This is a genomic window from Microbacterium hydrothermale (assembly GCF_004854025.1).
Classification (GTDB): domain Bacteria; phylum Actinomycetota; class Actinomycetes; order Actinomycetales; family Microbacteriaceae; genus Microbacterium; species Microbacterium hydrothermale.
Genome location: NZ_STGM01000010.1, coordinates 1 through 56,323, shown reverse-complemented (window position 1 = coordinate 56,323; position 56,323 = coordinate 1). Strand labels below are relative to the sequence as shown.

Below are 56,323 nucleotides of genomic sequence, written 5' to 3'. Positions count from 1 at the left end.
CACTCGAAACGCCAGCCGGCCCTCGCTCGCGGTGTACGCGGTGACCGTCGAGGAGGTCGTCGAGGGCGGCCGGTACGTCGTCGATGATTCGGCTGCCCCGCTCGTGGAGGGCGAAGTGCGCGCGCCTGCGCACTGTTTCGTCGACTACCGCGGCATGTCTCGCCCCGAGCGGAAGACGCTACGAGCGCATCTCTGGTTCCGCGCGACAGCGCGCGGTGAGATTCCGACCGCTCCGACGCTCCCGGACGGTCAGCTCGTCGCCTGAGTCTGCCGTGCGCGCCGTTTGCGGAGCACTTCAAGCGCGGCGAACACCGCAGCATTCGTTGACAGTGGGCTCTGCGAATAGCTCGTGCCTATGAGTTTGAGCTCTTCGCCGTCGAGCGTCAGCCCGACGGTGATCCCGGAGTGGCGGGCGTAACTGGCCGTGCCGTCGTAGTAGTTGTGCTCCGTACTCACCTGCAGCCTGTCGATCTCGTCGAGGGAGTGCACGGTAACCGTCATCTCCCCGCCGTTGGCGGTCAGCTTGTGTGCTCGCCCGAATACGGCGAGATCGGGATAGATGACAATCAGATGGCCGTCGCCGTGGTCGTCGAGGGTGCCACCAACGGCGACCGGCTCGCTATTTTCACCGCCACCGAGAATTAGTGAGGACAACACTCGCCCGATTCTGATGTTGTAGTTCCCGCCATAGTGGTGCGCTTCCCGCAGAGCCTCGTCCCAACCTCGGATTGAAGCGATGCCGTAGTACAGCCGGTCGGAGGGCTTTGTGTCGTCGTCTGTCATGAACCTCAGGGTATGTCGTGCCCCCGGACACGCGACATGGTGGCCGTGCACTTCGAGCAAGCGCACTCCGCCGACGCGGTTTCGCGTGGATACCCTCGGTCCATGGGGAAAGCAGCGCGTCTGAAAGCGAACCGGCGAGTGAAGGAGCGAGCCGTCGGCAAACGTCTCGATGCGGTGGCTTGGACGCCCACAGATCCTGCGCCAATCGAGATGCTGCAGGAGGCAGTCATCGCGATCGGAGACGTCTTCGGGAGTGTGCCGGCTTGCGTCGAAGCAGCCGCGTTACTGCACCTCGCGGCGGCCGAGCTGGGATACGAGCTCGGGCCCCGGCCGGTATCCGTGCTCGCCCACGCGAAGGACAGCGGCAACATCGCCTTCATGGGCCCGAAGGCCTCGGCAATGATTCCTCCCGAAGCCCACAGTCGGGTAGAGGATCTGCGCCCGTCCGGCATAGACAACGGTCATCTCGTGCTGACGTGCGAGAGCCCGTCGCTGCTCCTAGACGCCAATATCCGTCAGTTATCGGTCATGGAAATTGACGCGCCCAGCATCATGCTCCGCATCAGGTCGACGACCCCCGCATCCGGGGAATGGTCAGCCGCGTTCGGTGACTTGGAGATCTTGTACATTCTCGACGAAGACAATCGAGCGCTCATGACGAACTGGGGAGAGATCGTCGACATGCATCGCGGGAACGCGACGCAGCTTGTGGAGATGCTGAATCTAGGGATGAGTGCCGACGACATAAGCCGAGTGGTGGTCAGGCGGGATTGGACGCAGGAGTATCCGGATTACGTTCCGCGGTGACGCTCGGCTCACAGCGCACGCCTGGGCGGGTCTGCGAACTATTATCGTTGTCGCTTGCAGACTCCGCTCCAACCCAACTCTGACATAATATCTATTATCGGCGCGTCTCGAATCATCGATGGCGGCCTGAACACGACCGTCGGTGGGCATCAGCTTGACGGCCTCGCCGTCAGCCAAAGCCACCGGGTGCAGCGCGACGAGATGGCGAATGCCCCAGACGCGGATGACGGCTGGGGCACTCGCGGGGTAAGCGTTGCGGCAGTCCTCTCAGAAAGGTCGTCGCCGCATCGCCAGACGCCAGCGTCAGGGGACGGTGACGAGGACTTTCACCTGCTCGGGATCGTCGGAGGCGGCGAATGCGCGTGCGGCCTCGTCGAGAGGGAAAATGGCGGTCACGATCTCGTCGAGGGAGAACGGCTTGCGCCCGAGCAGGGCGATCGCGTGCAGTACGTCCTCACGGACGTACATGAGGTTGCCGTAGATCTCCAGCTCGTGATCCTGTACCAGGTCGAGCCGGACAGCGGTCTCGCCTGAGACAGGCACCCCCACCGTCATGAGCTTGCCCCCTTTGGCGAGTATTTCGACCGCAAGTGCCACCGTCGTCGCTCGCGACACACCGTCGAAAACGACGTGCGCTTGGCCGCCGAGGAGTTCAAGCGCCGTGTCCGCGGCGTCCGCGGTCGTGGGGTCGAACGATCCCGCGGCGCCCAGGCGCTCGGCCCGTTCCCGCTTGGAGGGCAGCAGATCGGCCACGACGACGCGCTCCGCACCAGCATCCAGAGCCGCCACCGTGAGGAAGAGCCCGATCGGACCTGCACCGAAGACGACCACCCGCTTGCCCGTGAGGTCGCCCGCACGCCGCACCGCGTGCACCGGCGTCGCCAACGGCTCGATGAGCGCCGCCCATGTGTCGTCGAGGTCGTCGGGCAGCGGGATCACGCGGTCGGCGGCGATCGCGAAGGCGTCGGTCATCCCCCCGGGTGTTTGGCATCCAAACACGTCGAGGGTCGAGCAGATGTTGTAGCGCCCATCGCGGCACTGCTCGCAGTGTCCGCAGGCTAGATTCGGCTCGATCACCACGCGCCGGCCGTGCAGGGATGCATCCACGCCCTTGCCCGTCTCGGTAACGACGCCGACGACCTCGTGCCCGGGCCAGAAGGGAAGGGACATGAATGGATGCCGCCCGTGGGCGGCGTGCATGTCGCTGCCGCAGATGCCGACCACGGTGCTGCGGACCACCACCTCGCCGGCCCCGGCCGCGGGGGCGGGTGTTGCCTCGAGGCGGATGTCGTCAATGGCGGTGACGATGACGCGACGGATATCAGTCATGGCGGTGTCCTTTCGTTCGAGCTCAGACGGCGGTGTAGCCGCCGTCGGCGACCAGCACCGATCCGGTGATGAAGGAGGCGGCGTCGCTGGCGAGGAAGACCACGCTTGGGGCAATCTCCTCGGGCAGGGCGAATCGCTGCTGCGGAGCATCCTCAACCCAGTATCGCTGGAAGTCGGGCCGGTCGACCGGGGCCATCTCGGTCTTGACGTAGCCGGGCGCTAGCGCATTGACACGGATCTTGTGCGGAGCCCACTCGACCGCGAGTGACTTAGTGAGGTGATGCACCGCGGCCTTGGATGCGTTGTATGCGGGCTGCCACTGCGGGCGGTTCACGATTAGCCCCGACATGCTGCCGATGTTCACAATCGACCCGCCGCCAGAATCGCGCATGTGCGCCCCGACCGACAGACTGGCCTTCCACAGGGCGCGGACGTTCAGATCCCACACGTTCTGCCACTGTTCGTCAGTGACGGCGAACGACTCGTTGTGATAGCAGGTGCCGGCGTTGTTGACGAGGATGTCGATGCGCCCGCCCAGCCCGTCGAGGGCCTCCTGTGTCATCCGGGCGACCTGGGCGTCGTCGGTGATGTCGGCCGTAATGGTCACGAATTGGTGCCCGGCCTTGAGCGCCTCGGCGGCGACGGCTGCGTTGCGTTCGGCGCTGCGTCCGGCGATGGCGACACGGGCGCCGGCTTCGGCCAGCGCGAAGGCGAAGGCCTTCCCGAGCCCCTGGTTGCCGCCGGTGACAATCGCCGTGCGACCGGCGAGGCTGAAGGGAGTAGTCATGAGGATGCCTTTCTGAACGAGGGCGCAGTCAGCGCTGGGGGTAGACGATGGACTTGAGGCTGTCGGGGTCGAGGTCGCTGTCCAGCGCCTCGCGGACGTGTTCGAGATCGAAGCGGCCGGTCACCAAAGAGTCCAGGTCGACCTGTCCCGTCGCGACCAGGTGAATCGCCGCGGGCCAGGTGTCGGTGTAGCGAAAGATTCCCGTGACCGAGATCTCGAGGTTCTGGATGTGCTCGACGGGCAGGGTCATCTCGGAGTTGCCGAGACCGACCAGCACGGCGTACCCCGCCGGGCCGACGGCCTTGATCCCGGAGAACACCGCGCGCGGGGCCCCGGACGCGTCGATGAAGGCGTCGACGCCGAGTCCGGCCGTGGCGACGTCGGTCACGGCCGGATCGATGACGCGCGTGGCGCCGTAGCCAAGTGCGCGCTCGCGACGCTCAGGCACCAGGTCGCTCACGATGATCTCCGCCGCGCCGAAGGCGCGCGCGGCCTGCGCGCAGATGATCCCGATGGGGCCGGCGCCGGCAATCAGGACGCGCGAGCCGGGGACGATGTGCGCCTTGCGCATGGTCGTGATGGCCACCGACAGCGGCTCGAGCAGGGCCGCGGCCTCGTCGGAGAGTTCGTCGGGCACGGCGTGGGCGAACGACGACTCGATCGTGACGTAGCCCGCGAAGGCGCCGTCGATCGGGGGCGTGGCGTAGAACTCCATGAACGGGCACAGGTTGTACCGTCCGGCGAGGCACTGGCGGCAGCGGTGGCACGGCTTCTGGGGCTCGATCGCGACCCGCTGCCCGACGCGGTCGCCGGCGACGCCCTCACCGACGGCGACGATGCGTCCCGACAGCTCGTGACCGAGGACGATGGGCCGGTCGACGATGAAGTCGCCGATGCGCCCGTGCCGGTAGTAGTGCACATCGGAACCGCACACGCCGACGGCGGCGACTTCGACGAGGACCTCGTGCGGCCCCGGCGCCGGCACCTCCCGCTCCTCGATGGTGAGTTCGTTCTGAGCGAGCAGCACGCTGGCGCGCATACGGTCGGGGGTGTCAATGGACATGGGTGTGATCTCCAATCAGCTGTGCGGTGAGCAGTGCGCGGCCCGAGACGATGGGAGAGACTCCCCCGTCGGCGCAGACGCGAGCGAGGTCCTCGGTCACTCCGCCGTCCACCCCGACGGGCACGCGCCCCTGGAGCGAACGGATCGTCGCGAGACCGCCGGAATCGGCGAGGTCGGTCGTGCCGGGGCGGATGAGCATGACGAGACACCCGTCGGCGTCTTCGTCGGCGGCCGTGGCGGCCTCGTGGTCGTTGTGCACGACCTCGCACCAGACGGGGAGGCCGCGCGAGCGGGCGCCCTGCAGAGGCGCCCTATGCGCGCGCAGGACGGCGCGCGACACCGTGAGGCGCTCGGCGCGCACGCGCTCGCTGACGGCGACCGTCTCGGCGACGATCTCCGCCGTCCGCGTGAGCGTGTCGTCGTCGAGGATGAGGTGCACGTCGATGCGGGCGTGCGGCAGGTCGCCGCGGATTCGCTCGATCTGCGCGGGATCGACGCCGCGGTGCGCGCCACCGCGATCGAGGATCACGTCCGCGTGGACGGCGAGCCCCTCCGCGTCGAGGGCGTGTGCGGCGGCGACGCGGTCGGCGGCGTTCACCGCGAAGAGGCTGCCCGCCAGCCCGTGCGCCCGTAGTACGCGCCCCCACGGCGCGAGGACCACGCTCACGGCCGGTCCAGCGAGCGCACCGCGGCGACCCGTTCGTAGACGGGTCGCGGATCGCGCGCCCCGTCTCGCGGCGAGGCGAGCAGACGTCGCGCGGGAGCCCAGGCGTCACGCTGCGCGACGATGTCCGTTCCGCGCGCCACCGCCGCCGCCTGGATGGCGGCGCCGGTTGCGGTCGCCTCGGGCACGTCGGCGGTTTGCACGTCGCGTCCGAGCAGGTCGGCGAGCAGCTGCGAGGTGGCCGCGGAACGGGCACCTCCACCGACGACCATCACGTCACCGGAGGTGTCCACGCCCATCCGCTCGATGGCGCTCTGACCCCGTACGAGCCCCAGCAGCACCCCTTCGTAGGCGGCGCGGGCGACCTCTTCCCGCGTGGTGTCGGTGGTTAGACGTGCGAGCAGGCCCACGGCATCCGGGAGGTCGGGGGTGCGCTCGCCCTCGAAGAACGGTGCCAGCACGGGGCCGGGCCGATCCGGCGACGCCGCTAGAGCCAGGCGCGAGAGCTCGTCGTGCGAGACGCCGAGGATGCGGGCGAAGGTGTCGGTCACCTTGGCGGCGTTCAGCGTCGAGACCAGCGGCAGGAAGCCGTCGGTCATGTCGGCGACACCGTCGACCCACCCGCTCGTGTCGCGCACGGCGTGCGGGCTGAGCGTGAGCACGACGCCGCTCGTGCCGATCGAGTACACCACGTCGCCGGGGGTCATTCCCAGGCCCAGAGCCGCGGCGTGCTGATCTCCGCCGCCCACTCCCACCACGATGTCGACGTCGAGCCCGAGAGCGGCCGCCGCGGCGGGCGTGACGGTGCCGGCGACGTCGGCGGGAGCCCCCACCCGCGGGAGCATGCTCTCCCACGGCATGTCGGCGTCGATGTGACGCAGGAAGTCGGGCAGGTACTCGCCGCGGTCGGCGTCGTAATACCCGGTGCCGGATGCCTCGGAGCGGTCGGTGACGTACTGCCCGGTGAGGCGGAACGTGAGGTAGTCGTGCGGCAGCAGGATGCGACGCATCCGCCGGAAGTTCTCGGGCTCGTGCTGCGCGAGCCACGCGATCTTGCCGATCGTGAACGCCGCCGTGGGCAACGTGCCCACGCGGTCGATCAGGGTGTCGGTGCCGATGCGTTCGCGCAGTGCACGCAGTGCGGCGGTGGAGGTTGTGTCGTTCCATAGCTTCGCCGGGCGGATGACCTCGTCGCGTTCGTCGAGCGCGACGAGCCCGTGGCACTGCGCCGCGATCGACACCGCGCGCACCCGACCACCCGGAACCTGTTCCCGCGCGTCGCGGAACGCGGTGACCAGCGCCGACCACCACGCGTCGGGATGCTGCTCGCTCACCGGGGGCGTGACCGCGGGGTGGGGGCTCGACGCCCGTGCGAACACTTTCCCGGTGTCGAGATGACGCAGCTCGACCTTCGTGGACTGGGTCGATGAGTCGACACCGGCGACGAGAGGGATGCCGCTCACGCGTCGAGCCCCTCGTCGGCGGGGAGGGTGGTCTGTCCGCCTACGTACCCGCCGGGGTGGATGTCGACGACGTCCTTCCACGAATGCTCGCGCAGACGCATCAGCGTGGCCGCCAACGCGTCGCCCCACGCGCCCACGACGAGGGTGGAGCCCATCGCGATCAGGCCGCCGGGGTCGGCATCCACCGGGTCGGTGCGCAGCAGGGCGGTCTCACTCGCCGCGCGGGCGAACGGGGACTCGGCCCGCTCGGTCACCGCGAGCACGTGCACGCCGCGATCCACCAGACGCGCGGTCAGTTGGATCAGCTCATCGCTGCGGCCGCCCTTGGAGAAGGCGATGACGTAGTCGGAGGTCGTGATGGCGCCCATCCCGCCGTGGAGGGCGTCCAGGCACGGGAGGTAGAAGGCCGGGGTGCCCGATACGGCGAGCAGGTGCGCGAGGCGCTCGGCCATGATGCCGGAGGTTCCCGTGCCCGTCGTGACCACCTTGCCGGACAGGTCCAGCACGGAACGGACGATGCGGACGAAGTCTGGGCCGATCTGCGCGGGGACACCGGCCAACGCGTGGGCCTCGCGCTCGATCACGCCGCGGGCGGTGGCGAGGATGCGCGCGTCGACGTCGTCCTCGAGGTCAGGGGAAAGGGACACGGGGTGTTCTCCTGTGGGGTGGGAGGGGGGACGGGGTGGGCGGCCGATTGTGGACCGCCCACCCCGGGCCATTACTTGCGGGTCTGTCCGGGCAGACCCTCGTAGGCGATGTCGCCCGTCTTGAGGTTCTGCTCGATCAGGTCGGACAGACCGGCGAGGAAGGCCGACCGGTCGGTGACGACGTGCTGGATGGCCGCGTCGACGTTCTCCGAGGTGATGGGAGGCATCACGTACGTGGTGTGCTTGTCGACGTCCTCGCCGCGCGCGAGCTTGGCCGCCACGGCGACGCCGGTGGCCAGCTGCACGGTGCCGTTCTGCAGCGACGTGCCGATGAACGTGCCGTCCTTGACTGCGTTGAGACCGTCTTCGATGCCGTCGATGCCGACGACGGGGACATTGGTCATGCCCGCCTCGCGCAGCGCCTGCAGTGCGCCGAGACCCATGTCGTCGTTCTGCGAGATCACGCCGTCGATGTCGCCGCCGAACGCGGAGATCCAGTTCTTGACCTTGTTGACGGCCTCGTCACGGCTCCAGTTGGCCGTGTCCTTGGCCAGCACCTTCACGTTGGGGTTGTCGGCGAGGACCTTGTCGATACCGGCACCGCGGTTGATCTCGCCGGAGCCGCCGAGCGGGCCTTGCAGGATGACGACGTTGCCCTTGTTGCCGAGCTTGTCCATCATCATCTTCGCCTCCTGCGAGCCGGCCGCGACGTCGTCGGGCTGCACGCTGGCGGTGATGTCGGGGTTGTTCAGGGTGGCGTTAACATCGAGGATCGGGATGTTCGCCGCGACCGCGGCCTGGACCTGCGGGGCGAGGGTGTCGGCCTGCACGGGGACGATCATGATCGCGTCGACCTTGGCCTGGATGTACTGGTCGACCTGCGAGGCCTGCGTCGTCACGTCGTTGTTGGCGGAGTTCCACAGGATGTCGATGTTGTGCGCTTTGGCGTAGGTGTCGATGCCCTCTTTGCCCTCGGTGATGAAGGAGGACATGTTGTACACCGTGACGCCGACGGTCACGCGCTTGGGGCCGTCGCCGTTGTCGGACTGCGCGCTGGGGTCGCCGGCACCGCAGCCGGTGAGGGCGAACAGCGTGGTCGCGGCGGCGACACCGACGGCTGCGAGGCGGGTCAGTCGAGGAGAAATCGTCATTGACGTCGTTCCGATCTATGTGAGAGGTGGTGCTCGGGTGAGGGGTCAGGCGCGCCGTTTGGCGGCCCAGACGTCGACGGCCACGGCCGCGACGATCAGGACACCCTTGATGACGTCCTGCCAGTAGGCGGGGACGGTCAGGATGTCGAGTCCGTTGTTCAGGGTCTGGATCAGCAGCAGTCCCAGGGCCGTGCCCCAGACGGTGCCGCGTCCGCCGAGGAGGCTGGCGCCGCCGATCACGACCGCCGCGATGGCATCCAGCTCGTAGCCCTGACCGAGGGTCGGTGCGCCGGTGATGACACGGGAGGCGAGCATGATGCCCGACAGGCCGGCGAGGGCGCCGCTGATGGCGTACACCGAGAAGAGGACGCGGCCGGTCTTGACGCCGGCGATGCGGGCGGCGAGCTCGTTGCCGCCGACGGCGTAGATGCGCATTCCGAACGAGGTGCGCCGCATGATGATGCCGAGGCCCACGATGCCGACGATCATGAGGATGACCGGAATCGTCAGCCCCAGGATCTGCGTGTTGGCGATCGCGCCGAATGCCGCGGGCAGACCGTTGATGGGAGCGCCGCCGCCCACGACGTACGCGAGACCGGATGCCAGGGTGAGCATGCCGAGGGTGGCGATGAACGGGGGCACTTTGATCACCGATACGACGAACCCGTTCACGGATCCGGCGACCAGTCCCACGAGCACGGCCACGACGAGGGCGAGCCAGATCATGTCCGGGAAGGACTTGGCGGTGAGCGCTCCCGTCATGGCGCTGAGGGCGATGACACTACCGACCGAGAGGTCGATGCCGCCGGTGAGGATGACGAGGGTCTGTCCCAGCGCGATCAGCGCGAACGGCGCCGCGGCCACGAGGATCGTGACGACGTTCTCGGGCGTTCCGAAGCGGGCGCTGCGGTACATGAAGTAGCCGATCACCACCAGCAGCACGAGCACCATCGCATACCGGATGGCGAGGGTCTTGGCGACCGCGGCGACGCGCTGGCGGCCGCGGGGAGCGGGGAGGGTGTCGGTGCTCATGCGGAGCGTCCCTTCGTGTCGTCGATCGTGATGTCGTCGTGTTTGCTGTCGAGCAGTCCGCTGGCCAGCCGGAAGATGGTGTCTTGGATGTCGGGGTCGGCGAGCTCATCGCGACGGAGGGTTCCCACCAGCCGCCCTTCGCGCATGACGTAGGCGCGGTGCGAGAGGCTGAGGATCTCGGGCATGTCGCTGGAGGCCATCACCACCGCCATGCCCTGGGCCGCGAGGTCGAGGATGATGCGGTAGATCTCGCTGCGCGCGCCGACGTCGACGCCGCGGGTGGGCTCGTCCAGGAGCAGCACGTCGACCTCGCCGACCAGCCACCGCGCGAAGACGACCTTCTGCTGGTTGCCGCCGGAGAGCGTCTCCATGCTCTGCTTCATCCCCCGGCTCTTCAGGCGCACCGACGTCGTCGCCTGCTGCACGGCGGCGCGGCGGCGCCCCTCGCGAAGCCAGCCGCCGAGGGTGAAGGAGCTCAGGCGCGGCAGGCTGCCGTTGTCGAGGATGTCCATGCTCAGTACACCGCCCGCCCCCTTGCGGTCCTCGGGCACGAGTGCGACGTTCGCGGAGATCGAGGCGTCGGGGCGGTTGCGGGCGACGCGTCGGCCCTTCACGGTGATCTCACCCGCCTGGGTGCGGCGCATTCCGAAGATGCCCTCGATGAGCTCGGTGCGACCGGCGCCGACCAGGCCCGCCAGTCCGACGATCTCGCCGGCGCGGACCGTGAGGTCCACCGGTGCGGCGGCGCCCTCGACCTGCAGGCCGCGGACGTCGAGGACGACCTCGTCGCCGTGGTCGGGGAGCTCGGGGAACAGGTTCTCCAGCTCGCGTCCGATCATCGCGGTGACGATCTCGTCGTCGCGGGTGGCGGCCATGTCGGCATCCAGCACGAGGCGGCCGTCGCGCAGCACGACCACGTGGTCGGCGAGCTGACGCATCTCCTCCATCTTGTGGGTGGTGAACAGCAGGGCCACGCCCTGGTCGCGGAGCTTGCGCATGACGTCGACGAGTCGCTGCACCTCGCGGACGGCGATTGCGCTGGTGGGCTCGTCCAAAAGCACGACTCGTGCGCCGGTGTTCGTGGCCTTGATGATCTCGACGATCTGACGGATGCCGACCGGCAGCGTTCCCATCCGTCGGTTCGGGCTGACGGCGACGCCGAACTCCCGCAGGCTCTTCTCGGCCTCGGCGGCCATCTCAGCACGACGCAGCCCCAGGGGGCCGGCCAGTTCGCGTCCGATGAAGATGTTCTCGTAGATGGTCATCTCGAGCATGGATGCCAGTTCCTGCGGCACGATGGCGACTCCGTGCCTCGTGGCTGCGGCGGCGTCGCCCGTAGGCAGTTCTTCGCCACGCACCAGGACGGTCCCCGCGTCGGCGCGGTACTGCCCGGACGCGATCTTCATCAGCGTCGACTTGCCCGCGCCGTTCTCGCCGGCCAGGGCGGTGATGGTGCCCGGTCGCAGGTTGAGCCCGACGCCGCGCAGCACGGGGATGCCGGAGAAGGCCTTCTCGACGTCGCGGATCTCGAGGGCAAAGGGGGCTTCGCCCCGTTCGCCGGGAATGGTCGCCGATGCGGTGCTGTCCATCGTTGCGCCCTTCTGCGACGGCACGCTCCGTCGCGTTCTGCAATCCCGTCCGTGGGTTGCTCGGCGTCCACGATAGCCCAAATTCTCAGATGGGCAACACCACCGCTCATTTGAGCGGTTGCACGATCGAGGGTAGATTGAGCGAGTCGAAGGAGATCGATGAACCCCGAGGAACTGGTCCAGACCACGCACGCCGCGCGTCGGTACTACCTCGACAACGCCAGCCACGTGAGCATCGCCGCCGAGCTCGGCATCTCACGCTTCAAAGTGGCGCGGATGATCGACAAGGCCCGGGAGCTCGGCATCGTGCGCATCGAGATCCAGGAGCCCGTCGACGTCGACACCGAGCTGTCCATCGCACTCGGTCGCGCCTTCGGCCTACGCCGCGCGGTGGTCATCCGCACGCCCGGCGAGGAGCCGCGAGCCCTGCAGGAGGCCCTGGGCAAGGCAGCGGCGCGCCTGCTCGAAGAGATCGTCGTCGAAGGCGACATGCTCGGATTCACGTCGGGGCGAACGCTCAACGCGATGGCACGGCACCTCACCCGCCTTCCGGCCAGCGACCTCGTCGCCCTGAGCGGGGTGGCCGCGGGCTCGGTCAAGGAGCACTCAGTCGAGATTATGCGCCGCGTCGCGACGGCCAGCAGCGGTGCAAGCTACCCGATCTTCGCGCCGCTGCTCGTCCAGAGCCCCGCGACGGCCGCCGCGCTGCGCTCCGACCCGCTCATCGCGGACGCCTTCGCGCACTTCGACCACGTGACGAAAGGCGTCGTCGCCGTCGGCTCGTGGGATCCGCCCGACTCGCAGCTGTACGACGCGGCAATAGAGTCGGGCATCGCCGAGCGGCTCGTCGCCCGCGGGGCGGTGGGCGAGGTGGCCGCGGTGATCTATGACGAGAATGGCCGGGTTATGACCGACATAGATGAGCTCACAATCGCCATTACCGCGGACCAGCTCCGCCGTATCCCCGAGGTCATCGCCGTGGCCGGAGGAGAGCGCAAGACCCGCGCTGTTGAGGGGGCACTTACCTCAGGACTCGTTCAGTCGCTGGTCACAGATGCCGCACTGGCGGAGCGGCTGCTCACCAAGCGTCTCGATGTGTCGTGAGGAGCGAATGATGTGCTGGGGTCAGTTCGAATTGGACCTCTCAGCGCCAACGGATCAACACGCCGCCCCCCACAACCCGGATTACTTTGCGAACGTCGCTGGCCGACTCACCCGCCGGTTCGCAGGTGCAGGAAGATGCAGGAGCCTCCCCGCCCACGGCAGCGAATGACATAACCGGTGATTATCGGCGTTTCCAGTATTGAATTCATCTGCCGGCGGCACTCACGGTCGGAGTGTCAACCAGGCGGCGTGCTTTGGCTCACAACTGTGTCGACGAGCAGAAGCATGTCATCGCCGTCGAAGTCCTCGCGGCTCAGCGCTCGGAGGATGACTGCTCCTACCAAAGCATCAGCCGCGGCCTCAAGCCGCGGACCGGTGACGTTACCGAGAGCCCGTGAGAGCCTCTCCATCAGCGGAGCGGCGAGAATTTCTGCCCGCAGTCGCCGTCCCGTCTGAGCACTTCCGGCTGCCGCGGCCACAAGCGAGCGCACCAAACCCTCGCCTTCGGGGCTCGCGCGCAAAGTGAACAGATCCGTAAGCCATTCTGCGAGGTCGATTCGGGGGTTACCGGTGTTGGGGACCTCGCGATGTCCACCAAGCAAACGTCCCTCGAGGATGGCCTCGGCAATCACGTCGCCCTTGCTCGGCCACCAGCGGTAGATCGTCTGCTTGCCCACACCGGCGCGTCGCGCAATCCCCTCCATCGTCATCTGCTCGTAGCCGCGTTCGGCAAACAGCGAGACGGCGGCGTCGAGGATTGCCAGGCGCGCCGCCTCGCTGCGGAAGGGACCGGTGCGCGCAAGAGCCATACACACATTGTGCGCGATGCCGAGAACAATTGAGACGAGACGGTCCGTGTTATGTTTACGCAGAACAGTCGGAGCCGACGGTGCTCCCTCGCGCGCACCGCACGAGAGGAACACCCCTGAATGGCCGAATTACTGCACCGTCTCGGAACCTTCGCCGCCCGGCGGGCGTGGACCGTGATCGTTGCCTGGGCAGTCATCCTCTGTGTCGTCGTGGGTGGATTTTCCCTGGGATTCAAGGGCCTGAGTTCGAGCTTCGACATCCCTGGCACGGCTTCCGGAGACGTCGTCGCCGAGCTGCAGCAGGAGTTGCCCGATTTCAGTGGTGCGTCCGGCGCTGTCGTCTATCGCACCGACGACGGCGCGGCCCTGAGTGACGACCAGAAGGCGCGCATCAGCGAGCTGGTGTCCTCAGCTGACGACCTGCCCGATGTCGCGAACGTCACCGACCCCTTCAGCACGCAAGCCCAGCTCGAGGCCCAGCGTCAGCAGGTTGTCGACGGACGTCAGCAGCTCGGTGATGCGCGCGTTCAGGCGGAGTCGGGGCAGCAACAGCTCGACGCGGGAACTGCGCAGCTCGACCAGGCTCAGCAGCAACTCGACGCCGGCCGTGCGCAGCTGGAGGCCGCACCTTTGCCCGACGCCCAGAAGCAGGCTCAGCTCGACGCACTCGACGCTCAACAGGCGCAGCTCGATCAGCAGCGCACGGCGCTCGAGCAGCAGCAGACGCAGCTGACCGACGGGCTTGCCCAGATTGACGAGCAGGAGGCGCAACTCGACGAGGGCGCGGAACTGCTATCGTTCGCGGACGCCATCCGTCTAGTCTCTGATGACAGCTCCACGGCAATCGTCAACGTCGCTTTCGACAAGCCGCGGTTGGAGCTGTCCGAGGCCTCGAAGGAGGCCGTGGTTGAGCACTTCACGGCTGCCGGCGTTGACGGTGTTGACGTCGCGTTCAACACCGAGATCTCGCAGGGTATTCCCGAGATCTTCGGGGTCGGCGAGGTCGTGGGTGTTGCGGTCGCCGGGGTCGTGCTCATTGTGGTCCTCGGATCGCTCCTCGCGGCCGCCTTCCCCATCGTCACCGCCATCGTCGGTGTTGCAATCGGAGCGATGGCGACGTTGTCGTTCTCGGGAGTGATCCAGATGGCATCCGTCACCCCGTTCCTTGGTGTCATGCTGGGACTTGCCGTCGGCATCGACTACGCCCTGTTCATCCTGTATCGCCACCGGAGACAGCTGCTGCAGGGCGCTGGAGTTGTGGAATCCATCGGTCTCGCCAACGGGACTGCGGGCACTGCCGTGGTCTTCGCCGGCCTGACGGTGATTGTCGCGCTACTTGCGCTCAACATCGTCGGCATTCCATTCCTAGGTCTTATGGGTACCGCGGGCGCGGTGAGCGTGCTTACCGCCGTGCTCATCGCCGTCACACTGATACCGGCTCTGCTCGGCCTCGCGGGCATGCGCATCCTCGGCCGTCGCGCTCGCGCCCGGGTCGCCCACTCCCGCGACACAGAGCATCCGCGCCGAGCCGCCCGCACTGGCGCCGAGCCCGTGATGGACGCCACCGAGCATCCGCGCCGAACCGCTCACACCGGTACGGCGTCGAATATCAAGCCAATGTCCACGCTGCGCGCCGTTACCACGATGCTGGTCGCCACCGTCGTCCTGCTCGTTGTCGCTATTCCTGCGCTGTCGATGCGGCTGGGACTTCCCGACGGCGGTTCCGAGGCCGAAGACTCCACGGGGTACAAAGCCTTCACATGGACGGAGGAGGCATTTGGCCCTGGCGCCAATTCCCCGCTTCTGGTCACCGCCACCTTGCCCGCCAACACAGCCGAGGAAGACGTCCAAGGGTTGCAGTTCGCAGTCGCGCGCGAACTGTTCGCACAGGACGACGTCAATGCAGTCGCCCCCGTGGCCGTTTCCGACGACAGTACGCTCGCGGTGTTCCAGGTTGTTCCGAGCGAGGGGCCGAACGCCGTATCGACGGAGCGTCTCGTACGAGACCTTCGCAGTCTTCCGCCCGTGAACGGCGATATTGAGCTGGGTGTTGCGGGGGCTGCCGCCATCAACATCGACATCTCAGAAGGCCTCGCCGACGTCCTGCCCGTCTACCTCGTCGTGGTGGTCGGACTGTCCTTCCTCATCATGGTGGCCGTTTTTCGGTCGTTGCTGGTGCCGCTCATTGCCACCGCCGGCTTCGTGCTGTCGCTGTTCGCGACATACGGCGCCGTAACGGCGGTCTTCCAATGGGGATGGCTCGGCGGACTGTTCGGGGTACACAACCCCGGTCCCATCCTGAGCTTCCTGCCCGTGATCCTCGTCGGCATCCTGTTCGGTCTCGCGATGGACTACCAGCTCTTCCTCACCACGGGTATGCGCGAAGCGTGGGCGCACGGTGCGGCCCCGCGGCTCGCCGTAGCGCAGGGCTTCCGTGCCGGACGCTCTGTCGTCACGGCAGCGGCCATCATCATGATCGCCGTTTTCTCCGGGTTCATCACGTCTGAGGCGGTCATCATCAAGACCTTCGGTCTTGGGCTCGCTCTTGGCGTGCTTTTCGACGCTTTCGTCGTACGTATGTTGCTGATGCCTGCCGTCATGCACGTGCTCGGCGGGTCCGCCTGGTGGCTTCCCCACTGGCTCGACCGCATCATCCCCAACGTCGACGTCGAGGGAGCGGCACTCGAGCGACGGCACCCCGCGCATACGTAAACCTGGGTGAATAGATCAGACAGCGTCCGGTTGACCTTTCGGGTGAGCCAGCCGATCCGGGGTAAAAGACGTCAACGGGGTAGCCGCGAAACCACGATGCAGAGTGGGGTACCGACCTCGCTCTGACATATCCGTTGCGACCGGCCGGGTGGAGCGTTGCAGCCTTGCTTCCGATTGACGTACCGCAACACCTTCACCGGGTGACCGGGTCGCCTCCGTCCAGGAGAGCGAGATCCTCGCGCCGAGGGGCGCTCTCCCAGTCCCCGGGTCCCAAACACGCAAACGCGCCGCATCGCACGGCCATCGCCAGCCGAGCCATCACGGGTGCGCCGTCGAGGTATGCGGCTAGATAGCCCGCCACAAACGCGTCGCCGGCCCCAACGGTGTCGACAGTGTCGATCGGGATAGCGAGCGCGCTCGTGATCTCACCGTCGGCATGGGCCAGGGCACCCGCTGCTCCGCGTTTAATTACAACCTGCCGGGGCCCTAGCTCAGCAACTTTGGACGCAAGATCTGTGGTCGATTCGGCAGAGGCGCCCAGTAGAAGCCGCGCTTCGTCCTCCCCCGCGAACACGAGGTCGCTCAACCGTGCGATCTCGACGTAAAGCGCGCGCGCGTCTGCGCGCCCCCAGAGCGATGGACGGTGATTGACATCGAATGCAACGGTCACGCCATGCGCTTGTGCTCGCTTCGCTACTGAAAGAACGGTGTCGCGCGCCGTCGCTGAGAGCGACGCGGTGACACCGTTCACGAGAACCACTCCCGATGAGACGATTTCTTCGTCCGTCACGTCTGCAGGGCTAAGCGCACTGCCTGCACTGCCGCGGCGGTAGAACGAGACTCGAGAGTGAGTAGCGGTGCGTCGCTCCTTCAGCATCAGACCGGTTGGCCGGTCTGGGTCGACGATGACGCGTGCGAGCACGCCCTCGGCGCGGATCTCACGCTCGATTCGGCGACCGAGCGCGTCCGCTCCGACCCGACCGATCCAGGTGGTCTGGACCCCGAGCCGTCTGAGGCCGATTGCGACGTTGCTGTCTGCGCCACCGATGCTGACGTTCGCATTCGAGATTGTTTCCCATCCACCGAGGTCGGCGCCCCGGATGAGACCCATCGTTTCTCCGAAGGTCAAGACGGATGCCATAGCTGACTCCCTTGGTGTCGTTGCGCATTTGTGATCAACGCAACAGGCGATACGTATTACGTATGGCCTATGTTAGCCTGAGGTCGTCCGGCCTCGTCGAAGAAGACAGGAGTCTTGCAATGCCGCAGCACTATCCCCGTGTCCATCGCCGCTTGGTTCTCGCCAGTGGCCTCGCCGTTGTATCTGCCCTCGCGCTGAGCGCCTGCAGCCCGAGCGCCACCGGCGGAGGCAACGACGAGCAGTACGGCTTCACCGCCGCCGAGCAGGACGCGTCGAGCGCCATCACGGTCTGGGTTGACTCGTCGCGTGAGCCCATCGCCAACGCATTCAAAGAAGCCAACCCCGACGTGACCGTGAACATCGAGACCTACGACGGCGGCTCCGGCGGATCAGGAACGTTCCAGCAAAAGGTCGCTCTATTCGACCAGGCGGGCGAGGGTTGGCCCGATGTGGTCTTCTCGTCGCAGCAGAACGACACCTCGTGGGCATCAAAAGAGAACAACGGAGTGCAGGCCTTCGCGGCCCCGCTGAATAAGGGCTGGCTCGACGATTCCTTCCTCGACGGCTTCACCGATGGAGCCCTCTCCCCCATGACTGTGGACGACGCCGTCTACGGTGTGCGCAACGACTTGGCCCCGGTCGTGTTCTGGTACAACCAGGCGCTGTTCGACCAGTTCGGCTACACCGTTCCCACCACGTGGGAGGAGTACAAGGACCTCAGCGACCAGCTCGCCGCGGAACACCCCGGGTACATCCTCGGCTCGGTGGGCGACTCGTTCCAGGCGCCCTACATCTATTACTGGGGCGGCGAAGCGCCTATCTTCCAGGTGGAAGGCGACACCTTCTCGTCAGACTTCGCCGCCGCGCAGTCCGAGAAGGTCACCGACCTCATCGACCACATGCTCGAAAACGGCACGCTTGTTACCGACAGCGTCTTCGGTACCGACTTCGTGACCAAGTACAAAGACAAGCTGCTCGGCATCCCCGGGCCGGCATGGTACTCCGGCGCGCTATTCGAGAACCCGGAGAGCCTGAACTACGCCGCCGGCACGGTTGGTGTGGCCGCCCCGCTCTCTTGGTCTGACGGTGAGAAGGTCACCGGCAACGTCGGCGGCGGCGTCTGGTACGCCTCGAGCCACTCGAAGAACCTTGACGCGTCGAAGAAGTTCCTCGAGTTCGTCACGAGTTCCGACCAGGCCGTCGAGCTGGCCGCAGGCCTGCCGGCCTACCAGTCGGCAGCAGATGCGTGGCTCAAGAAGCAGGCCGCGAGCAACTTCTACGTGGGCGACTTCGAGGGCGGGCTCTCTACCGCAGCGTCGTCGGTCTGGCAGGGCTGGGGCTACCCGAGCTTCAGCATCGAGGCGGCCTACTCCAAGGTCGTGTTGCCCGCCATCACTGCGGGGAACACGGTCGCCAGCGTCACCGACGCGTGGAAGACCGAAATGGACAACCAGGCACAGGTGCAGGGCTACACAGTCGGCGAGTAACCGGCCGCCCTTCCCCCTCCCGGGCTGGCCGCAGCCGCAATGCGACTGCGGCCAGCCCACCCCTCCCCCCCTATCGGAGTGAGCATGTTCTCCCTACGTCGCGCGCAGTCGACGTTCGCCTACCTGATGATCAGCGGCTACGTCCTTCTGCTTCTGGCCTTCGGCGTCTTCCCTACCCTCTACGCCGCCTTCCTGGCATTCACCCGCGACGGCGCCTTTGTCTGGTTCCAGAACTTCCAGAAGGTCGTCGTCGACTACCGCTTCCTTCCCGCCGTCGGCCACGTCGCCGCCTTCGTAGCCATCTGGCTGACGAGCCTGATCGTCCTCGTGGTGATCCTCGCCGTCATCGTCCATGCCATCCGCGTGCGCTGGCTCTCCGCGGCCGCCCGCTTCATCTTCTACATCCCCGGCGCTCTCGCCGGGGCGTCGAGCGTTTTGTTGTGGTTGTTCATGCTCGACCCCACGGTGAGTCCCGTCAGCGGCTTGCTGCGAGCCCTCGGCTTCGACACCTTCGTCGACGTCGTCGGCACGGAGGCAAACCTCCCCATTGTTTTCACCGTCATCGCCTTCTGGGCCGGGGCCGGCGGCTGGATCGTCATCATGTACGGCGCTTTGAACAACATCAGCGTCGAAGTCATGGAAGCAGCCCGCATCGACGGTGCGGGGCCGATCGCCACCGCCTGGCACATTCAGATCCCCTTACTGCGCAAATGGATCTCGTACATGGCCGTCATGTCACTCGCCGCCGGAACGCAGCTCTTCGTCGAGCCACGCGTGTTGTCGCAGGCAAGCAAGGGCGTCGTCGGCCTGGACTATTCGCTCAACCAGGTGGCATACCTCTACGCCTTCCGGCAGAACGACTTCAACGGTTCAGCGGCTATCTCGCTGCTGCTGCTCGTCGTCGCCGCGGGCCTCGCCGCCTTCTTCGTCTTCCGAGGAGGACTCTTTGAACGCGACTAAGCGCGTGACGACCCCGGCCCGATTCCTCGGACGCAGCCTGGTCACCGTCATCATCTTGTTCTTCGCCCTCGTCTTCGGTCTCCCGATCGTATGGCTGCTACTTGCGCCAACTAAGTCCGCAACCGAACTGACCGGGGAAGCGCCATTTAGCTTCGGGTCGTTTGCGACGATCGCTGACAACTGGGCACGGCTGTCGGAGTTCCAAAACGGCGTTATCTGGCAGTGGACCGCGAACGCGGCCCTATACACCGGTGTTGCCCTCGTGATCACCCTCCTCGCCACAATCCCTGCCGGGTACGCCCTCGCGATGACGAAATTCCGCGGCCGGGGGGTGTTGCTCGTAATAACCCTGGTCGTGATGCTCATCCCCAACACGGCACTGGTGCTCCCCGTCTTCCTGGAGATGAGTGCTCTGAAGCTCGTGGGAACGCCGTGGGCGGTGATCCTGCCGTTTTCGTTCTTCCCGTTCGGCGTGTACCTCACCTACATCTACTTCACGACGAGCGTGTCGAAAGACCTGCTGAACGCCGCCCGCATCGACGGAGCGACAGAACTGCGTGTCTTCCTCTCAGTCGCCTTGCCCCTGGCAACGCCCGTCATCGCGCTCGTCGGGTTCTTCAACCTCGTCGGCAACTGGAACAACTACTTCCTGCCCTTCGTCATGGAGCCGGGGCGAAAGGCCCCCATCCAGGTCGGACTGGCCGAACTGTTGTCAAACGTGCCGCTGTTTAACCCCACTTCGGCCGCTTCGGTCACTCTGGATCTCCCGGTGATGGCCCTAGCGACGCTCGTATCGGTCGCGCCCATCCTCATCGTCTTCCTTTTCTCACAGAGATTCCTGGTCAAGGGCATGACCGCGGGCGGAACGAAGGAATGATCCCGCTCCGCGGGTCGAAAGAAGTCTCATCATGAAGATCACCGGCTACCGACTCATCAGCACCACGCTCGACTGGGGCCGCCCCGTCGGCGACGTCAATGGATTCATCGACTCCGGTGTCACCGCCGTGCCCATCGTCATCGTCGAGACGGACGAAGGCGTTGAAGGCATCGGCATGGGCATGCACGACGGAATCCCCCAGATATTCGAAGCCATCGAGGGCGAGGACCCGCGCGCGACGTCGGCACTGTATGACCGCATGATCTCCCGTATGTTCAAAAACGGACATGGCGGGGCTGTGTTCGGAGGGATCGGTGCGCTCGACAGCGCCCTCTGGGATATCAAAGCCAAGCTCGCCGGCGAGCCGCTCTGGCGACTGCTCGGAGGCCGCGACCGATTTGTTCCGGGCTACGCCTCAGGACTCGACATCGCGTTAGATTCCGCGGCTCTCGGGCATTACTACAGCACCATGCGCGATCGAGGCTTCACCGCCGCGAAGTTGAAGGGCGGGCGAGACTTTCGCCACGACGCCGGGCGTTTGGAGCTCGTGCGTGACGTCCTGAATGAGGCGACTGACGATCCAGTCCTGATGCTGGACGCCAACGAATCGTGGAATGCACCGCAAGCCATCCGCTACATTGCCCACTTGCAAGAGCAGGTGGAGCTCGCGTGGGTCGAAGAACCACTGCGACGCTGGGATGCCTCGGGCCTCAGGCGACTTCGCGACTGCGTTTCGCCAGCGATTGCCACCGGCGAAAACCTCACCGGGCTTGAGCAATACCGCGCGCTTTTTGACGCGCAGGCCGTCGACATCGTCCAGTCGTCGGCGGTGTGGGGCGTAAGCCATGCGCTCCGTGTCGCTGTCGCGGCTCACTCCCGGGACTTGCCTGTCAGCCCAATCGGCATGACGTCGAACTATGCCGTCTTTCACGCTGCCACGGCCCTACCCAACCACCTGTTGACGGAGGTGACCTCTCTGCAGACGCCGGCGGGGGTCACGGTCGACTACGAGGTCTCGGACGGCGGTATTGTCTTGGGCGATTCGCCAGGTGGCGGCGTGTCCCTGGACCCATCGATCGAGGTCGGATCAACAGACTTCGTGTGGGGAGGCCAGGGGGGCCCTCACGTTCGCAGCAGCCGCGCTGGACTGGAACTCGGAGTGCGCCTTGGCGCTACAAAGAGAGGTGCGGAGTAGAGTGCTCACCATGCCTCTCGCCGCTCCCGGATCGCGCCCAATGGTGCCGAAGAGGGCGCACATTGACCGCATCGGCGTGCGTGTCTTGGAAGAGCTTGTCGAGATGATTGTTACGGGCGGGGTGGCAGTGGGAGAATTTCTTCCTCCCGAACAAGCGCTCTGCGACGAATTCGGCGTGAGCCGTACGGTCATCCGGGAGTCGATCAAACGCATCCAAGAAAAAGGTCTGGTCGTCGTCACCCAAGGTCGCGGTACGCAGGTGCGACACTTCAACGACTGGAACGTGCTCGACCCCGACGTGTTCGATGCGCTCGTTCGCCACGACGAATCCTTGGGTGTCCTCGACGAAGTCAGCGTCGCGCGAGCAGCTCTAGAAGGGGTCATGGCTAGCGAAGTCGCCAGGACCGGCAACTATGGCGCTCTCGAGCTCATCCGTGGTCATCTCGAAGAGATGCGGCGGCTCCGGGATGACAACCCTGCGTTTCTCGAGGCCGACAAGGACTTCCATCTGGCCACAATGGCAGCCAGCAAGAACCGTATCGCTGGCACGATTGCCCGTTCGCTTTTCACCCGCCCCCGCTGGTCACAGCGTTGGGAGGGGAACAACCCCACTGACGCCGTCGAACGCACGCTCGCTGAGCATGAGCTCATATTCGCGGCCATGCACGCGGGTGACGCCGCTCGCGCGCGAGTGGCCATGGAGGAACATATCCTCGGCTCATGGCGTCGCCGTCGCCCCACCGACGGTCACCATCACCTCAACCTCTAGTCACTTGAGGTGAAAGACCTCGGGTAAGGGCAGCCACGAACGCGGCCGGGCTTCCTCAACCGGCACCTGCAGGGTCGCCATAAGGTCATTCCAGCGGATACATGCAGGCACGTCGTCGATGGCCGCGAGGTCGCCTTCGTAGTCATCACCCTCATACTCCCAGTACGAGAACAGCAATGTTTTGAACCGGTAGATCGAGTAGTTCTGAATGCCCGCGGCCGAGATCGCTGCCAAAACTTCAGGCCACACGTCCCGGTGGTAACGCTCGTAGTCTTCGATGGCGGATTCCCGGATGCCCATAACCGACGCAACCCGACGTACGTTTCCCATGTCGGACATACTACGCATCATTTATATCGAGCGAAGGAGCTTTCATGGCTGCGTCCCGCCTTACGGGTCTACCCCTCACCGCCCTCGGCCTCGGAGGAGCGCAGTTCGGCAATCTGTTCCGTGAGACCACCGACGAAGAAGCAGCTGCCGCCGTCGACGCGGCATGGGAACGCGGCATCCGGTACTTCGACACCGCTCCGCACTACGGTCTGGGTCTCTCGGAGCGTCGGATGGGTTTGGCCCTCCGCTGCCGCCCACGCAAGGAATACGTCTTGTCGACCAAGGTCGGGCGTCTCTTGGTCGACAATCCCGATGGCGTAGGCGGACTCGACAATGACGGTTTCATCGTTCCCGCGACTACCAAGAGGGTGTGGGACTTCAGCCGCGACGGAGTGCGCCGATCGATTGACGAAAGCCTGACCAGGCTGGGCGTTGACCGAGTTGACATCGCTTACCTGCACGACCCCGATGAGCACTGGGAGCAGGCTTCTACCACCGGTGTTGAAGCGCTGCGTGAGCTGCGCGACGAGGGTGTCGTTGGTGCGATCGGCGTGGGCATGAACCAGGCTGAGATGCCCGCGGAGTTCATTCGTCGGTGCGATATCGACGTCGTGATGATCGCGGGAAGGTACACGCTGCTCGACCGCACCGCCGCGCGTGAATTGCTGCCTCTGGCCGTGGAGCACGACGTCGCGATCGTTGCGGCGGGCGTGTATAACTCGGGCCTGCTGAGTGCGGCCGAGGTGCCTACCGACGCACGCTTTAATTATTCGCAGGCGCCCGCAGCCCTCATCGAGGGCGCGCGCGACATGGCTTCCCTCTGCCGTAAGTATGACGTCTCCCTGCCTGATGCGGCGGTCCAGTTCGCGCTGCGTCACCCCGCGGTGCGCTCGGTTGTGCTCGGTGCGCGCACGGTGGACCACGTCGTCAGCGGTGTTGATCGCGCCGCGGCGACCATTCCCGACGAGCTGTGGGCGCGCCTCGACGAGCGTGCGGCGCAACTGAGCGCGGTGGCCGAGGCGACCGAGCGATGATCATCGACGCCCACGTGCACGTATGGGATCTGACGCGCGGTGGCTACGACTGGCCGGACTCGTCGGTGCCGCAGCTGCATCGGAACCTGTCGCTTGACGATATCGGCCCGACCCTTGACGAACGCGGCATCGACGGGGTCGTGCTCGTTCAGTCCGCTGACACGGCCGTCGATACGCTGAACATGCTCGACCAGGCCGTGCGGCACAACCGGGTGCGCGGGGTCGTCGGGTGGGCCAACCTCGGCGCCAATCCGGACGCCTTCGCCACGGCGTTCGACGAGCTGCGCGTCAACCGCATGATCGTGGGCCTACGCAACCTCATGCACGTGAAGGGTGTGCGCGGCTGGATCCTCGGCGAGCACCAGCGTGAAAACGTCGCGGCGGTCGCTATCGCGGGACTACCGCTCGACGTCGTCACCTCGACGCATGACGAGCTGTCCGACGTGGTCGCGCTGCTAGAAGCCACGCCGAACCTGCGGGTCGTCGTTGACCACCTCGGCAAGCCGCCCATCGGCGGCACCGACGGAGCGCGCCGCGAGTGGCGCGCCCTGCTCACCGACATCGCGGGGGACCCGATGAGCACTGCAAAACTGTCGGGGCTGTCGGCGGCCGCCGGTCCACTCGACGCATGGACCTCCGAGCAGGTTGCACCCTTCATCGACGACGCCCTGGAGCTGTTTGGCCCCGACCGCCTGCTCTTTGGCGGCGACTGGCCGGTCGTCCTCCTGGCAGGCGGCTACGCTCGCGCATGGAGCGCGGTGACCGGCGCCTTGGCGGCCCTCGACGATGCCGAACGTGCCGCCGTCCTGGGAGGAACGGCGGCACGGGTCTACGGACTCTGACGAATCAGCCGACCCGCCGGGGGGTGGGCAGACCGGATGCCTCCAGGGTGGCGACCGCGGCGGCCGCAATGCGCTCAATACTTTCCCCATCCTCCGCAGCGACTGCGTCGGCCGGTACAACCCAGGAGCCGCTGACCGCCGCGATGGCGGGGTGGGTGAGGTACTCAGCGGCGTTGCGATTATTGATGCCGCCGCTGGGCACGAATCGCACGCCGGTAAAGGGCGCGGCCAGGGCCCGAATGGTGTCGAGGCCGCCGAGGCGGTCGGCCGGGAAGAACTTCAGTGTCTCGACCCCCGCGGCGACCGCCCGCTGGATCTCGGTCGCCGTGGCCACGCCCGGCAGCGAGATCATCCCGGCGGAGCGGGTGGCATTCACCACGTCGTCATCGAACCCTGGGCTCACCACGAACCGCGCGTCGGCGGCGGCCACCGCCTCGACCTGGCCACGGGAGAGGACTGTGCCCGCGCCGACCAGGAGATTGGTCTCGCGCGCGAGCACAGCGAGCGACTCGAGTCCTGCCGCGGTGCGCAGCGTCACTTCGACGCACGTGATGCCGCCGCGCGCGAGGGCACGTCCGGCGACCAGTGCGGCCGAGACGGTTGGCGCCGTGAGTACGGGGACGATGACGACCCCGTCGATCGACGACAGGCTCATCGGGCGAGCCATCCGCCGTCAACGGGGAGGACGATGCCCGACACGTAGCTGGCGGCAGCGGATGCGAGGAACACCGTCGCACCGCCCAAATCCTGGGCGCGCCCCCACCGACCGGCAGGAATGCGCTCCAGAATGCTGCGCGAGCGGTCGGGGTCGTCTTGGAGGGCCTGGGTATTGTCGGTGGCGATATAGCCCGGAGCGATCGCGTTGACGGTGACGCCTTGGCCGACCCACTCGTTGCTAAGCGCGCGCGTGAGACCGGCGATGCCCGATTTCGCCGCCGAGTAGCCGGGGACGGTAATGCCGCCCTGGAAGCTCAGCAGGCTGGCCGTGAAGATGACACGGCCGTCGCGACGCTCGAGCATGGGGGCGGCGACCTTCTGTGTGAGCACGAAGTGGCTTGTGAGGTCGACGTCGATGACACGCTTCCACGACTCCAGCGGGTGCTCGACCGCGGGGGCGCGCTCGATCGTGCCCGCGTTGTTCACGAGGATGTCGACGCCTAGGCCGGCGAGCTCGTCACCGAGGCCGGCGACGGCGTCGAGATCGGCGAAGTCGGCGTGGCGGGCGGTGAAGCGGCGCCCATGTGCGGTGACGGCGCGCTCGACGGCGCTGCCTTCGACTAGAGGCGACGAGGCCACGGCAATGATGTCTGCGCCGGCCGCAGCGAGGGCTTCGGCCATGCCGAGACCAATACCGCGCGAGGCGCCAGTGACGACTGCGATACGCCCGGTCAGGGCGAACGGCGAGGCGCTCATGCGCCGGCCTGCACGTCAATAAGGACCTTCAGCGCTGTGCCGCTTTGCAGCTCGTCGAGTGCGTCGGTCACCTCGGCCAGCGGGTACACCGAGGTGATGACGGCCTCGACGTCGATGGCATCTGAATCCAGAAGCTCGATGGCGCGTTCGAAGTCGATGCGCTGGTAGACGCGGGCGCCGAGCAGACGTAGTTCACGCCAAAAGACGCGCTGCAGGTCGATCTCGCGCGGGGTGGGGTGAATTGCGACAATAACAATGGTGCCGCGCACGCGCGCGAGGGACGTGGCAGAACGTACCGCGGCGGCGGCGCCTGACACTTCGAAGACCACATCGGCACCGGCGCCGTCGGTCCACTCCTCGACCCACGCGGAAACGTCAACCGCGGTCGGGTCGACGGTGATGAAGCCGAGGCGTTCGATCAGCTCGCGGCGGGCGGGGTCGAGTTCGAGCACCGCTACCTGGGCGCCGGCCTGGCGCGCGACTGAGGCAATGAGCACACCGATGGGGCCGCCGCCGATGATCACGGTGCGGTCGCCCGCCCGCAGTCCGGAGCGACGCACGTCGTGCACGGCCACGGCCACGGGTTCGATCAAGGCCGCGGTGCGCAGCGACAGGCTCGCGGGGAGAGGCACGAGAGTGGAGGCCGGGACAGTCCACGTCTGCTGTAAGGCGCCAGGGGAATCGATGCCGATGAAGTCGAGGTTCTGGCAGATGTGTTGGTTACCGTTGCGGCAGGCGGAGCATGTGCCGTCCCAGTCCAGGGGCATGACGGTAACGCTGTCGCCGATCGACCAATCGGTGACATCGGAGCCGAGCTGGCGGATAGTGCCGCTCATCTCGTGCCCGAAGATGAGTGGACGCGAGACGCGCGCGTCCATCGAGCCATGGATGATGTGCAGGTCGGTGCCGCACACGCCCACGTAGGCGACGTCGATGGCGACTTCGTTTGGTCCGGGTTCGACGGGCGCGACGTCTGTGATCGAGACGACTCCGTCGCCGGTGTACGCAGCTGCGCGCATGATTCCTCCAGAGCAGTCCATGAGGACACACAGGCTCGCATCCTCGCAGCGTCATAATACATAGTACTTTTACGCGCCGAGCAAGCGGTCGACCGCCGTTTTTCGACCGCAACGCAAGCTTTGGGATGTGACGCACGTGAGCAGGGCCGCTCTGTCCGTTTTGGGTCACAGAAGAGGCCTCAGTCGGCCCCGGCAGAATTCTTCGCATCGTGGCCTGACCTGTGCGTCTCTAGTTGTACTATGTCTTACGTTTGGGTACACCGACGTGCCCAACTTCCCCCAGGAAGGTGCCTCATGCTCACTGCCGAGCGATCTCAGAAGCCCATCAAACTGACCTCCGTCCTGACCGCATTCTTGATCAGCGCTGGAGTGGTAGCCGCTCCAGTCGTCGCCTCCCCCGCGTCCGCGGCTGACACGGTCCTGTACGTGTCACCCAGCGGCAACGATGGGTCCAATGGCTCCATCGGGTCTCCCTTCAAGACAGTTGAACGAGCGCGTGACGCTGTCAGATCGATGAACACCAACATGTCGGGCGACATCACCGTGTATCTGCGGGGAGGTTCCTACCCGGTAGACAGCACGATCCAGTTCGGCACTGCCGACTCCGGCACGAACGGCCACCGAGTTATCTACTCCGCCTACCAGAACGAGGTGCCGGTGCTGGAGGCGGGCACGGCGGTAACCGGATGGTCACAGCACTCAGGGAACATCTGGAAGGCTCCTCTCGACCGTGCGAACAAGCTCCGCGCTTTGTACGTTGACGGCCAACGTGCCGTCATGGCGCGAAAGACCGTCAACTCGGCTGGCTGCTACGGCACGTACAACATCACCGCGGGTCAAGCGCCATGGGCCTGGGAATCGGGCAGCGAATGCGATGGAGCAAAGTACTCCCTCAATGATGTGCCCGCCATCTCCCGCAACCAGCAGGACATGGAACTCCAGACTCAGACGACTTGGACGACGGCGATCACCGGAATCCGTCAGGTGACCACCACCTCCGATGGCTCCCAGCGTGCCGTGCTTTTCCAGCAGCCCGGGGCGGCGATCGCCCAGGGAGCGTTCAATGGAGATCTTCAGGACGGTGGCTCACACACCCTATCCAATGCCTACGAGTTCCTCGACGAACCAGGCGAGTTCTACTACGACCGCGAAGCCAAGACGGTCTACCTCTACAAGGGTTCCAACACCAACCTCGCGTCAGCGCCGGTCTTTGCCCCGGACAACATCGAGACCATCCTCGACGTCACCGGGAAGAGCACTTCGGACCGTGTGCACGACATCACCTTCACCGGCCTCTCGTTCCAGCACTCGGACTGGAACCTGGCCCAGGTCGATGGGTCCTCGTTCAAGCAGGCGCAGCAGGGCAACCTCGTCAACATGAACTACGCGAAGAAGAACTTCCACGACTACGTCTACCGGAACGTCTTCCTCCAGCCCGGCGCCGTCGAGGTGAACAGCGCCTCAGGGATCGACTTCATCCGCAACCGCGTCGAACACACCGGCGCAGACGCCATCCAGTTCAACAACGACGTCGTCAACTCCAAGATCGAAGGCAACGTCACCAACGACGTCGCGGGCGCCGGCATCAACGTCGGTGACCCCCAGCACAACTACATCGGTGACGCGACCTCCACCAACGGTGAGCACTACCCCGCCAACGTGGAAGGCGCACCCACCAACATCTCCGTCCGCAACAACTACCTCTACGACAGCGCCGTCATGTTCTGGGGATCGGCCGCCATCACGGGCTACTACCTCGACACCGTCGCTATTGAGAACAACCGCATCGAAAAGTCCTCTTGGGCTGGAATCTCCATGGGCTGGGGCTGGGGTAACTTCGACGGCTCCTCGCAGTCGAACGCACCTGGTAAGCCCAGCAATGTCGCCCGCAACAACAGCATCCAACGCAACGAAATTCGCGACATCATGCGATTCCTGAATGACTCCGGACCGCTGTACACACTTGGGGACCAGAAAAAAAGCGTCATCAACGACAACTACGCCAACGGCGTGCGCCCCGGCCACACCTACGGCATTCACCCCGACGAGGGCTCAGCCAACATCACCTACAACAACAACGTGATGGAGATCGACCCCAACGTCACCGACATCATCCACTCCGGCACATGGGGCCGCCAGAACAACCTGCAGATCCGCAACACCTTCGGACCCATCAACTCCATCTACGACAAGAACATCCCCGACAGCGTCATCGAGGACGTCCGCGTATACCCGGACTACATCTGGCCCACCCAGGCCTACAACGTCACCGTCGCCTCCGGCCTGGAATCGGCGTACCGGAACATCCTCGGCAACACCGGCCGCACCGCAACGTTCGCCCTCCCCTCGAGCGTCGTCGTTCCCTCATCCACCAGCACCCTCGCCGTCCGCGGTGTGGGCGACAGCTCGAAGCGACTGTGGCTTGCCCCGGCAGGAACCACCACCTTCACCGCGAGCTCCACCGCCACCAGCACCGCAGGTGACGCCACCTCAATCCAGATCCCTCAGAACAATGGCGAGTACAAGCTATTCGTCACCGATTCCAACGGATCGATTCAGTCCACCTCCTCGGCCACGGTCATCCGCACCGCTCCCGCACCCCGAAACCAGAACCTGACCCACAACGATTCCGGCAAGTGTCTCGATGTGCCCGGCGGCTCCAACCAGAACGGCACCCAGCCCGGCCTGTGGGACTGCGGTTCCAGCGCGAACCAGAAGTTCACCTACACCGCAGCCAGCGAGATCCGCGTCTACGGCAACAAGTGCCTCGATGCGTTCGACCGCGGCACGACCAATGGCACCCGCGTCGTCATCTGGGACTGCAACGGCCAGGACAACCAGAAATGGACACTGAACGGCAATGGAACCATCACCGGCAAAACCTCCAACCTCTGCCTGGCTCTGAACAACAGCCGAACCGACAACGGCGCCCCTGCGCAGCTGTCAACGTGCGCCAACGCCTCCAACCAACGGTGGACTTTCCCCATCTCCCAGGAGACGGTGGCTGAGAACTCCACCATTGTTCTCAACGATGCGCAGAAGTGTCTCGACGTGCCTGGTGCTGCGACTCAGAACGGGACGCAGCCCGCGCTATGGACGTGCAGTGGATCCTCCAACCAGCGACTCACCTACACGCCCGCTGGGGAACTTCGCGTCTACGGAAACAAGTGCCTTGACGCCTACGACCGCGGCACCACCGATGGAACCCGCGTAGTCATTTGGGATTGCAACGGCCAGACCAACCAGAAGTGGACGCTGAACGCGAGTGGCACCATTACCGCCCGCAACTCTGGTCTGTGCCTCTCAACGACCGGGGCCCGCACCGATAACGGTGCCCCGGCACAGCTGTCCACCTGTTCGAACGGCTCCGCCCAGCGCTGGACCCTGAAAAGCTGAACCCCTCGCACAGTGCGCCCTCGGCTTCGCCCGGGGGCGCACTGCCATGGTGCCGCCCTCACCCCTGATCTGCAGTGACGTACGTGGTACCTCGGAGGTTGTTGTGTTGCTGTTGTCGATCGGCGTCGCCGTCATTGCAATCGGCGTCGTTGTCGTCGTTGTCGCGGCCGCGTTCGCGCAGCATGAAGGTCTTGACCCACGAATCGCGTTCCTGCGTGTAGCCGCCGCATCGGGAGTGATGTCCCTTGGGGCTGTTGTCGCATATCTCATCGGCATGCCCGAGCCCGTTGGCATCAGCGCTGATCCTGTCGCCGACACTGCTCTCATTTTGAGCGCCGGTCTCATGTGCGTTGCCGTCTCGATGGGGACGCAACACCGCGCTCATGCCGCGGCAGGGTTCACCTTCGTCGCCGGTGCTGTGATTGCAACGAGCGCAGAGCTCCTCACCCCGATGACCGCCCGAACGGTGCTACTTGGCGCGCTGGCTGTTACCTGTGGATCGTGCTCGTTTCTTGCTCTACGCGACACCCTGCTCCCCCGCCGGCCCGTGCGCCTCATCGCGTTAGCAATGGCGGTCTACGCCCTGTACTCCGCTACTCGGGCGATCGCCCTCATACTCATAGGGCCCGCCTCAGCCGACACAACCTCCCCTTTCGGATTCACTGCCTCACTCCTGGTGTCTCTGGCGACCTACGTCACGGTGCTCACTGCAACCACAGCAATGCTGCTGCCTGCGGTCCGCGAAGCCCGCGAGAGAACTCAGGTCCCCACCGCCGTGACTATTGCCGACTGGAACCTTGTGCGGGAGGCCTATGGCCTGGCGCGGTCGCGGCAGCTCCTCCTTGAGCTGCGAACAGCCACCCACGAGCGTGATCCGCTGTCGAAAGACATTCGTGACGGCGTTGTGACCGCCCTTGCGTCGCCTCTCGACGTTCTGCTGGCTCCGCTCGCGCTCGAGTACGGGTGGAGCCCAGACGAACTGTCCCTCCTTGCGGTCAAGGCGGTTTCGTAGGTGCCCGTTCTGCGTAGACGCCGTAGTGCTCGGCAGCGCGTGGAAAGAGCAAACGGTAATACGGGCGCAGACGGCTTGTGACCCCACCGTCGACATGGGGACGGCAGCCGAGTGATGAACGGGAGGGCGGTCGGCACGCTGGCCGCTCAGAACAGGATGCCGCTGAAGACAAGCTCGAGTGGAATGTGTCCCGTCAGAGACACTCCCACAATGTGGGTGGCTCCAGCTTAAGTTGTTGGACCGTCGATGGTGTCGGCAATCCATCTCCGTATCTACGCCGGGCCTAGTCCGAGAACTTATAGCTGACGAGGACGAGCCGCGGCCGCTCGCTCAATGTGTCCTGCGCGAGTCAGGGGCGAGTCCCACTCTTGCGATAACTATGCGTCGTATCCGTCGTTCTCACGAAAGGCATCAACGCCTTGACCTCAATCCGGCAGGGATGGTGCCAACTTCATCCCAAAAGACGAGGTCGCAGTCACTCCGCCGGACCCGCATCCACCATGACGAGACCTGTTTGCTCGGGGCCCCACCCATACTCGAGAACAAGGGCCTCGCGTAGTTGGCGCAAGGGTGACGGCAAGGTAGTGGCGACTCCACGTCTGATGTCGGATGACGATGAATCGCGGTCGCGCGCGGCGGAACGCAGCTCGTCCACCATCTGCACCGCTCGGGCTCGCCCGTAAGCTGCGACGACCAGATCCCAGTCGCGGATAGTGATGGCCACGGCAGTGAGCGCGCGTCGTCGCCCAGCTCGAGTCGCGCTGAATAGAACCGTCACGACCGCAGTGGCGACGACGACGTACGCGAGGAGGGCAGCGAGCAGCGAGGGAAGAAAACCGAAAAGCACCGTCGCTTCGCCATACTCTCCCCCAGAGATGATCAGTGCGCCGACTCTGGCTGTGCAGTACACCGCATAGAACGCTGCGCCGCTTGCGAGCACGCGCATCGCCGTGTGGGGTAAGGCGGTGTCACGGGCAGCAAGGACCGCGCAGCTGGCGCACGATACCGCCATAACCGTCAGGAGAACGGGTAGAGCCTGCTCCGGTGTCAGCAGCGTAAAACTGAGGGCGACGGCGAGGCCAATGACGACGGAGAATACGATGGCGAGCCACGCTAGCGTCTGGTGAGCGGAGGACAGTGCCACGCACATCAACGCTGGAGAGAGCACGAGCGCGGTGTACGCAGGAGTACTTGTTGCGGCTTCGCCGTTCTCCACGTAAGCGAACATGTACAACACGCCCGAGCACAGCGACATCGCCGCCGAGCCAGCGGCGACTCGCAAGAAAATTGACCGAGGGTTTTGGTCGTCCAGGTGCGCGGGGGGTGCTCCCAGCACAATTACCGCCAAACCTGCGGACATGACGATGACGCCCAGTGCCAGCAACAGCATCAAAGCCCCAACAATCGCCCGCACACACTGCCGCAAGAAACGGTCAGGGCCGCCCGTGAGGCCCTGGCACGCCCGTAACGGTGCCTAGCCATGCGAGTGACATTAGTCCTGAAGGCGCACATCACTGATAACTAAGCGTGCTTGCGTGAAGCACCGAGGCCAGCGACGCGCTGTTGCGCCCCAAGCCAGGTCAGCCAGCCTGGCGTATCTCGAGAAATGGTCCTCGAGGCGGTGGCGCGTACTGCAGTGTCTTGCCTTTTTTGTTCGTGTTCTCCCGGTTCTCGCCCTCGCCGGCAGCGGCAAAGGGACCGTCCCTGTTGAGCAGGATCGACATGTGGTGCTCCGCGTGATCGCGAAACCATACCGACATGCCTGTCTGCGGGTCTTGGCGCAGGTGTTCCCATGCTCGCCAGAGCGCGTCGAGGCGGGCGACAGTTTCGGCGTACTTCCACCATTCCGCGGCCCAAAGCACGCGCTGACCGTCCACGCGGCGCTTGTAGTTGGGGAGCAGGTAGCCGCGCCCAAACTCGTCGACCGATCCGAAATACAGCTTGGGATGCTCGTCGCCAGGCTCCATGTCCAGCTCGTCGAAAGCCGCGGTCACCGCACGGCGCGCGGCGGTGGCCGCCTGCCGTTGTAGTTCTTCGACTTGAGATGGGCCGAGCTGTTCAGCTACCTCCGCGTCGCCCACCTCGGTTGCGACATTGCGGACGACTTGCTGTAGCGAACGGCCCATCGCCGGCCGCGCCATCGTCACAGGTGTCAACTTGGATTTTTTCGGCTCGTTCAGCGGCAGACGGGCGCGCGTCTCTGCCCCGACGCCGCGGATAGTTGACATAGTTGACATCAACCCCCGCTGGGTAGCGAGTTGACACGGTTGACACTAAAGGTGAGCATGAGCGAGTTTCAATTGCAGGTTGAGGCTGAGGCGCGGGCGGTCGACGCGCTCCTCGGTGCGATTCGCGAGCGGCTTCTGGGTCTGGTCCGCGACGGCGCGAAGGTCACGGTCCTCGGAGATCCTGGCTCTGTGGCTGCTGACGTCGTGGCGCGCCTTGGCCTCGTGAAGAGTCCATGGGCGGATATCGTCGGCCCCTGCTTCACCAGTGGCGGACTCCAGCAGGAGCTAGGTGTAGGGCGCGCGGCGATCTCAAAAGCGGTACGCGAGGGGAGGGCTATCCGGCTGGACACCACTGACAGACGCACGCTTTATCCCGCGTTTCAGGTGCACAACCGCGCACTCGTCCCCGGATTGAGTGAGGTACTCCCGATCCTTCGCAGCCGTGTGGACGACGCCTGGGCTTGGGCACAGTGGCTGAACACTCCAATGCTCGGCGATGGTGATCACACGGAGCGCTACATTGACCGTCTCGCCGCGGGCGACGTCGCGGGAGTAGCCGCCGCCGCCCGTCACGCTGTAGCAGCACAGAGGGCGTGAGGTCCCCGACGCGCCCGAGGGTGCCCGCCTTGTCGGCATTTTCTCGCCGGATGCTCGCAGCATGACCTCTCACATGGTGGCCGCCGCGAATGAGGAGGTGAGAAAGGCGAGCACTCGCCCGCGATTTTTCCTCTCTACATAGGTTTCGACACGCCGCGGGAGTTTCCTCTCAACAAAGGTAACGCGGTCCATGCTTGTCCACATGGGACGACCAAGCAAAGGTGATCGAGTACCGATCACGACGAAGCCACTGCGGCCTTTCGCTGACGTCATCCGCGAGAACGCGGACAAGCTGCACATGAGTTACGGCGATTACGTGCTGCACCTTGCCGCCCACGCCTACGGGCGCCCGGAATGGGCGCCGGAACCCGGCGTGACCGGCGACATGTTGGAAGAGCTCCTCTTGGAGGACTTCCCGCAGATGAACGTTCCCGTAATGGCGCCGCCTCTCGCGGCACTACCCCGACCCTCCAGCAAGGAGCTGCCGACGCAGATCGCCAGCTAACGAACAGAGGCCCCGTCCGAAGACGGGGCCCCTCATAGGTAATTCGCCAGACCGTAGCGACCAAACCAAAGTCTGGAACCCACCCAAGCTGCCTCAGGAGGTGCTCTCATGCTAACCGAAACCCCGCGCGCCGGGATGGATTCGTGTACCCACATCGGCGTGTCGCACGAACATCCCCTCAGCATGGCCCGGTCGAGCAACGCTCCTGGCACTTCTTCGTCGACTTCGGAGGATCGCGGAACCCTGCCTCTCCCCCACCGCGCTCCGGCGCGCTTGCTGACCGGTCTCCCTGCTGAGACCCGCATCCTCGGCCTGTCAGCTGGCCGGCTCGCCTTCTCTTCGATGAAGGGAGCCCGTCATGTGACGCGCCCATAAACGACATCAGGCCCCGAGCACTTTTGGCGAAGTGCGCAAGGCCTGTCAGTCGTAAAGCGTTCGCTCGATCCGACCAAGTGGTTGGCGCCCGGCAGTCGGGTCGAGCTGTATTCAGCCCGGCCCCTTGGCAAGGGGCGTTTGCTGTACCTCCGAGGAGGTGGTATTGCCATGGTAACTCCCATCCGGGGGCGCGCTCGAGCATTGACGCTCGCCGACCCCACCGGCGTGTCGCCGTACTCCCTCGACGAGGTATGGGCCATCACTCGCCGCCTCTCCCCTAGAGATGACGTCCGTGCGGCTGCGCGCGCATCCAGCGGTGAGGTGCTCAACGCTTACGACAAGCTCTGGCCCCTCAACGAGGCTCCACCGTCAACGACGTGGGCGATGTTCCTCGCCGACGACGACCTCCGCTTCCGTTACCTCTGCTTCGACTTCGATGCATCCGCCGGCGACGCTGCGAGCGATGCAAACCGCTTCACGTACTGGCTTGAGCAGCTCAACATCCCCCACCTGCTGTGCCTGTCCGGCCCCACGGGCGGACGCCACGTCTGGGTCCACCTCGACGTGCCCGCTGATGCCGACGCCGTACGCGACATCGCCTATCTGACGAGGAGCCTGTTCACCTCCTTGGACCTCGCGCCGTTGACCAACCCCAAAGCCGGCTGCGTCCGCCCGCCCTACGCTCCCCACCGCGCCGGTGGACACTCGGCGCCGGTCGCCGACCTGGCCGCGATCACCGACCACGCCGCCGACGAGGACGCACCCGGCCAGCTGCACGCCCTGCTTGTCGACCTCGGCGCGGAACTGCCCGCCCCATCCACCGAGGATCTGCACAACGTCGTTCGCGACGACGCCGGGAAGCCCCGTGTCCGCGGCCGCCGTCGGCCCCTGTCGATGGCGATGGACTCGGTGCTGCACAGCGAAGCAGGACCCGACGCGTCTCACACACTGGTGAGAATCCTCGCGGCCGCCGCTCACGCCCGGTGGAGCTACCAGGACATCCGAGAGCAGGTCCACAGCGCACCCGGCCTCGAACACGCCCGGACCCGCCGCGTCGGAGCCAAACGCCAGCGGCGCAGCGAACACCAAATCGACAAGGTGCTGACCGCCGCGTGGGAGTATGCCGTCCGCTACGTCGCCTCACACCCGCTCAGCGCCTCAGGAGACGACGAGGACTACCGCCAGCGCACCGCGACTGTCACCGCCGCTGTCCAACGCGCTCTCACGCGCGCTGACGCCCTCCCCGGCATCTGGGCCACGCACAACAGCCGCGTCGAAGGCTCCCACGCGCAGCGGGTTGTACTGGACGCCGTCTGCCTGTACATGCTGCAGAGCTCCCATCACACCGTCGAAGCCGACGTCCGCCGACTTAGCGCCGACACCGGCTACGGGCGGACAAGCGTCTCCCGTGCCCTCCGTGCCCTTACCGGGGAAGACGGCACCGGCGGCTGGTTGGAGGTCGTCACTAACGCCGAAGGAGTACACGCGAAGCGATACCGGCTGGCCGCCCGTTTTTCCACAGAGAAGTCGATGGAAAACCGGACACAAGCGCATATGCGCGCCTTGTCCAACGCGCTCCCGCTTTCTCAAGCCCTCATCAGAGATATCGGCACCCGGCTGGAATTACTCGCACACGACGTCTTCACTGCCCCTCGCAGCATGGGCAGGAAGGCGGGACTGATCTACAAGAACACCCCCGCGGACGGCAGTGCCACCTTTGAAGACCTTGTCCGCCGAACAGGTCTGGACTCAGATGTTTTGCGCCGCCGCGTCGACGAGTTGACCGCAGCCGGCCTCGTCGAACGGACTGGAGGGGGCTGGCGGCGCCTCTCCCCCACTGTCCGAGACTCCGTCGCCCGCGCACGCGGCGTGGACGGATACCTCGACCAACGCCGTGCCAGCTACGACGGAGAACGGCTCGTGTGGGCGTGGTGGCTCGCTGAGGTCACATGGATGGAGCGGCGAGCGAAGCATCGGCGAGGGAAGAAGTCGTATTCGAACGAATCCGACCGCCCCGAGTACGCCGCGTATCCACGAGGGCCCACAAAACGGCGAGACCACAAGAGGGCGCGTGAGCTCATTCGTGCCGGTTACCTCGAGCAGGGGCTTGTCCTGGCCGCCTGAGGCTGACGAGCATGGTCGCTACCGCACTGTAACGGCTCGACGTTCATATGCACTTGCCGACGCCAACCCCGGCGTCCAGCCGCGGTCTGGACGCTGTGAAGGTTCTAACGCTGCCGTTACTCGACGGGTAGGTAGTGATCGAGCGCGACGCAGATCATGAAGTTCCTCGAAGGCGATGACGCTTCGGCGGCGATGTCGTCCAACATCGACCTGTTCGACACAGTGATGCGGATCGTGTGAGTGATGCGATCTCGACGACCGCTAACGGGTACCGGCGGCGGGACGAACGTCCGCTCGAACAGCTTCACCTGCGGGACCGCGACCTCTCCCCCACGGCCAAGCGCGTTGGCCACGAGGTCACCCAGCACGGGATACGAGTGCTCAACCGCGTCGAGGATGATCTGGTGGTAGCTCAGTCGAGTTGCACTCCGGAATGCAACGAACCGCGCGTTCAGTGCCGGCTCGACGTCGACACCCATCGCTGTCACCGGCGCAGCTGCGGATGGCTCCGAACGAGCGGCAGGCTTCCCTACCGGTGCAGGTTTCCCCGTACTCGTACGACGGCGCAAGGGTGTCGTCGCAATGGGGTCTACGGCGCCTGCTTCTTTGTCGACAGCAATAGTGGATTCGCGGTCGTCCCCGACAGCGGTCACACCCTCGTCCGTCGTGGGGCTTTCAACAACGGGCCTGACCTCATCGACCAGGCGTAGTTCGGGCGTGGAGTCGCCCTCCGGCTTGTGCGCGTTCAGCGGCGTTACGGCGCCAGCCAGCGCCTTTCGCATGTCGAGTTTGGCCATCAGGCGGTCTTCCTCTCGCGTGCCCACAGATTCATCAGCTCGAGCGCCACAGAGGTGTAGTCGCTGATCGCGGCGCGGCTGTTACGGGTGTCGGTGTAGTCAGTGATGACCGTGCCCTGCAGCGGCATCATCTTCATCACCTTGGCCTGTCGGATGTAGTTCCTGAACCGCGGAATACCAACCTGACCGTCGAAAAAGCTGCCGGTGTCCAGCAGCTCTTCGAAGCTCTCGAGGTCGCCCTTGCCGTCCCGGAGGTCCACCTTGTTCATCAGAACCCGATACGGGATCCCGCGCGGAATGACAAAGTCCTGCAGCGTCCGCTGCACCGGTTCAATCTCCATGAACGACGGCGACAGCGGTGCGATGGCGTAGTCAGTCTGATCGAGCAGCGCCGACAGCACATCCTGATCTGCGAGGCTTCCGGGCGTATCCACGATCACGACGTCGTAGTCCAGCTGACGCATCATCGACAGCATGCTGATGTCGGTCTCGCTGGTGAAGTCGAAAGGCAGGTCCTCCCCTGCGCGCTCAGCCCACTTCGTCGTGGAAGCCTGCGGGTCGACGTCGATCACGGCCACAGACGATGATCGAGACATGCATGCCGCCAGATTCATCGCGGTGGTCGACTTGCCGATACCGCCCTTCTGACCGACCACGGCTAAAACTCTCATCAATCACTCCCTGAGCAAGGTGTGCGCAAGGCCTGCGCAAGGTCGTCACAAGCCTGGTTCGGGAATGTACGCGAGGCGTACGCATCCCCAGCCCTGACGCGTTCGTTCACATACCAAACCTACTGCCGCCTACTGCAAAGCCATCATCATGTCCTGGCGTGTCGCGATACGAGCCACATGACTTGCGTGTCTTGCAGGTACACACAAATTACCCGTTCGTGACCCAGGCCGCTGCCAACCGTTGTGCATTAATTGCCTGCGGCAGATCACTTCTAGGTCGAGTCCTGTTCCGACACGCACGCAGTTTGTGGGCAAGTTATATGCGGCCGTCATTTGGCATCGCTCTGGCCTTGACCGCGGCATGATGCTTCAAGGACATTGCTTCGCTGCATTCTTGATCGAACCAGAACCCAACCTTGCACATACCTTGCGTAAGCCTCGTGCAAGGTATGCGCAATAATCCATTCGCATCGGTCTGCAACCAGAAGCGCGGCGTCGGCAAAAGCACAACGACATTCCACCTCGCCCGCGCCGCGGTCCTCGCCGGTCGCCGCGTGCTGGCCGTCGACAACGACCCACAAGGCAACCTCACGAGCAACATCACCGCCGACGAGGTGGAGGCCGATCAGGTCGGCCTAGCCGACGTCCTCAGCATTCAAGCGGGGGAGACGCTGCGCTACGTCATCGTGCCCGGTGTCTGGCTGGCCTCGACGTCGTGCAGACGACGGGCCGCACGCTGAGCGAGGTTCGCGATCAACTTGTGATCGCCGGGGTCGGCCGTGAAGCCCGTTTGCGCGAGGCCCTGGCCCCCGTCGTGGACGACTACGACCTGATCCTGATCGACTCCGCGCCCTCGCTCGACCAGCTCACGATCAACGCACTGTCCGCCGCGGATGCCGCGGTGATCGTCACCCACACGAAGAAATGTAGCCTCGACGGACTCGGGCAGCTCCTCGACACCGTGGAGAATGTGTGCGCGTACTCCAACCCCTCGCTGCGCGTGGCCGGGGTGATCGTCAACCAGCACGAGGAACGCACCGTTGGCTGGTGCTCGACCTCGGGCGAGCAGGTGATGGGGCTGGTCAAGGCGGGCCACCACATGTTCGCTGAGGTCGCAAACCTCGAACGCGTCGATGTCGTAGACCTTCCCACCGGGCACTGGCCCATGTGGAGCCGGCCGCGTGACCTCGCCGAGATCATTCGCGCAGCGTCGCACACCAGCTGAACTGCACTCGCAACCTGAAGGGGCCAGCCGATTCGGCTGGACCCTTTCCGTCTCGGAGGGTCTTATGACACATCCAAACACTGTTCTCACACCGCGCCACCGACTGAAGGTGGCCCGCCTCGTCGTTGACGAAGGTTGGCCGATCAGTGAAGTCGCCGCCCGATTCCAGGTCTCGTGGCCCACGGTAAAGAGATGGGCCAACCGATATCGAGCAGGGCAACCGATGCGAGACCGATCCTCGCGACCACACCACTCGCCGAACAAGACGGACACAACCACTAGTCGCCGCTGCATCGCCCTACGTCTTCGCCTTCGCGAAGGCCCCGTTCAACTGTCCGTCCGCTTGGGCATTGCCCCATCGACGGTTCATCGCATCCGCAGCTCGGTCCGCTTGAACCGCCTATCGCATGTCGACCGGGCAACCGGAGAACCGGTCCGGCGATACGAACATGACTATCCCGGCTCGATGATTCACGTGGATGTGAAGAAGCTTGGAAACATCCCAGACGGCGGAGGTTGGCGCTACGTGCGCCGGCAGCAAGGAGAGAGAAACCGAAGCTCCACGCCGGACAAACCCCGGAACAAGTACGCCAATCCACTCATGGGGAAGGCCTACGTCCACACTGTCATCGACGACTATTCCCGCGTCGCATACGCCGAGATTCATAACGACGAGACCGCGATCACCGCAACGGCTGTTCTGTTTCGAGCAGTGGATTGGTTCGGCCAGCGGGGAGTCATTGTTGAGCGGGTGTTGTCGGACAACGGGGGTGCCTATCGATCGCACCTATGGCGAGACACCTGCGCTGAGCGCGGCATTACGCACAAACGAACCCGTCCGTATCAGCCACAGACCAACGGGAAGGTTGAACGCTTCCACCGGACCATGGCCGATGGCTGGGCCTATGCTCGCTGCTACGCGTCCGAATTTGAGCGTCGCGGTGAACTTACTGGCTGGCGGCACTACTACAACCACCACCGACCCCACACCGCCTGCGGAGGCCAGCCGCCCTTCTCACGTTTGATCAACGTCCCCGGTCAGCACACCTAGGGGGATGTCCGTCCGGGCTACGAGATCCTAACAGTGGTTGCTTTCCACGGCCTTCAGCTGGCGCAAACGCACGAACGTTGAGGGGCGAGCAACTCCCTGCCCTGCTGTGCTTTCAGCCAATCGGCGCGGGCATACGTTCCACGCCGTAGCTCAGAGTGGCCGCTTCGCCGGTGGTCTGATCGAGCAGTTCGACCTCCCATTGGTCGGCGAACTGGTCGACGCCGGGGATCATCCCGATGGTTCCCGAGATGAGGGCGACGCCCTCCGCTCGCTCTCCCCGCTCGGCGAGCACGTTGAGCCAGTACTGCGGCGACAGCAGGTCGCCGACGCGGCCGTCCTGGATAAGGGTGCGCTCGGCGCCGACCCAGGCGCGCAGGCGCAGGTCGTCGACGCGCTCGCCTAGCGACGACAGACGCCAAGCGCGACGGCCGAGCATGTCGGGACCGGCGTTCTTGCTCCACGCGACACCGTGCACCTCGAGCGCGCGGTCGGTGTGGTCGCAGGCGACGGTGAGCAGCACATCGTCGGCCGTCGGGCCGGTGATTATGATGCCCCACTCCGCCTCACCGGAGGTGCGCTCGTGCTGCGCCTGGACGATGTCGCTCTGACGGGCAAGGTACGACGACACGGGGTAGAGCGACGGAGTCGTGGTGGGCGCGGGGACCCCCAGCTCCGCCAATTCCTCGATGTGATGGCGCACAGCGGCCTGATCGCGGCCCGCGTATCCGGCGTTGTAAAGGCGCTGCACGTCGACAGAAACGAGGGTGCCCTCGCCGATGATCTCGAATTCCAAAGCGGTCACGTCGCCTCTTCCTTTTGTTACGACGCGGGAAAATATCCCCGCATCAGTTGCGTATACGTTTTGTATACAGCAAGTATGAGGGAAACGAAAACGCGACGAAGCGGATTCGCCCACACCAGATAGGACCCCCATGACGAACGTTCGACACGGCGCGCCGGCCGGCCGCGAGCACAAGCGCTCGCTCGCCAAGGCCTACACCGCCAGCCTCACCGGCACAGCCCTCGAGTGGTACGACTTCGCGGTATATTCCGCAGCTGCGGCTGTCGTCTTCCCGGTGCTGTTCTTCCCCGAGAGCGACCCGCTGACGGGCGCTCTGCTGGCGTTCTCGACCTACGCGGTGGGCTACCTCTCCCGCCCCGTCGGCGGCATCGTCTTCGGCCGGCTCGGCGACAAGATCGGCCGCAAGAAGATCCTCGTCATCACGCTCATGCTCGTGGGTGTCGCGACCTTCTTGATCGGCGTTCTGCCCACCTACGACACCGTCGGCCCGCTGGCCGCGGTCATCCTCGTCCTGCTGCGCTTCGCCCAGGGTGTCGGCGTCGGCGGCGAGTGGGGCGGCGCCGTGCTGCTGTCGAGCGAGTTCGGCACACCGCAGCGTCGAGGCTTCTGGGCGTCCGCCGCACAGGTCGGCCCTCCCGCCGGAAACCTGCTGGCCAACGGCGTGCTCGCCGTGCTGACGCTCATGCTGACCGATGACCAGTTCCTCGCATGGGGATGGCGCGTCGCCTTCCTTCTCTCGGCCGTGCTCGTCGCCTTCGGCCTGTGGATCCGCCTCGCGCTCGAAGACACCCCGATCTTCCGGGCCATCGAGCAGTCGGGCGACCGCCCCGAGGCTCCCATCAAGGACGTGTTCCGGCTCGAGGGTCGGGGACTGCTCGCCGCCATCCTGTGCCGTCTCGCGCCCGACATCCTCTACGCGATGTTCACGGTGTTCACCCTCACCTATGGCCTCACGCAGCTGGGGATGGACCGTTCGCAGGTGCTGACGGCGACACTCATTGGCTCGGCGTTCCAGCTGGCGCTCATCCCGCTCGCCGGATGGATCAGCGACCTCGTCAACCGCCGCGTCCTCTACGCGATCGCGGCCGTCGCCGCAGCTGGGTGGCCGTTCGTGTTCTTTCTCATGATCGGCGGCGGCTCTCAGCCCCTGTTCATCCTCGGCGTTGTGGTCGGCCTCGCGATCCACTCCTTCATGTATGGTCCTCAGGCCGCGTTCATCACGGAGCAATTCAGCCCGCGCCTGCGTTACACGGGATCCTCGCTGGCGTATACGATCGCCGGCGTGTTCGGCGGAGCCCTCGCCCCCGTGATCTTCACGGCGCTGCTCAGCGCGACCGGGAGCTGGGTCGCCCCCGCGATTTATCTCGCCGTGGCCGCGGTGCTGACGATCGTCGGAGTGATGCTCGGGCGCAACCCGCAGCACGCCGAAGACGAGGAGTACCTCGACGTCCTCGCCGCGTCCCGGGTCGAGTCCTAGGCGCCCGTCAAAATCGTCCGGAGGGTGATGCTTAGGTGGTCGTCGATAGCTTTCTCGGCGGCCGCCTGATCACCCGCCCGCAGGGCGTCGACGATCGCGCCGTGCTCGTGCGTGACGGCGTTCCAGCGCGACGGGCCCGACCCGAGAGCGGCGATGCCGACTCTCACCTGGCGTTCACGAAGCGCGGCGTAGCTGCGCGAGAGGAACGTGTTGCCCGCGGCGTCGACGAGAAGCTGGTGGAACTGCCGATCCAGCTCGATGCACTCGCGGGCCTGCTCGAAGGTCACTCGCTCGAGTCCCTCGGTCACCGCCTCTTGACGGCGCATGATCTCGGCGAGAGCCTCGTGCGGCGAGACACGCTGGAACAGAGCTCGCTGCACGGCGAAACGCTCGATGAGACCGCGCATCTCCATCAGCTCGGCGGTCTCACGGGGGCTGAGGGCGGCCACCCGGGCGCCACGCCGGGGCTCAAGGTCGACCAGTCCCTCGGACGCGAGGATCAGCAGCGCTTCACGGACCGGGGTGCGCGAGACCCCCACCTCGTCGGCGACGTCCTGTTCGTTGATGAACCCGCCCTCGACGTTCGGGTCGGTGAGCAACGAGCGGAGGTGGCCGAGGGCGCGATCGCGGCCCGACGGCGTCACAACTGAAGGCATACGACAGGTATACAACACGGGGAGACCCGTGCGAAGGAGACAATCATGCGCATCGCCCTGGCTCAGGTCATCGCCGGTTCCGACCCCGCCGAGAACCTCGACCTCATCGCCCGCGAGACCGAACGGGCCGCAGCCGACGGCGCCGAGCTCGTCGTCTTCCCCGAAGCGGTCATGTGCCGCTTCGCCGGCCCCGACCTCGCCGACGTGGCCGATGCGGTGGACGGACCGTGGGCCGACGAGGTCCGCCGCATCGCGCGGGCGTCGGGAGTGACGGTAGTCGTCGGCATGTTCACCCCTGCCTCGACTCCCGGTCGCGTCCGCAATACGCTTCTCGTCGCTGGCGGCGCCGAGACCGGTTACGACAAGATCCACCTCTACGACGCTTTCGGTTACCGAGAATCGGATGCCGTGGAGCCCGGCGTCCGGCCGATCACGTTTGATCTGAACGGTGTGCGCATCGGTCTGGCCACCTGCTACGACGTGCGCTTTCCCGAGCTGTTCCGCGCTCTGGCCGCAGACGGCGCCGACCTCGTCCTCGTGTGCGCCTCGTGGGGATCGGGTCCGGGCAAACGTGAGCATTGGGAGCTGCTTACGCGCGCGCGGGCCCTCGACACCACGACCGTGGTTGTGGCGGTGGGGCAGGCCGATCCACTCACGATCGGGCGCGAAGACGGCGTCGGCGCGCCCACGGGGATCGGGTACAGCGGAGTGATTGCCGCCGACGGCGCCGATGTCGTGCGCTTGGGCGCCGTGCCCGAGACTGTGGTGGTCGACCTAGCAGTTGCCCTCGCCGCCATGCCCGAGGTGCGCGCGAAGCTTCCCGTCCTCGCCAACGGAAACCGTATCTAACTCCATCCGCTCACTCGCTGCTCGCGCAAAGCTTGGGCGCTGCTCGCGCCCGGCAGGCAATCTTTAGCTCGCGCACCGTCAGCTCATCGACGTCGAGGAGGCGCGCATCACAGCGGGGCGGATCGGGGGGCTCACGTCTGCTGCTCGGCAGCCCGCCCGTGAGACCGACGTGAATCCGTGGTGCAGAACCGATCGATTTTGCACCATGCGTGCGGCGCTTGATCAACCTCACGCCAGGTGGCACGAGAAAGTGACCAGCCGCATTTAGCGCAAAACCTAGTGGGTTGCGCACGCCAGAGAGGCGACGATCCTAGTTCTTGATGGTTCAATCGAGGAGTGCAGCTAGAAGCCATCGATGTAATCGATCGGAAGATCATTGATCAGCTGCGTCTTGACGGCCGTCGTTCCTTCGGCCAGATCGCCCGTTACGTTGGGTTGTCCGAGGCGAGCGTGCGGCAACGGTACAAGCGACTCCTCGACCTGGGTGTGGTTCAAGTCATCGGCATGCCGAACAGCCCCAAGCTTGGGTTGCTCGAAGTGCGCCTGTCGATCCGGGTGCGCGGAACGACGGTCGACGCGGTGGCGCATGCGCTCTCGGCTCTCTCTCCCGTCAAGTACGTCGGCGCATGCATCGGCGCCTACGACCTGATCGTCGACGTGCGCTGCGAGACGCAGACCGAGCTCACCGCGTTCCTCACCGACACCCTGCACACGATCCCCGGCATCGCCGTCGTCGACACGACGAACATCCTCGAGGTAATCAAAGACGAGTATCTGTGGTCGGGGTTTCGTGACCCGGTCGGCCGTTTGACACGGCCGCATCCGTCTGCCGGATCGCGCCCGTCTGGGTCGTGACCGCCCCGGAGGTCCCGCCGGCACCGGTCGATCCGCCGACGGCACGCTGACCGGACTGGTCGCGCAGCCCGTTCCACGAGTAGTCCTTGTACAACCGCGTCAGCACGTACTGGTCGATGGTCGTCACGCCCGGCGTCCGGCGCAGCTCATCGAGCAGCTCGACGAGCTGGGTCAGGTCGCGAGCCGTCGCTTCGAGGTAGATGTCGTGCGCGCCGGAGGTGAGCGAGACGTGCCCGATCATCGGGTTCGAGGCAAGCGAACGGGCCACCTGCCGGGGGCGCAGCCCCTGCACCGACAGCATGAGGCGCACCGACTGATGCCCGAGTGTCAGCGGGTTACACAACGCGACGATTCGCAGAATCCCGGATGAGGTCAATCGGCTGACGCGCGTGCGCACCGTCGCTTCGGACACCCCAACGATCGCCGCCATCTCCGTGTAGGCACGGCGGCCGTCCTCGACGAGGAGTTCGACGAGGCGACGGTCCAGATCGTCGGCGCTCATAGTCTCATTCTCGCGCGTCGGCGCTCACCCGCGGCTCAGTGCCCGGTCGACCACCGCCGCGCCGTCCGCACCATCTCGGTGTTGTCGGGGGCGATCGACCCGTCGGGCAGGGTCAGCATGTCCTCGAAACCAACGCGCACTTCGCACCCGTCCTCGATCGCCGCGCGCACGACGGGCCAGGCGGTCTGGTCGTACCCGTGATACAGCAGCGGCACCGTCACCCCCGCCTCGCGCAGTGCAGCGGCGATGCGCCGCGAGTGGTCCACGGCATCCTGGATCTGCTCGTCTTCGGGCTCAATGAGGATGCGCACGTTCTTGTGGAGAGTCGGCGAGGCGAGCAGCGCGGGCACCTCGTCGATGTGCCACACCGCGCTCTCGAGCACCATCCCGCGCTCGCGCACCAGCACGGCGGCCTCGGCCGCCCCATCTTCCGAGAATGCGACGGAGGCGAAGTCGGGGAGCCACTCCTCGGGCCACTCCGCGATCAAGCGCATGCGCTCCTCGTGTCCCGAACACGTCCACAGGCCCGTGGTGGTTCCGACGACGATGCCCGTGTCACGCTCCCGGATGCCGCGGACCATACGAGCGATCTCCGCCGGCGCGATCGTCTGGGCGCCGTCGTCGCTGCGGGCATGGGCGTGCACGACGTCGGCTCCGGCGCGCACTGCCGCGACCGCGGCATCCGCGATCTGCTCAACGGTGAGGGGGATGGCGGAGTGTTCGTCGCGCGAGCGACCTCCGTTGATGGCGGCCTTGATGAGCATGGTACTCCTGCGCTTTCGCTGTCGTCGTTAGTGGCCGGTGAAGGCGTCGAGCATGGCCGTCGCGCCCGTCAGCTCGCCCAGGCGACCGCCCGCGCGCAACCGTGCGACGAGCTCGGGCTCTTCGGCGTCGTCATCGAGCGCGGTGTCAATCAGGGCGGCGACCGTGGCCGCCGGGGCGATGAACACCCCGTTGCGATCGGCCAGGACGACGTCGCCGGGCTGCACCGGCACGCCGCCGCACGTGACCACGATGTTGTGCCCGCCGGCATCCACGCCCAGTAGCTTCGTGGTCAGCACGCTCGTGCCCCGCGCGTAGACGGGGATGTCGAACGCCTCCACTTCGTCGAGGTCGGTGACGACACCGTCGACGACGATGCCGGCCGCCCCGCGGATGCTGAGTGCCGCCGCGAGCACCTCGCCCACGGGGGCGTGCCGCATGTCTCCCCCGGTGTCGATGACGAACACGTCGCCCGGCTCGCACCAGCCCGCGGCGTGATGGAGTGCTGTGGAGTCCTGCGCGGTGAGGCGCACCGTGACGGCACGCCCGACGACTCGACGATTGCCGGTCTGTCGACGGATCGCGGGGTCGACGAAGCCTTCCTCGAGGTAGTGACCGAGGGTCGGGAACGACACGCTTTCGAGCTTGGCGACGAGGTCGGGGTCGAGGGCGGGTGGGGTCGGGCCGGAGGTGTAGGGCATGGGTCAGTCCAGGAGGGAGAGGGAGGCAGAAAGGCGGCGGTTCGACAGCGCGGGCAAGGTGTCTCGTACTTCGGCGACGCGATCGAGTGATATTGGCACGATGCCGATGGCGCGTCCGGTCTCAGGGAGGTGCGCCTGTTCCACGCCTAACGGATCGATGACGAGGCTGGTGCCGATGCAGTCGGGCGAGGATGTTCCCGATGCCAGTACCCAGGAGGTGTTCTCGATGGCGCGAGCGGTGAGCAGGGTGGTCCAGTGCTCGACCTTTCGATGACCGGCGACCCAGGCCGCCGACACGCTGAGTACGTCGGCGCCGCGCGAGACGAGGTCCCGCGCCAGCTCGGGGAAACGCAGGTCGTAGCAGTTGATCAAGCCGACGGCCACGCCGTTGATCAGCACTAATGGAGGCAGCTCTTGGCCGGCGGTGACGTAGTCGGACTCGCGATAGGTGAAGGCGTCGTAAAGGTGCAGCTTTCGGTACACGTCGACCAGCTCGCCGCGTGGATTGACGACGACGAGGGTGTTGAAGGGTCGCTCGGAGCCGCTGGGCTCGTAGCCGCCGGCAATGATCCACAGGTCATGCCGCATGGCGAGTTCTGACAGGTGCGAAAGAAACGCCGGCCACTCCCGGGAGACTACTTCCTCGCGTTCTGGGGCGGCGATTTCGCCTGCGACAAGCATTGCCTCCTCAGGTAGAACGAGCAGGCGCGCTCCTTCAGCCGACGCGTCCGCGGCCAGGGCAGATACCTCGCCTCGGTTATACGCGGCGTCGGTGGTGGGAGCCATCTGCCCCACCGCGGCCAGCAGGACCGGGTTCATGCGAGCTCTCCCGTCGGGATGACACGACTGTCGGACGGATGCCATGACACCGTCACGCGCGCACCATCGGCCGTCGCCGCGAGGGCCCGGGCGGCGTCACCGCTCGGCAGCGAGGCTGACAGCACGACACCCGAGTCGAGGGCGAGGTGCGAGATCCACTCGTCGCCGAGGAAGACGCGTTGCGTGAGGGTCGCCGGCAGGTGAACTCCGCCGTCGGTACGAGCACCGTCGGGGAGCACCCGCACCCGCTCGGGACGCACCGCGAGAGTCAGCGGCGTCCCCGCCGCGGCATCCGGGATCTTGTCCACCGGCACATCGCCCACGCCGGGGATCGTGAAGCGACGAGCTCCGGCATCTGCGACACCGTCGATGAGGTTGCAGCTGCCGATGAACCCCGCCACGAAACGCGACGCCGGAGTGTCGTAGATCTCGGTCGGCGTTCCAATCTGCTGGATGCGCCCCTCCGACATGACCGCGATCCGGTCCGACATCGTCAGCGCCTCCTCCTGATCGTGAGTGACGTAGATGAAGGTGATGCCGACCTCACGCTGCATACGCTTGAGCTCGAACTGCATCTCTTTGCGCAGCTTCTGATCGAGCGCACCGAGCGGCTCGTCGAGCAGCACGACGGCGGGGCGCCCCACAACGGCGCGGGCGAGGGCGACGCGCTGACGCTGACCGCCGCTGAGCGCCGCGGGCTTGCGGTCGGCGAACGCGCTCAGCCGTACGAGTTGGAGCGCCGCGCGGACGCGGTCGTCGATCTCGCGCTTCGGAGTGCGGCGCACCCGCAGCTCGAAGGCGACGTTCTCGTAGACGCTGAGGTGCGGGAACAGCGCGTAGCTTTGGAACAGCATGTTGAGGTCGCGCTGACGGGTGGCGACACCGTCGACGTTGCGGCCGTCGAGCTCGATCGAACCGGCGGTTGGCGTCTCGAACCCCGTGATCATGCGCATGAGCGTCGTCTTGCCGCAGCCGGACGGGCCCAGGATGCTGAAGAACTCGTTCTGCGCGATGTCGAGGTCGAGAGGATTGACGACGCGGTTGGCGCCGAAGGATTTGGTGAGGCCCCGCAGGCGCACGGCCGGGGCGGGGCCCGTGGCCGGCGCAGTGCCGGCCACGGGGCTGTCGATCGTCATGGGGCTCATTTCAATGTCAGATCACGAGGCGCGGAGGCGGGTCCAGCCGTCCTGGAAGTACGACAGAGCCGCACCCGGGTCGACGATGAATTCCGACTTCGTGAGGGAGTCGGCCGGGGCGTAGATCGCCGGGTTGCTCACCATGCTCTGGTCCTTGACGAGCTCAAGCGCACCAGTGTTGGTAGAGGCCAGCGAAGCGTCGTCGGTGAGGAGGGCTGCGACGTCGGGACGAAGGGTGTAGTTGAGCCACTTGTACGCGGCATCCGTGTTGCTCGTGCCCTCGACGACCGAGAAGCTGTCGGTCCAGAGCGTGCCGCCCTCGTCCGGGATGATGTAGTGCACGTCGGGGTTGGCCATGACGGCCTTCGCCGCGGTCGTGCCGCTGTAGGCCTCGGCGATGCACGCGTCGCCCGAGCCGACGAGGTCGGCGTAGTTCTGGCTGTTGTACCCGGCGAGGAGCGGCTTCTGCTCGGTGAGCTTCTGGGTGGCCTTCTCGATGTCGTCCTGGCTCGTGGTGGTGGCGCTGAGTCCCTCGACCTGGAGTCCGGCGATGTAGGCCGAGAGCATGTTATCGAGCATGTAAATCTTGCCGCTGTACGCTGGGTTCCACATGTCGGCCCAGCCCGTGATCTCTTTACCCGTGCAGGCCTGGTTGTACAGGATGCCGGTGGTGCCCCACGCCCACGGGATGGAGTGCGCGTTGTCGGGGTCGAACGACGGGTCGACGAACTTCTCGGCGAGGTTGTCAAAGCCTTCGAGCTTGCTCTTGTCGATCTGCGCGACGAGGTTGCGGTCGACGAGAAGCTGCACGGCGTACTGGCTGGGCTCGACGATGTCGTACCCCGAGTTCCCCGCGGCGAGTTTTGAGATCATCGTCTCGTTGCTGTCGAAGGTGTCGACGGTGACCGTGATGCCGGTCTCCTTCTCGAAGCCCGAGATGACGGAGTCGGGGATCTCGCCCGCCCAGGCGTAGATGCTGAGCGACGAGGAACCGCCTTCCGCGGAGTCCGTGCCGGCGCCGGAGGCGCAAGCGGTGAGTGCGGAGAGGACGCCGACGGCGAGGACCGCACCGACGGCCCGGTAACGCGTGTTCATGGGTGCCTGCTTTCATGGTGGGTGGAGCGCATATTTCGGGTAATGCCTGAGTCCGACGTCGTCGTCGGCCCGCTCAGGCGGCGGGAGTGGGAGGGCCCGCGAGGATGCGGCGCATCTGCGAGACGCCGATCACGAGGATGAGGCCGAGCGTGGCCAGCACGAGCAGGGTCCCGAGCGCGTTCAGTTCGGGGGTGAGCCCGGTGCGCAGCGTGCTGTAGATGCGCAGCGGGAGCGTCGTTGTGCCGACACCCGACGTGAAGGTCGAGATGACGATGTTCGAGAACGAAGTCGCAAAACTCAGCAGGAACGCGGCCATCAGCGAGGGACGCAGCAGAGGCAGGATGACGCGAGCGAAGGTCTGCCACGGGCTCGCACCGAGGTCGGCCGCCGCTTCTCCGAGGCTCGGATCGAGCGTGCTCATGGCGCCGACCAGGACGAGGGTCGACAGCGGCAGCGTGATCACGACGTGGCCGAGGATGAGCGTCGCGTAGCCGGTCGGGATACCGGCGCTCGAGAAGATTGTCAGCAGCGAGACGCCGAGGACGATCTCGGGGACGATCAGCGGGATGAGGATCGCGCCCAGGAACACGGCGCGACCCCGCAGGCGGAACCGCACCAGTCCGTACGCGGAGAGCAGACCAATGACCGTCGAGAGCACGGCGGCGGAGAGACCGACGACGAGGCTCGTGCGTAGGGCGTCGCCCAGCATCCGGTCGCCGAAGAGCTCGGCGTACCACCGCAGGGTCAGGCCGTCGAAGCGGTACCCGACCTCCGAGGCGTTGAACGAGTAGACGATGACGGCGGCGATCGGGATGTAGAGGAAGACGAAGACCGTGCCGGCGATCCAGGAGATGATGCGGTCCATCACGATGCCTTCCGAGAAGTGCGCAGGCGGGCGAGAAGAGCGGCGACGACAATCGTCAGCAGCATGAGGGCAAGCACCACCATCGATAGGGCCGCGCCGAGGGGTTCGTTGCGGAACTCGGTGAACAGCGTCACGATCAGGTTTCCCACGAGCGGATCCTTGCCGCCGCCGAGGAGGACGGGGATCACGAAGACCCCGAGGGTTGGTACGAAGGTCAGCACGACAGCTGAGATGATCCCCGGCGTGGCCAACGGAATGAACACCCGCAGGTGCGTCTGGACCGCGGTGGCGCCGAGATCGGATGCCGCTTCGCGCAGCGCCGGGTCGACCGCCCGCAAGGAGGCGTAGATCGGGAAGACCGCGACCGGGAGGAATGCGTACAGCAGCGACAGCGTCACGGCCAGCTGCGACGGGACGAGGGAGGTCGCGTCGATCCCTACCGCGCGCAGCAGTGGGATGAGGGGGCCGCCCGATCCGAGGAGCGTGATCCACGCGAAGGTGCGCACGAGGAAGTCGGTAAGGAAGGGGATGATGACGAGGACCAGCAGGACGGGCTGCGTTCGAGCCGACCGCGTGGCGATGAAGTAGGCCACCATGTATCCGACGACCACGCACACGACCGCGTTGAGAGCAGCCATGCCGAGGCTGTATCCCAGGGTCTTCGCGTAGACCGGGTCGAGCAGTTTCGCGTAGTTGTCGAAAGTGAAACCGCCGAGGTTTCCGCCCAACGGGTCGCTGATGGCGAAGCTATCGCGCAAGATGACCAACGTCGGCACGATGACCAGGAGCACAATTGTGACGGTCGAGGGCAGAAGTAGGAAGTAGCCCGCGGCAGCAGCTGGGCGGCGCGCCCGAGGCACACCCGTGGCTGTGTCTCGCGTTTGCGTAGAGATCGTCATTGCATTCCTCGTGTTCGGATGCCGTCCATCTTGAGCCGCCATCAAGCCTGCACTCATAGGCAATTGGCTCGAATGACGACGGCGCGAACGTTACTCACAGACGCATATCGAAGCGCAAACGGTGAGCTCGAAGCGGATGAGCTTGTGGAAGGTCCACCGGCACTGCCCACCAACGCCGAAAATCGCTGTGCGGCATGTCGCTTGGAACGGCCACAGCGCCGCGCGCAATTCGCGACGCAGACAATGGCAACTCATGACTCTTGGCGTTGTCTTCGTGACTGTGGGTGGTGCAAAACCGATTGATTTCGCACCGACCGGTAGGTGTTGGTCAGCTGCGGTCGGTGCCGAGGGGCAGAACCTCGATATGTTCGCCGTCGTCGTCGTACCAGACGTACTCAGCGGAGGTGACTACTTCGGCCGGTGCCGGTTCAAGGGCGCGCCGACTCTGAGTGTGCAGTGCCAGCCACTCGTGTTCGGGGAGGGCGCTGACATACAGAAGAGACAGGTGAAACACCCACTCGTCGAGCGGGAGTTCACCGATGCGTCGAAAGTCGCTGGTGTCGAGCACCTCTGTGAGGGTCGCGTAAGCGCTCACGAGTGATGGCGAACGTTCGGCTCGCGCGATCACGATCTGAAACGGTGTCGGGAAGCCATCGACGGCAGCCACCCGGAGATCGATGGGAGCTTGGAGTTGCGCCCACCCCGCTAGAGCATCCCGGAGCGGGTGCACTCATTCGGGCTCGAAGAAGCCACGTAAGGTCACATGGCCGGTAGTGGGACAAGGGAGAGGTGCCTGTAGGCGACCTCGAAGCGATCGCTGTCCGTCGTCGTAGAACTCCGCAACGTCCGCGACGGGGCGGAGCACCAGGTGCTGCTGGCCCCGCAACGAGCGCAGTAGCTCGGGGTCGTTCATGAAGGGCCGTCGCATCAGATGGGCTCCTTTCGCTCGCTAAGTTGTTCGACCCTAGCCGTCGACCAGGCGCGCGGTGCTGGTGTCACACGAGCGGCACGCCTCAGAACGAAACCGATCGGTTTCGCACCACCCGCAGGTTGATTGCATCTACAGGTCGTAGCGCTCGGCGTTGGAGGGTCGTGTCATGCCCTCGTGGTGTTCATCTGTGGCAGCGGCGTGTTTGCGCGGGCGACGTGGGCGGATCGTGCAGCGATTGAGCGAAGAGGCTTGCTGGCGAGTATTCGTTGGATGGCGCGGAGGGCCGCGACTCCCGCGCGGGAGTTCGGGTAGAACAAGTCCGGCATTCCTTTGGGTAGCTCCTGAGCGTCAGTAATGAGGGGTCGCATCCAGCGCTCGTATTCGTCGCAGGCTTGAGCCACGTCGCTCTCGGTTGAGAGATAGCTGGCGAGGACGTAGGCGCCGGTGAGTGCTAGCGATGTACCGCCACCTCCGAGGGGTGTGACGCACCATGCGGCGTCTCCGGTGAGCACTACCCGCCCATTGCGCCAGGAACTCATCTTGACCTGGGTGAGGTAGTCGATGTAGACGTCGTCGGATCGCAGGAAACCGTCTGCAACGCGGTCGGCTTCCCAGCCGGCGTCGGCGAAGATTGTGGCGAGTCGGGCCTTGGCCACGTCGAGGGGAAAGTCGGAAATGTCTTGTTCCCGGTCGACGTACGCAAGGGTCGCGCGGGTCGTGCCGACGTTGTCTGGGCGCAGGGTGATTCCTCGGCGGCCTGTGGCGGTGTACCAGCGCCACCAGCGATCATCGCTGTCAATTCGAGGGATCGTGCCATAAGCCATGTTCATGCCGAGGGGGCGCTTTTGCACGGCGTCGGTGAAGAGCAGGTCGCGAGTGCGAGAGCGGACACCTTCCGCGATGATTACCAGGTCATACTCGGACCGCCCACCCTCCTTGAACTGCACCTCAGCAGACGTTGCAGTCTGCGTCACGTGTTCAATGTGGTCGCCGTATCGGATGTCGACACCCTCGGGTAGAGCTTCGAGGATCAGCTTCGCGAGACTCCCTCGCAGGATTTCGATCTCGGCGGTCGGGCCATCCTGCTCACGGGAGGCGGGGATCCGGCCGAGCACCCGGCCATGCTTACCGAGGTACGCGGTGCCCTCCTCGGTGGTGTTCTCTTCGCGTACGCCGCTCGTCAGGCCCATCTTTTCGACGACTTCGTGTGCCGTGCCGCGCACGTCGACATTTTGTCCGCCGTCGCGAAAGGCCGCGGAGCGCTCGACCACGGTCACTTCCCATCCGATACGCGCAAGCCAATATGCCGTGGACAGGCCCGCGATACTCGCCCCGCTGACCAAGGCACTCATGTTCGCCATGTCGCACTCCCTATAGTTCGATAATGAAAGTGTTCCAGCGCGATAGTATGTCTGTGGCGGAAGGGTGACAAGGGTGGCGGAAGAGGATGTGAGCGTGCTAATAGCGCAGTTGAATGCTGCGCTTCGCGCATGGTTTGGGGCGTTCAACGAGCTCGGCCGCCAGTTCGCTCTCCACGTCGGCATGCATGGCAATGACGCCACCGCGCTTGTTCACATCACTTCCGCCGAGGACCGTGACGTCCCGCTATCTCAGGTGGAGCTCGGTCGACGCCTCGGCCTCTCGGCCGCGGCGACCTCAACGCTCCTCAGTCGCCTCGAGGACGCGGGGCACATCAACCGCCACCGGGGGGTGCCCGACAAGAGAACTGTCACACTCCGTGCGACGCCCGCCGTCCACGACAAAGTGCAAGCGTTCTTCCGATCGGTTGGCACGGACCTCGACTCACTTGCCGCAACATACCCGCCGGACATTCTCGCCAGCACAACGGAGCTGGTTACAGCTATGACCGGCGTACTCACGAAGCACCTCGCGATGAACAATGAGTCTCTCTCGTTTGCGTCATCGTCGTCAGCGAGACATCCGTCGTAGAGCTGAAGGACGATGCGAACCATTCGACGTGCGTGACCGGCCCGAGCCCCGGGAACGGCTTCTCTGTTGGAGGTTCGGATGAAGCACCCGTCACGGAGGTCCAGGCGCGCAGAGGATCCGCAATTTCCCGCGCTCTCGCGACCCCGCCACCGGCTACCTACCCGACCAGCGGTACAAGAATGCAGCTCGCCGCCACTCATGATGCGAAACTCATCGGTTTTGCAACATGCCAGCGCTTAGGTGAGTCACCCGCGCGCGAGGAGGATTCCAAGGGATGCGAATGCGACGGCCCCAACGAGGGTTCCGAGACTGTCTACAACGGCGGCGGTCCAGCGTCGATCCGAGAGGAGGCGAACTGCCTCAAGGCTCGCCGTGCTGAAGGTGGTGAACCCGCCAGTTACGCCGGTGCCGATGACGGTCACCCACGGTTCTGTGAGCCAGCCCCCCACGGAGCCGGTGACGTAGCCCAGCAGGAACGATCCGACCAGGTTGATCAGCGTCGTCCCGATAGCCGATGGTCAACTGAGCTTCGGATCGACGTTCCTTCGAGCGACGACGCGATTGCCGCTCTGCAGGGCGTCGTCGTAAAGCTTCTGTATTTCACAGGAATGGGAACGTCCGACAAGACCTCGTGCCGTTCCCGGGCGCCAATCCCCGACTCGATCACGGCCAGCGCGAGCCCGACGTGCGTCGCGTTGGGCGTGCAGACGTGGATCAGGTCGATGTCGTCGTCCTCGATCAGCGCCTGCGCGTCGGCGTAGGCACGCTCGAAGCCGAGCTCACCCGCCGCCCTCTCGCCCTTCGCCGGGCTGGAAGAGGCGATCCCGGCGAGAACCGCCCCCGCGCTGCGGGCCGCCCGGCTGTGCACGGCGGCCATGAACCCGCCGCCGAGCACGCCCACGCGCAGAGCTGGTTGCACGTGCTGCGTAAATCTCAGCATGGTTTCTCCTGTCGTCCGGAGGGCTCGTGACCGCATCCTGCTTACCTGTGTTCGGAGGGCGTTGACCCGTGGAGCTTCTTGCGCCGGGCGGGTCGG

The 56,323-nt window shown here is 65.5% G+C and carries 57 protein-coding genes (1 of these 57 cut by a window edge); 23 read left to right on the top strand and 34 right to left on the bottom strand.

Features of this window, described 5'->3' with window-relative positions; translation table 11 throughout:
* Positions 1-265: the 3' portion of a hypothetical protein gene (locus tag FB047_RS15730; protein WP_136588145.1), read on the top strand. The gene continues 203 nt to the left of window position 1, outside the view; only the last 265 of its 468 coding nucleotides appear in the window; its start codon lies beyond the left edge, outside the window; its stop codon occupies positions 263-265.
* Here FB047_RS15730 and FB047_RS15725 read toward each other — a convergent pair.
* The gene (locus FB047_RS15725; RefSeq protein ID WP_136588144.1) at positions 250-783 is read right to left on the bottom strand and encodes a hypothetical protein; all 534 of its coding nucleotides are present in this window, start codon (positions 781-783) and stop codon (positions 250-252) included. The two genes, FB047_RS15730 and FB047_RS15725, sit on opposite strands and share 16 nt — an antisense overlap.
* 102 nt (positions 784-885) lie before the next feature.
* Between FB047_RS15725 and FB047_RS15720 the strand changes: the two genes are divergently transcribed.
* Positions 886-1,590 carry a hypothetical protein gene (locus tag FB047_RS15720; protein WP_136588143.1) on the top strand — a complete coding sequence of 235 codons (705 nt, stop codon included), beginning with the start codon at positions 886-888 and terminating at the stop codon, positions 1,588-1,590.
* A 303-nt stretch (positions 1,591-1,893) separates the two neighbouring features.
* Here FB047_RS15720 and FB047_RS15715 read toward each other — a convergent pair whose 3' ends face one another.
* The 9 genes from FB047_RS15715 to FB047_RS15675 form a co-directional block, all read right to left on the bottom strand.
* A complete protein-coding gene (locus FB047_RS15715) occupies positions 1,894-2,919 on the bottom strand; it encodes a zinc-dependent alcohol dehydrogenase (RefSeq protein WP_136588142.1) in 1,026 nt (341 codons plus the stop codon).
* Positions 2,920-2,941: 22 nt separating this feature from the next.
* Positions 2,942-3,706 (bottom strand): SDR family NAD(P)-dependent oxidoreductase, encoded by a 765-nt coding sequence (locus FB047_RS15710; protein ID WP_167494264.1) that lies wholly within the window; start codon positions 3,704-3,706, stop codon positions 2,942-2,944.
* A gap of 28 nt (positions 3,707-3,734) precedes the next feature.
* Positions 3,735-4,769, bottom strand: coding sequence for an NAD(P)-dependent alcohol dehydrogenase (locus tag FB047_RS15705; protein ID WP_136588140.1), 1,035 nt, complete (start codon positions 4,767-4,769; stop codon positions 3,735-3,737).
* Entirely contained in the window at positions 4,759-5,436 is a 678-nt protein-coding gene (locus FB047_RS15700) for a beta/alpha barrel domain-containing protein (protein ID WP_136588139.1), read from the bottom strand. Before FB047_RS15700 ends, FB047_RS15705 begins: the two co-directional genes overlap by 11 nt.
* Positions 5,433-6,896 carry a xylulokinase gene (gene xylB, locus FB047_RS15695; protein ID WP_206311348.1) on the bottom strand — a complete coding sequence of 488 codons (1,464 nt, stop codon included), beginning with the start codon at positions 6,894-6,896 and terminating at the stop codon, positions 5,433-5,435. Before xylB ends, FB047_RS15700 begins: the two co-directional genes overlap by 4 nt.
* Positions 6,893-7,543, bottom strand: a complete 651-nt coding sequence (locus FB047_RS15690; RefSeq protein ID WP_240752866.1) for an SIS domain-containing protein — start codon at positions 7,541-7,543, stop codon at positions 6,893-6,895. Before FB047_RS15690 ends, xylB begins: the two co-directional genes overlap by 4 nt.
* A 71-nt stretch (positions 7,544-7,614) precedes the next feature.
* Positions 7,615-8,694, bottom strand: coding sequence for a substrate-binding domain-containing protein (locus tag FB047_RS15685; protein WP_136588137.1), 1,080 nt, complete (start codon positions 8,692-8,694; stop codon positions 7,615-7,617).
* 45 nt (positions 8,695-8,739) lie between these two features.
* A complete protein-coding gene (locus FB047_RS15680; RefSeq protein WP_136588136.1) occupies positions 8,740-9,726 on the bottom strand; it encodes an ABC transporter permease in 987 nt (328 codons plus the stop codon).
* The gene (locus tag FB047_RS15675) at positions 9,723-11,315 is read right to left on the bottom strand and encodes a sugar ABC transporter ATP-binding protein (RefSeq protein ID WP_136588135.1); all 1,593 of its coding nucleotides are present in this window, start codon (positions 11,313-11,315) and stop codon (positions 9,723-9,725) included. Before FB047_RS15675 ends, FB047_RS15680 begins: the two co-directional genes overlap by 4 nt.
* 159 nt (positions 11,316-11,474) lie before the next feature.
* Here FB047_RS15675 and FB047_RS15670 point away from each other — a divergent pair, with 159 nt between their 5' ends.
* Positions 11,475-12,419 (top strand): sugar-binding transcriptional regulator, encoded by a 945-nt coding sequence (locus FB047_RS15670; protein ID WP_136588134.1) that lies wholly within the window; start codon positions 11,475-11,477, stop codon positions 12,417-12,419.
* A 236-nt stretch (positions 12,420-12,655) separates the two neighbouring features.
* Here the strand turns inward: FB047_RS15670 and FB047_RS15665 are convergent, their stop codons facing one another.
* Positions 12,656-13,228, bottom strand: coding sequence for a TetR/AcrR family transcriptional regulator (locus tag FB047_RS15665; protein WP_136588133.1), 573 nt, complete (start codon positions 13,226-13,228; stop codon positions 12,656-12,658).
* 120 nt (positions 13,229-13,348) lie between these two features.
* On the opposite strand from FB047_RS15665, the gene FB047_RS15660 reads away from it, so the two are divergent.
* Positions 13,349-15,940, top strand: coding sequence for an MMPL family transporter (locus FB047_RS15660; RefSeq protein WP_136588132.1), 2,592 nt, complete (start codon positions 13,349-13,351; stop codon positions 15,938-15,940).
* 193 nt (positions 15,941-16,133) lie between these two features.
* Here the strand turns inward: FB047_RS15660 and FB047_RS15655 are convergent, their stop codons facing one another.
* The gene (locus FB047_RS15655; protein ID WP_136588131.1) at positions 16,134-17,081 is read right to left on the bottom strand and encodes a sugar kinase; all 948 of its coding nucleotides are present in this window, start codon (positions 17,079-17,081) and stop codon (positions 16,134-16,136) included.
* Between the two features lie 119 nt (positions 17,082-17,200).
* Between FB047_RS15655 and FB047_RS15650 the strand changes: the two genes are divergently transcribed.
* The 5 genes from FB047_RS15650 to FB047_RS15630 all read left to right on the top strand — a co-directional run bounded on the left by FB047_RS15650 (position 17,201) and on the right by FB047_RS15630 (position 22,369).
* Positions 17,201-18,568 carry an ABC transporter substrate-binding protein gene (locus FB047_RS15650; protein WP_136588130.1) on the top strand — a complete coding sequence of 456 codons (1,368 nt, stop codon included), beginning with the start codon at positions 17,201-17,203 and terminating at the stop codon, positions 18,566-18,568.
* An 84-nt stretch (positions 18,569-18,652) separates the two neighbouring features.
* On the top strand, positions 18,653-19,528 hold the full coding sequence (locus tag FB047_RS15645; RefSeq protein ID WP_136588192.1) for a carbohydrate ABC transporter permease: 876 nt from the start codon (positions 18,653-18,655) through the stop codon (positions 19,526-19,528).
* 4 nt (positions 19,529-19,532) lie between these two features.
* Positions 19,533-20,405, top strand: a complete 873-nt coding sequence (locus FB047_RS15640) for a carbohydrate ABC transporter permease (protein WP_240752865.1) — start codon at positions 19,533-19,535, stop codon at positions 20,403-20,405.
* A 31-nt stretch (positions 20,406-20,436) separates the two neighbouring features.
* Entirely contained in the window at positions 20,437-21,600 is a 1,164-nt protein-coding gene (locus tag FB047_RS15635) for a mandelate racemase/muconate lactonizing enzyme family protein (RefSeq protein WP_136588128.1), read from the top strand.
* A gap of 10 nt (positions 21,601-21,610) precedes the next feature.
* Positions 21,611-22,369, top strand: coding sequence for a FadR/GntR family transcriptional regulator (locus FB047_RS15630; RefSeq protein ID WP_136588127.1), 759 nt, complete (start codon positions 21,611-21,613; stop codon positions 22,367-22,369).
* On the opposite strand, the gene FB047_RS15625 is transcribed toward FB047_RS15630, so the two are convergent.
* Positions 22,370-22,708: an L-rhamnose mutarotase gene (locus tag FB047_RS15625; RefSeq protein WP_240752864.1), complete on the bottom strand. Its 339-nt coding sequence runs from the start codon at positions 22,706-22,708 to the stop codon at positions 22,370-22,372.
* 35 nt (positions 22,709-22,743) lie between these two features.
* Here FB047_RS15625 and FB047_RS15620 point away from each other — a divergent pair, with 35 nt between their 5' ends.
* Both FB047_RS15620 and FB047_RS15615 read left to right on the top strand, forming a co-directional pair.
* Positions 22,744-23,733 carry an aldo/keto reductase gene (locus tag FB047_RS15620; RefSeq protein WP_136588126.1) on the top strand — a complete coding sequence of 330 codons (990 nt, stop codon included), beginning with the start codon at positions 22,744-22,746 and terminating at the stop codon, positions 23,731-23,733.
* A complete protein-coding gene (locus FB047_RS15615; RefSeq protein WP_136588125.1) occupies positions 23,730-24,575 on the top strand; it encodes an amidohydrolase family protein in 846 nt (281 codons plus the stop codon). Before FB047_RS15620 ends, FB047_RS15615 begins: the two co-directional genes overlap by 4 nt.
* 4 nt (positions 24,576-24,579) lie before the next feature.
* Here FB047_RS15615 and FB047_RS15610 read toward each other — a convergent pair whose 3' ends face one another.
* Genes FB047_RS15610 through FB047_RS15600 form a run of 3 tightly spaced genes read right to left on the bottom strand, consistent with a single transcriptional unit; the run spans position 24,580 to position 27,028 of the window.
* Complete coding sequence (locus FB047_RS15610) at positions 24,580-25,230, bottom strand: bifunctional 4-hydroxy-2-oxoglutarate aldolase/2-dehydro-3-deoxy-phosphogluconate aldolase (protein ID WP_136588124.1); 651 nt, start codon at positions 25,228-25,230, stop codon at positions 24,580-24,582.
* A complete protein-coding gene (locus FB047_RS15605; RefSeq protein ID WP_136588123.1) occupies positions 25,227-25,988 on the bottom strand; it encodes an SDR family oxidoreductase in 762 nt (253 codons plus the stop codon). Before FB047_RS15605 ends, FB047_RS15610 begins: the two co-directional genes overlap by 4 nt.
* Positions 25,985-27,028, bottom strand: a complete 1,044-nt coding sequence (locus FB047_RS15600; RefSeq protein WP_240752863.1) for a zinc-dependent alcohol dehydrogenase — start codon at positions 27,026-27,028, stop codon at positions 25,985-25,987. Before FB047_RS15600 ends, FB047_RS15605 begins: the two co-directional genes overlap by 4 nt.
* 492 nt (positions 27,029-27,520) lie before the next feature.
* On the opposite strand from FB047_RS15600, the gene FB047_RS17400 reads away from it, so the two are divergent.
* Together FB047_RS17400 and FB047_RS15590 are read left to right on the top strand one after the other, a co-directional pair.
* The gene (locus FB047_RS17400; protein ID WP_206311354.1) at positions 27,521-30,403 is read left to right on the top strand and encodes a ricin-type beta-trefoil lectin domain protein; all 2,883 of its coding nucleotides are present in this window, start codon (positions 27,521-27,523) and stop codon (positions 30,401-30,403) included.
* A 106-nt stretch (positions 30,404-30,509) separates the two neighbouring features.
* Positions 30,510-31,415 (top strand): hypothetical protein, encoded by a 906-nt coding sequence (locus FB047_RS15590; RefSeq protein WP_136588121.1) that lies wholly within the window; start codon positions 30,510-30,512, stop codon positions 31,413-31,415.
* Between the two features lie 475 nt (positions 31,416-31,890).
* Here FB047_RS15590 and FB047_RS15585 read toward each other — a convergent pair whose 3' ends face one another.
* Positions 31,891-32,805, bottom strand: a complete 915-nt coding sequence (locus tag FB047_RS15585) for a hypothetical protein (RefSeq protein WP_136588120.1) — start codon at positions 32,803-32,805, stop codon at positions 31,891-31,893.
* Between the two features lie 190 nt (positions 32,806-32,995).
* On the bottom strand, positions 32,996-33,643 hold the full coding sequence (locus tag FB047_RS15580) for a DUF4913 domain-containing protein (protein ID WP_170994726.1): 648 nt from the start codon (positions 33,641-33,643) through the stop codon (positions 32,996-32,998).
* A gap of 57 nt (positions 33,644-33,700) precedes the next feature.
* Here FB047_RS15580 and FB047_RS15575 point away from each other — a divergent pair, with 57 nt between their 5' ends.
* The 3 genes from FB047_RS15575 to FB047_RS15565 all read left to right on the top strand — a co-directional run bounded on the left by FB047_RS15575 (position 33,701) and on the right by FB047_RS15565 (position 37,244).
* A complete protein-coding gene (locus tag FB047_RS15575) occupies positions 33,701-34,240 on the top strand; it encodes a hypothetical protein (RefSeq protein ID WP_136588119.1) in 540 nt (179 codons plus the stop codon).
* A gap of 190 nt (positions 34,241-34,430) precedes the next feature.
* Positions 34,431-34,745, top strand: a complete 315-nt coding sequence (locus tag FB047_RS15570; RefSeq protein WP_136588118.1) for a hypothetical protein — start codon at positions 34,431-34,433, stop codon at positions 34,743-34,745.
* A 543-nt stretch (positions 34,746-35,288) separates the two neighbouring features.
* Entirely contained in the window at positions 35,289-37,244 is a 1,956-nt protein-coding gene (locus FB047_RS15565; RefSeq protein WP_136588117.1) for a hypothetical protein, read from the top strand.
* 116 nt (positions 37,245-37,360) lie between these two features.
* Here FB047_RS15565 and FB047_RS15560 read toward each other — a convergent pair whose 3' ends face one another.
* Together FB047_RS15560 and FB047_RS15555 are read right to left on the bottom strand one after the other, a co-directional pair.
* Positions 37,361-38,041 carry a hypothetical protein gene (locus tag FB047_RS15560; protein ID WP_136588116.1) on the bottom strand — a complete coding sequence of 227 codons (681 nt, stop codon included), beginning with the start codon at positions 38,039-38,041 and terminating at the stop codon, positions 37,361-37,363.
* Entirely contained in the window at positions 38,041-38,712 is a 672-nt protein-coding gene (locus FB047_RS15555; RefSeq protein WP_136588115.1) for a ParA family protein, read from the bottom strand. Before FB047_RS15555 ends, FB047_RS15560 begins: the two co-directional genes overlap by 1 nt.
* 449 nt (positions 38,713-39,161) lie before the next feature.
* Between FB047_RS15555 and FB047_RS17395 the strand changes: the two genes are divergently transcribed.
* The 3 genes from FB047_RS17395 to FB047_RS15545 all read left to right on the top strand — a co-directional run bounded on the left by FB047_RS17395 (position 39,162) and on the right by FB047_RS15545 (position 40,988).
* Positions 39,162-39,452 (top strand): ParA family protein, encoded by a 291-nt coding sequence (locus tag FB047_RS17395; RefSeq protein ID WP_205823078.1) that lies wholly within the window; start codon positions 39,162-39,164, stop codon positions 39,450-39,452.
* Positions 39,428-39,937, top strand: a complete 510-nt coding sequence (locus FB047_RS17425) for a ParA family protein (RefSeq protein ID WP_205823076.1) — start codon at positions 39,428-39,430, stop codon at positions 39,935-39,937. The genes FB047_RS17395 and FB047_RS17425 overlap by 25 nt, the downstream gene beginning before the upstream one ends.
* A gap of 64 nt (positions 39,938-40,001) precedes the next feature.
* Positions 40,002-40,988: an IS481 family transposase gene (locus tag FB047_RS15545; protein ID WP_136588188.1), complete on the top strand. Its 987-nt coding sequence runs from the start codon at positions 40,002-40,004 to the stop codon at positions 40,986-40,988.
* A 112-nt stretch (positions 40,989-41,100) separates the two neighbouring features.
* Here FB047_RS15545 and FB047_RS15540 read toward each other — a convergent pair whose 3' ends face one another.
* Entirely contained in the window at positions 41,101-41,790 is a 690-nt protein-coding gene (locus FB047_RS15540; RefSeq protein WP_136588114.1) for a DUF2848 domain-containing protein, read from the bottom strand.
* 130 nt (positions 41,791-41,920) lie between these two features.
* Here FB047_RS15540 and FB047_RS15535 point away from each other — a divergent pair, with 130 nt between their 5' ends.
* Positions 41,921-43,267 carry an MFS transporter gene (locus tag FB047_RS15535; protein WP_136588113.1) on the top strand — a complete coding sequence of 449 codons (1,347 nt, stop codon included), beginning with the start codon at positions 41,921-41,923 and terminating at the stop codon, positions 43,265-43,267.
* On the opposite strand, the gene FB047_RS15530 is transcribed toward FB047_RS15535, so the two are convergent.
* The gene (locus FB047_RS15530) at positions 43,264-43,923 is read right to left on the bottom strand and encodes a GntR family transcriptional regulator (protein WP_136588112.1); all 660 of its coding nucleotides are present in this window, start codon (positions 43,921-43,923) and stop codon (positions 43,264-43,266) included. The two genes, FB047_RS15535 and FB047_RS15530, sit on opposite strands and share 4 nt — an antisense overlap.
* Before the next feature lie 45 nt (positions 43,924-43,968).
* On the opposite strand from FB047_RS15530, the gene FB047_RS15525 reads away from it, so the two are divergent.
* Complete coding sequence (locus FB047_RS15525; RefSeq protein WP_136588111.1) at positions 43,969-44,772, top strand: carbon-nitrogen hydrolase family protein; 804 nt, start codon at positions 43,969-43,971, stop codon at positions 44,770-44,772.
* A 336-nt stretch (positions 44,773-45,108) separates the two neighbouring features.
* The gene (locus tag FB047_RS15515; RefSeq protein WP_205823074.1) at positions 45,109-45,627 is read left to right on the top strand and encodes an Lrp/AsnC family transcriptional regulator; all 519 of its coding nucleotides are present in this window, start codon (positions 45,109-45,111) and stop codon (positions 45,625-45,627) included.
* On the opposite strand, the gene FB047_RS15510 is transcribed toward FB047_RS15515, so the two are convergent.
* From FB047_RS15510 to FB047_RS15465, 10 genes are all read right to left on the bottom strand, one after another.
* On the bottom strand, positions 45,533-46,129 hold the full coding sequence (locus FB047_RS15510) for an Lrp/AsnC family transcriptional regulator (protein ID WP_136588110.1): 597 nt from the start codon (positions 46,127-46,129) through the stop codon (positions 45,533-45,535). The genes FB047_RS15515 and FB047_RS15510 overlap by 95 nt on opposite strands.
* Positions 46,130-46,164: 35 nt before the next feature.
* On the bottom strand, positions 46,165-46,893 hold the full coding sequence (locus FB047_RS15505; RefSeq protein ID WP_136588109.1) for a 3-keto-5-aminohexanoate cleavage protein: 729 nt from the start codon (positions 46,891-46,893) through the stop codon (positions 46,165-46,167).
* A gap of 27 nt (positions 46,894-46,920) precedes the next feature.
* A complete protein-coding gene (locus FB047_RS15500) occupies positions 46,921-47,592 on the bottom strand; it encodes an RraA family protein (protein ID WP_136588108.1) in 672 nt (223 codons plus the stop codon).
* Between the two features lie 3 nt (positions 47,593-47,595).
* The gene (locus FB047_RS15495; protein ID WP_206311351.1) at positions 47,596-48,411 is read right to left on the bottom strand and encodes a carbon-nitrogen hydrolase family protein; all 816 of its coding nucleotides are present in this window, start codon (positions 48,409-48,411) and stop codon (positions 47,596-47,598) included.
* On the bottom strand, positions 48,408-49,547 hold the full coding sequence (locus FB047_RS15490; RefSeq protein ID WP_240752862.1) for an ABC transporter ATP-binding protein: 1,140 nt from the start codon (positions 49,545-49,547) through the stop codon (positions 48,408-48,410). Before FB047_RS15490 ends, FB047_RS15495 begins: the two co-directional genes overlap by 4 nt.
* A 21-nt stretch (positions 49,548-49,568) precedes the next feature.
* Positions 49,569-50,642, bottom strand: coding sequence for an ABC transporter substrate-binding protein (locus tag FB047_RS15485; protein WP_136588106.1), 1,074 nt, complete (start codon positions 50,640-50,642; stop codon positions 49,569-49,571).
* A gap of 73 nt (positions 50,643-50,715) precedes the next feature.
* On the bottom strand, positions 50,716-51,507 hold the full coding sequence (locus FB047_RS15480; RefSeq protein ID WP_136588105.1) for an ABC transporter permease: 792 nt from the start codon (positions 51,505-51,507) through the stop codon (positions 50,716-50,718).
* A complete protein-coding gene (locus FB047_RS15475; protein ID WP_240752861.1) occupies positions 51,507-52,298 on the bottom strand; it encodes an ABC transporter permease in 792 nt (263 codons plus the stop codon). The genes FB047_RS15480 and FB047_RS15475 overlap by 1 nt, the downstream gene beginning before the upstream one ends.
* Before the next feature lie 436 nt (positions 52,299-52,734).
* Positions 52,735-53,073 (bottom strand): hypothetical protein, encoded by a 339-nt coding sequence (locus tag FB047_RS15470; protein ID WP_136588104.1) that lies wholly within the window; start codon positions 53,071-53,073, stop codon positions 52,735-52,737.
* Positions 53,074-53,501: 428 nt separating this feature from the next.
* On the bottom strand, positions 53,502-54,698 hold the full coding sequence (locus tag FB047_RS15465) for an FAD-dependent monooxygenase (protein ID WP_136588103.1): 1,197 nt from the start codon (positions 54,696-54,698) through the stop codon (positions 53,502-53,504).
* Positions 54,699-54,771: 73 nt separating this feature from the next.
* Between FB047_RS15465 and FB047_RS15460 the strand changes: the two genes are divergently transcribed.
* Entirely contained in the window at positions 54,772-55,287 is a 516-nt protein-coding gene (locus FB047_RS15460) for a MarR family winged helix-turn-helix transcriptional regulator (protein ID WP_136588102.1), read from the top strand.
* A gap of 245 nt (positions 55,288-55,532) precedes the next feature.
* Here the strand turns inward: FB047_RS15460 and FB047_RS17445 are convergent, their stop codons facing one another.
* Positions 55,533-55,736: a CrcB family protein gene (locus FB047_RS17445; RefSeq protein ID WP_420812659.1), complete on the bottom strand. Its 204-nt coding sequence runs from the start codon at positions 55,734-55,736 to the stop codon at positions 55,533-55,535.
* A 44-nt stretch (positions 55,737-55,780) separates the two neighbouring features.
* Entirely contained in the window at positions 55,781-56,227 is a 447-nt protein-coding gene (locus FB047_RS15450; RefSeq protein WP_136588101.1) for a Gfo/Idh/MocA family protein, read from the bottom strand.
* Positions 56,228-56,323 lie beyond the last annotated feature (96 nt).

Coding starts and splice junctions, on each gene's coding strand:
- FB047_RS15665 (WP_136588133.1), bottom strand. CDS start 13,228: ATGGCTCTTGCGCGCACCGGTCCCTTCCGCAGCGAGGCGGCGCGCCTG.
- FB047_RS15530 (WP_136588112.1), bottom strand. CDS start 43,923: ATGCCTTCAGTTGTGACGCCGTCGGGCCGCGATCGCGCCCTCGGCCAC.
- FB047_RS15465 (WP_136588103.1), bottom strand. CDS start 54,698: ATGGCGAACATGAGTGCCTTGGTCAGCGGGGCGAGTATCGCGGGCCTG.
- FB047_RS15645 (WP_136588192.1), top strand. CDS start 18,653: ATGTTCTCCCTACGTCGCGCGCAGTCGACGTTCGCCTACCTGATGATC.
- FB047_RS15620 (WP_136588126.1), top strand. CDS start 22,744: ATGGCTGCGTCCCGCCTTACGGGTCTACCCCTCACCGCCCTCGGCCTC.
- FB047_RS17395 (WP_205823078.1), top strand. CDS start 39,162: ATGCGCAATAATCCATTCGCATCGGTCTGCAACCAGAAGCGCGGCGTC.
- FB047_RS15480 (WP_136588105.1), bottom strand. CDS start 51,507: ATGGACCGCATCATCTCCTGGATCGCCGGCACGGTCTTCGTCTTCCTC.
- FB047_RS15675 (WP_136588135.1), bottom strand. CDS start 11,315: ATGGACAGCACCGCATCGGCGACCATTCCCGGCGAACGGGGCGAAGCC.
- FB047_RS15615 (WP_136588125.1), top strand. CDS start 23,730: ATGATCATCGACGCCCACGTGCACGTATGGGATCTGACGCGCGGTGGC.
- FB047_RS15495 (WP_206311351.1), bottom strand. CDS start 48,411: ATGAACCCGGTCCTGCTGGCCGCGGTGGGGCAGATGGCTCCCACCACC.
- FB047_RS15710 (WP_167494264.1), bottom strand. CDS start 3,706: ATGACTACTCCCTTCAGCCTCGCCGGTCGCACGGCGATTGTCACCGGC.
- FB047_RS15585 (WP_136588120.1), bottom strand. CDS start 32,805: ATGCTGTTGCTGGCACTGGGCGTCATCGTCATGTCCGCAGGTTTGGCG.
- FB047_RS15535 (WP_136588113.1), top strand. CDS start 41,921: ATGACGAACGTTCGACACGGCGCGCCGGCCGGCCGCGAGCACAAGCGC.
- FB047_RS15685 (WP_136588137.1), bottom strand. CDS start 8,694: ATGACGATTTCTCCTCGACTGACCCGCCTCGCAGCCGTCGGTGTCGCC.
- FB047_RS15650 (WP_136588130.1), top strand. CDS start 17,201: ATGCCGCAGCACTATCCCCGTGTCCATCGCCGCTTGGTTCTCGCCAGT.
- FB047_RS15610 (WP_136588124.1), bottom strand. CDS start 25,230: ATGAGCCTGTCGTCGATCGACGGGGTCGTCATCGTCCCCGTACTCACG.
- FB047_RS15725 (WP_136588144.1), bottom strand. CDS start 783: ATGACAGACGACGACACAAAGCCCTCCGACCGGCTGTACTACGGCATC.
- FB047_RS15635 (WP_136588128.1), top strand. CDS start 20,437: ATGAAGATCACCGGCTACCGACTCATCAGCACCACGCTCGACTGGGGC.
- FB047_RS15625 (WP_240752864.1), bottom strand. CDS start 22,708: ATGTCCGACATGGGAAACGTACGTCGGGTTGCGTCGGTTATGGGCATC.
- FB047_RS15605 (WP_136588123.1), bottom strand. CDS start 25,988: ATGAGCGCCTCGCCGTTCGCCCTGACCGGGCGTATCGCAGTCGTCACT.
- FB047_RS15485 (WP_136588106.1), bottom strand. CDS start 50,642: ATGAACACGCGTTACCGGGCCGTCGGTGCGGTCCTCGCCGTCGGCGTC.
- FB047_RS15670 (WP_136588134.1), top strand. CDS start 11,475: ATGAACCCCGAGGAACTGGTCCAGACCACGCACGCCGCGCGTCGGTAC.
- FB047_RS15570 (WP_136588118.1), top strand. CDS start 34,431: ATGCTTGTCCACATGGGACGACCAAGCAAAGGTGATCGAGTACCGATC.
- FB047_RS15490 (WP_240752862.1), bottom strand. CDS start 49,547: ATGACGATCGACAGCCCCGTGGCCGGCACTGCGCCGGCCACGGGCCCC.
- FB047_RS15680 (WP_136588136.1), bottom strand. CDS start 9,726: ATGAGCACCGACACCCTCCCCGCTCCCCGCGGCCGCCAGCGCGTCGCC.
- FB047_RS15560 (WP_136588116.1), bottom strand. CDS start 38,041: ATGGCCAAACTCGACATGCGAAAGGCGCTGGCTGGCGCCGTAACGCCG.
- FB047_RS15505 (WP_136588109.1), bottom strand. CDS start 46,893: ATGCTCATCAAGGCCGCCATCAACGGAGGTCGCTCGCGCGACGAACAC.
- FB047_RS15580 (WP_170994726.1), bottom strand. CDS start 33,643: ATGTCAACTATCCGCGGCGTCGGGGCAGAGACGCGCGCCCGTCTGCCG.
- FB047_RS15500 (WP_136588108.1), bottom strand. CDS start 47,592: ATGCCCTACACCTCCGGCCCGACCCCACCCGCCCTCGACCCCGACCTC.
- FB047_RS15575 (WP_136588119.1), top strand. CDS start 33,701: ATGAGCGAGTTTCAATTGCAGGTTGAGGCTGAGGCGCGGGCGGTCGAC.
- FB047_RS15655 (WP_136588131.1), bottom strand. CDS start 17,081: ATGGCATCCGTCTTGACCTTCGGAGAAACGATGGGTCTCATCCGGGGC.
- FB047_RS15525 (WP_136588111.1), top strand. CDS start 43,969: ATGCGCATCGCCCTGGCTCAGGTCATCGCCGGTTCCGACCCCGCCGAG.
- FB047_RS17400 (WP_206311354.1), top strand. CDS start 27,521: ATGAACACCAACATGTCGGGCGACATCACCGTGTATCTGCGGGGAGGT.
- FB047_RS15720 (WP_136588143.1), top strand. CDS start 886: ATGGGGAAAGCAGCGCGTCTGAAAGCGAACCGGCGAGTGAAGGAGCGA.
- FB047_RS15660 (WP_136588132.1), top strand. CDS start 13,349: ATGGCCGAATTACTGCACCGTCTCGGAACCTTCGCCGCCCGGCGGGCG.
- FB047_RS15705 (WP_136588140.1), bottom strand. CDS start 4,769: ATGTCCATTGACACCCCCGACCGTATGCGCGCCAGCGTGCTGCTCGCT.
- FB047_RS15555 (WP_136588115.1), bottom strand. CDS start 38,712: ATGAGAGTTTTAGCCGTGGTCGGTCAGAAGGGCGGTATCGGCAAGTCG.
- FB047_RS15565 (WP_136588117.1), top strand. CDS start 35,289: ATGGTAACTCCCATCCGGGGGCGCGCTCGAGCATTGACGCTCGCCGAC.
- FB047_RS15510 (WP_136588110.1), bottom strand. CDS start 46,129: ATGAGCGCCGACGATCTGGACCGTCGCCTCGTCGAACTCCTCGTCGAG.
- FB047_RS15545 (WP_136588188.1), top strand. CDS start 40,002: ATGACACATCCAAACACTGTTCTCACACCGCGCCACCGACTGAAGGTG.
- FB047_RS15715 (WP_136588142.1), bottom strand. CDS start 2,919: ATGACTGATATCCGTCGCGTCATCGTCACCGCCATTGACGACATCCGC.
- FB047_RS15600 (WP_240752863.1), bottom strand. CDS start 27,028: ATGGACTGCTCTGGAGGAATCATGCGCGCAGCTGCGTACACCGGCGAC.
- FB047_RS15630 (WP_136588127.1), top strand. CDS start 21,611: ATGCCTCTCGCCGCTCCCGGATCGCGCCCAATGGTGCCGAAGAGGGCG.
- FB047_RS15450 (WP_136588101.1), bottom strand. CDS start 56,227: ATGCTGAGATTTACGCAGCACGTGCAACCAGCTCTGCGCGTGGGCGTG.